A 56,926-nucleotide genomic window follows, 5' to 3' on the forward strand; every position below is an offset into this window, starting at 1 on the left:
TCTTCAACATCAACTACTCCAGTTTGGATCACACGTTTTACCCCAACTCTGTGTCCAGAAAAACCGGAGCCGCCGCAATGCCATTTTTTGAGGCCCCTGTCAAAACAGTCCCGCCGGCTCATCCGCCCTATTCCAACTGTAGAAGATCAGTTCCCTACGCGGTCCGCCGAGCGTGTACTGGATTTCGATACGCTCAAAATCCAGCCCGGCAAATACTTCCCTCATGTCTGGTCGTTCACGGTCACAATCGCGCGCCCTTCGATCGCCCTTATCACGCTCGCCATTCGCTCGTATTGCTCAAAACCGAACGGTACACCGCATCCCGGACTCTGCCAGTACGCCGGGTTGAGATAGAAGAATGTACAGGGCTGATCGTACCGGCTGATGCATACCGGCCAGTCGAGCTTTTCAATATAGGCTCGAGAAAGCCTGCGACGGGCTGTCGACAGGATCTCCTTTAGACGCCACACGCTCAACTCCGACGCCGATCCCGTTCTCGAGCCGAAGGTGCCCCCTTCTACGCGACCACCGAAACAGTTCCTCTGCAGCTAATAAAAACGCGCGGCGCGCTGAATGTCGGTGAGCGTCTCAGGCGGCATATCGTTCAGCCACTTGAACACCTGTCGGCTGCTGATGGTCCACTTGAGCTGACGGATGAACTCTTCGGGATGGTGCTGAACGACTCGATAGAGGTTGATGAGTTCATCGTTGACGTCGTTCAATACCTCGACCTCCGCCGGCGGCCGCATGAAAAACAGCGGCGCGGCTCCCGCAAAGACCTCGACATAGCAGGTATGTGGGGGAAACCGGGAAATCAGGATATAGGCCAGACGGCGTTTGGCGCCGATCCACGACAGCCACTACGCCCTCCCGGCATCAACGCTCCACGTCCGGCCCCGCAACACCCGGGCGATCTGGGGTGTCCGACACGTGACGCTCCGGTTGCTCGTGCCGGGCATCCTGCACACGCCCCAACACCGGCCGATCTCGCTGTACCGGCATGGCGCCGACGAAGTACGCCATTTCAACGGCCATCGCACGATCCTCACGCGCACGCGACCTTGCCATCACGTAGGCCATTTCTCGCCAGGCGGCGAATGTGCCACCATGGGCAATCCAGCCCGCGTCGCGTTGCGCGTCAGCCGGCAACGGCTTCCAGTATCTCGGCGTTTCGCCGCGCGCGATCATATGGGCAACCGCCGGTTTCGGATACCGCTGCGTCACGCCGCGCGCGCGCCGGGGCGTGGCATTCGCCTCGACACCGTGTTCACGCAACGTCTCCGCAAAATGCTCGCGCCAGTGCTGCAGATCCCTGTGGCGCGGATTCAGGCGGCGACCGTCCGGGCCTCGCACCTGCACGCTCATATGAACATGCGGATGCGCCTCGTCGTTGTGCGCCGCGAAAACGTACGCCCGGCCATCTCCAAACTCGAGCGCCGCGAAGTCCCGCGCCGCATCGCGCACCGCCTGCCGGTCCGTTCCGGGTGGCATCGACAAAAGTATGTTGAAAACCTCGCGCCGCGTGCTGGTCTCCGGGATACCCCACCCGCCAAGCTCCCAGGTCTTCGTGAGATCGCGCAGGGCATCCTTTCCGGCAATACGCTCGCCGTTCTGGTCTTCCAGCTCGATCCTGCCGTTACGGGAGATGTACCGTAGGTGCCGACGCACGGCACCTATGCCCTGTGCACTGGCCGCCTTGTTGGTGATCTTGACCATGACCTCCGGAGTGCGCCTGAGCGTGCGGGCAATCTGCGCGCGCATGCGAGCGCCCTCGTCCCGAATGCCCACACGCGAGAGCCGCGACGCACGTGCATGCCGCAACGGCTCCTGAAACAACCGATCGCCCCAGTTCACGAGCATCGCATCGATGTAGATTTTCGGATAAGGCATGTCAGCGACTCCATCGATCGAGGTTCGCGCGCATGACCGCCGCCGTTGCACGCAGGTGGTCGTCGATGCGCCTTCGCGTCTCCGCCCAGTCGACCGTCAGATCCTGACGCGAGAGTTCTATCCGGCCTGCGCGCGCGAGCTGGCTCAACAAGCAGCTGATCCCGGCGAGCTGCTGGCTGGACACCGACAGCGCGCGCATCTCGTGCTCGCCCAGTTGAGGCTGCCGCGTCAATTGCGCACGAACCAGCGACACGATCCATCGATTCCCACCGAGACCCAACGCAGCGGCACGCTGTTCGACCGCGCCCAGTTCCGACGCGGTCAGCCGGATTTCGATGCGACTGCGCGGCTCCCCGACTACCGGCCGGGGCAGGCCCGGCAGGAGCGCGCCGGATTCCCCATCAGCATCCTCGCGGACCGCAATTGCGATCAACTGGCGTACGCCCTCGGCCGCCGTTAAACCGCGGCGCGCGCACCAGTCGTCCCAGCGCACCCTGACGGCCCCGAGTTCGACACACAAACGCTCGCGCATGACCACGATTCACCTCAGCGGGACGGTGACGGGGATGACGGCTCAACGGGTGTCCGGTCGACCTCGCGGGCAGGCGTGCGTTCCGGAGTGGAACGCTTACGACGATCCCGTCCCGATGGCGCGGCCGGATCGAACACCCTCGGTGTCGGGACCGGAATGCCCTCGTGTTGGAACGCAGCCAGCATGCGTTCCGCACGCTGCTGCACGCGAGCAACGGAACGCTCGCTGAACCCCTGCTCGCGCATGGCAGCCGCCAGCACCGCGACATGCAAGGCTCGTTCGCGCTCCGAATATTCCGCGTCACGACGGCGATGCGATTCCTCCGCGGCAACAGGCTCGGCACGCAAATCGGCAGATCGGCTCTCGCCGCCAGCCGACTCGTCGGATCGTGACGGCAAGCGAGCGGCTGTCCGATCCCGCTGCGCGACCTCCACCTGCCACGTATTGCGATAGACGTCCTTCTCCTCTTCGCCGATCACCCTGCCTTCCTGATCCAGGATGGGCAGCCGCACAGTGACGAAGCGCTTGCCGAGGTTTTCGAGAGTCAACTGCTGCCCGATCCGACCATTCGCTTCGCGTATCGCACGCTCCAGATCGACGCCCCACACGACCTGATCGATGCCGGCCTCATCGCGAAACACTACGTAGTACGAGTCACTGCGTGCGGGGTTGTGCTGGTACGGGGCGCCCCCATGCTCACGCAGTTCGCCGACGTACCGTCGAGGGACGTCGGCCTCGTCGTTGGCAGCGTTCCGGTTTGCTTCATGGATAGCCGGTTTCGATACAGGCGCATGGACTGGCGCGGAAGACGAGGTTCCGTTGACGGTCGTGCCGATGTTGATTCGAGGTACGGCCGATGCGACGGCCGGAACGCGATCCTGCTCGGTTGCATCAGCCGTTGCGCCGACCTTCGGCGCAACCTCGACGCGATTGTCCAGCCGCGCCTCCCGGGCATTCGCCAGACGCGCCAGGTCTGCGGCTTTCGGCTCGTAGCCGCTCACCTCGATACCGAGTAGCGTGCCCTGCAACCACGCCTTGCTACGAAATGCCTCATGGCCCGACACACGAATGCGTCGCCACGATTTCGCCTGCACCATGTCGATCATCGACTCGACCACGTCCGGCCGGTTGTGTCCGGTGACGAGGTACGGCCCCAGATCCTCGAACGCAAGCTGATACGGCGCGTCCTTCAGGAAATACTGGTTGCCCGCGCGCAGATAACGCTTGCGCACGCGTTCGGGCGGCTGGTCGAGCGGCGCACGGACCCGATCCGCCTCGACCGTCGCCCCGGTTGGCGATCGGGTATCGGTCTGCTGTGGCGTAACGGCATCGTCACGGATCGCCTGATCGCGCAATCGCGCGCGGGCAGCATCGAACTCGCGCCGGCGTCGGGCAGATACCGCATCCCTCGCGGCCGACTCCAGCCTCTCCCGACGATCGTCCGCAGCAGCCGGGCCGCCGCCGCTGTTGTCCGGCACGTCCGGTTCGATCACGTTGATGACCGGATCGGCCTCGTGAGTGGAAGTTGTCTGAGCCATGTCACTACCTCGGATCCTCAAGATCGGCGTTGCACGTGAGCACAACTGCCGTCTTTTATCGGTCGGGCGTCGAGTCTGCTTCGCGCGACGCGTTCTGTTCCCGGGATTTCTCCAGCGCGGCCGCCCGCGCCTCCCGGATACGTGCCCAGGATCTCGCCTGCAACTGGTCGAGCATCCCCTCCAGATTCGGGCTGTAATTCAACTCGCGGGCGGACTTCTTCAGCGAGCCGACGGCGCGTTCCAGCAGTTCGCGCGCACGGTCCCACGGATAGACCCGGGCCTCGCCGCCGTCATAACCGACCTGCAACTCGGAACCGTTCAGCCGCGCGTTTTCGTCCATCCACTTCAGACGCTCGGACACGAAGGTCATCTGATCCTTGCGATGGAACACGACGCTGCGCGTCGCGACCTCCTGGATCAGATAGTGTTCCGTGTTGAACACCTCGCCGCGATAAGGGCCACCGTTCTCGCGCGGCGTCCCCATCCTGAGCGGCGAGCCGAACCGGTGCTCGGCCAATGCCCTGACCTCGTTTGACACGTCACCCACGCCAAACAGCGGCTCGCCGACCGGCGGGCGCGTCGACGCAAACCGCGGCGGATCCGCAACCGGCGCAGCAGCAGCCGGCGACGACGACGCAGGCGCATCCACCGAGGAGGGCGCCGAGCCGGATGCCCCGTCCGTTGCCGGCACCTCCGGCGCCGCCTGTTTCGGCACACTAAGCTTCGAGGACCGGCGACGGGGCTTCCCTTCCTCGTCGGCCAGCAGCCTTTCCTTGACGTTGCTCATCATCCTGCCCTCCTCGCGCTCATCCACCTCAACCACTGTCATGCCGGATGCAGTGGAGACACCCGGTTGACCCTCCGCCTTCACGACAGAGCGGACCACGGCGCGCAGATGTGCGCCGACGGCATCAAAGCCCGACAACACCGCCATGTCGCTGAAATCGGTCGGCACCTTGTCGTCGATGCGCGCATCAGCGGCAAACGCCGGCCAGGCCACACGGGCGTGAGCCGCTTCCGCAGCCTGTCGCGCCTGCGCCTCGCCACTGCCCAGTTCGCCGAGTACGATCAGGTCTGCATCGGGATATCGCTCGCGAAGGTTCGTTGCCACCATCGACAGATTCCCGCTCGAGAGCGCCGCCACCGCGGACCAGCCTGTCGCGCGCGAAGCGGACAAGGCCGTCGCCATGCCTTCAGCGATCAGGATCCGCGACGATTCATTCGTCGGAACCAGTGTCGGCTCCGTCATCCAGTAGCCGCCCCTCTTTACGCCGCCGGCCAATGACGATTTCCGCCCGTGTTCATCGATCAGCTCCAGTGTCGAGATCGGCCCGTTCCAGACCGGCACGATCAGCACGCGCCCCGTCAGAGGTTCTTCCTCGCTGGCCGGCGCATAGCCGAGCAGTGCGTGCAGCTCCAGTGCATCCAGCTCGTGCAGCGTGTCCATCGGCTCGAGTCGCTTGCGCACGAGATACGGATGCTCCGGCCCGACCGGCCTCGCCCACTGCCAGATCGACACGGCCTCGCGCGCCACAGCCGCATGGCGCGCCTGCCGTTGCGCCTCCTCGCGCGCGCGTTGCGCCAGCATCTCCGGAGACGGCGCGAGCGCGGCCGTCATGTTGTCCGGATAATTCGTTCGCTTCAGGTCGAAGCCATGCTGGCGCGCCTGCCAGAACAGCGTGGCGAGCGTCTTGCCGCCCGATGCGCTGACCGAGCGCCACGTGGTTCGGGCCGCGCGCTCGTTATAGTTGGCGGCCGTGCGACTCCACGCATCCCAGATTTCAAAACCCTCGTCGCCGAAGCCCTGCTTGAGCGCGAACGCCATGTCGACCCAGGTCTCATAGTCGTCAGCGGGTATCACGGCAAGCGCGGCACGCGCACGGTCCGTCTCATCCACGTAGGGGGTCGTCATTGCAGCGCTCCCATGGCTCGTGAGTCGTCAGCGGCTGCGCGCCGCGCTGGCTCAACAAAATCGAGTTCCGCCACATCAAGATCGTCGACGCTCAGATGACGTCTCGCCTGCACCACCTGGCGGGCCGGGACACCCAGCAGCATGAAATGCCGTTCCACGTAGGCCACGGCCTCCTCCTCGCTGATGTCGGCGAGGTTCGGCGGCAGGTCACGCGGATCCCATGCTTGCAGCACTTCCAGGTATTCGGGTGGCAGATGGATCAGCCCCGCGCCGTCCTGTTCGATCTCGTTGGGATGCAGATCGCGCAGCCGGCGCTCGACCACAGCGCTGAAATGGGCCAGATTCAGTGCGGGCACGGAGGGCGCGGCCGTGACGCGCGACGCAAACCCGCGATCGCGCCAGTAGCAGATCTTGTTGGCCAGGATCGGCCTGGTGTTTTCGAGGACGATGATTTCCTTGTCTCGACCGAGTTCCTTCAGCTCCTGCGGCAACAGCAACGGCCGGCGCTGCTCTGACACGCTTTCGCTCGACCCGCCCCGGCTCCCGAAAAATCCGTTCGGGCGGCTGACGCTGCGCGATTGGTCCGTGAACGTGCCGAGCATTTCCGAGTAGTCGTTCGCATCCTTCTGCTCACGCGGCGCATAGAGGATCTGCATCGCGTGGTTCGTGATGAAGGTGCGCGCATCGGCTCGTCCGTAGACCGACTCGAGTTGCGCGATCGACTGGACGACCGACAGCAGACGCAGGTTGTAGCCCGCCATATAGGCGACCGCGCGCGCGATGATGTGGATCTTTCCGATCGACGTCATTTCGTCGAGCAGCACGAGGCACTGGAATTTCAGCGCGGGATCGGCTTCGGGCAACTGCTTCGTGTTCAGGTTGACCAACTGCGAGAACACCAGATTGACGAGCAGCGCCGCCTCCGACAGATGGTCCGGCGTGATGCCGATATAGACCGACATCCGGCGGCGACGGACATCGCGCAGGTCGAAGTCGTTTGCACTGGTTGCCGCGTCGACGATCGGATTGGCCCAGATCGTGAGCGGCGCGTTGAACGTTGCCAGCACACTCGCGAGCACCTTGTCGTCGTTCGACAGGAAGCGATTTAACGCATCGACACATTGCCCCGAGAGCAAGTCGCGATGCTGCACCAACGCGCGCTGCAGCCAGGTTTTCACCGGCATGCCATTGCCTGATGACTGCCGTAACACTTCGCCCATCGTGACCGGATAGTCGGGAATCGACGTTCCCCAACCGGCCCGGCGCGCGTCACGCCATTCGCACAACAGGAGCACGATGCCGAGGAACAGGTTTCGCGCCTGGTCCTTCCAGAAGTCATCGTGGCCACCCGGCGGATAGAGGGCATAGCCGATCGTAAGAATGTCGCCCACCCGGAACAGGCCGTCCGAGATCGCCGACAGGGGATTGTAGCGATGCGTGCGGCCGTCTTCGGCGAACGGATTGAACAGGTATACATCCTGTCCATGCGCACGCCTGAAGCCGGCCGTGGCCGCATAGTTTTCCTGCTTGATGTCGAGCACCACCACCGAATCGGGGAAATTGAGCAGATTCGGGATCACGATGCCTACACCTTTACCCGAGCGGACGGGCGCCGCCAGCAGCACGAACTGTTGACCGGCGAAGCGCAGGTAACGCCCGCGCCATATGCCAACGACAATCGCGGGTACGGTATCGAGGTGCGTGCGCATCGTCATAGCAGCCCCGCCCGACGGATGTCCGACTCGCTCGCAAAGCGCGCGCTGCCATAGAGACGACGCCGGTTCGTGCTCGCCCACAGCGCAAGCAGTCCGAGAACCGGGCCACCGAAGGACAGGAGCACGCCAAACAGCGCCGCCCCCGCGAGCTTGCGGCCGATGTTCGGCATCATCCCGTGCCGCCAGGTCAGCGCCGCATCGAGCCAGCCCCACAGTCCCGCGTGCAGTGGATTGATCCGCAGGCTTGCGTACAGGAAAAACGACGCGAGCCAGAGCGATGCGGCTACTCCACCCATCAGGCAAGCCAGCACGGCCAATGTCATGGCGGCTGTCCTGGTGTGCTGAAGCAGAGAGGAAGACGGGTGGTTCATCGCCGCTCCCTAGACGAACGCGGTGCGTGTCTTGCGCAGCGGATCGAACCAGACTTCCGTCATGCCCCACTGTCTGCCGGTCTGCTCGCCCGCTGCATTGAAGACCGGGCGCGCATCCAAGTGCGCGACGACATCGATGGTCAGGAACAGCAGGCGCTTGAGCGCGGCATCGTCCCAGGCAGCGGCTTCCGGGTGTTCCTTCGCCATCAGTGCGAAGCGTTCGATCGCGACCGTCGCGTTGGGCGCGTGGTAGCTGGTGATCGAACCCGCGTGCCCGGTCGTCAGAAGCTTCAGGAAGTCATAGGCTTCGGCGCCGCGCAACTCGGCGAGCAGCACGCGATCCGGGCGCATGCGCATCGTGCTCGCTATCAGATCGGCGGGCGTCACGCGCGCCTGGCCGTGGCCGCCCTTGCTGTACAGCAGGTGGACGCAGTTCTCGATGTGCCGGATGAACAGCTCGCGGACATCTTCGATCGTCACGATCCGCTCGGTCGCCGGGATCGAGCGGCACAGGGTCTTCATGAAACTGGTCTTGCCGGATCCCGTATTGCCGACGACCGCGACGTTGAGCCGGCCCGTGACCGCCCCATCGAAGAAGGTGCCCCAGTCGTGCTCTTCCAGGCATCGAACCAGCTTGCGGTCTTCGGCTCGCAATGCTGGCAAGGCTGAATCAAGCCCATCCGGACGATGCCAGACCGTGTCATCGAACAGCCCATCGTCACGGTACGCATTGAGCGTCTTCTCGCGTGCGGACGGCCGACGGATCGTCACCGACACCGTTCGCGGCGGCACGACCGGCGGTACCACGATCTGGATGCGCGCACCACCCGGCAGCAGCGCCGACAGTATCGGATGCTGGGCCGAGATTTCCTGACTGGTCAGCGTGGCCACCGCCACGGCGAACGACATCAACCGGTCGAAATCGAGTTCGTGGCATTCGTGGCTATACCAGCCCAGCGCGTTCTCGGTCAGCACACGTTGCGGCCGGTTGATCACCAGTTCCGTCACGTCGGGATCGTCGAGCAGCGGCGCGAATGGACGCATCAGCTCGCACACCGATGCGTCGTCGGGCAGCCGGGCCAGTACCGGGTCGCGAGATGCATCCGGCAGATGGGTATGCGGCATCATCGCGTGCCCTCCGGCTGAAGGGCATACACCGAGCCGAAGTCCAGATCGCGCGCCACGACGATCGTGAACTCCGCACCCTGATTCTGCGTCAGCGTCGGCGGAATGTTGATCGTGCTGTCGAGCACACGCGTGGCCATGTCGTTGCCCTGCTGCTGCGTGTTCTCATACACCACCGACCCACTGGAGTTGCCGCCGCGTGTCGACAGATAGCCAATCGCGTCCTGGGTGAGGCCGAGCAGCATCGCTGCGCCGATGCGCTGGCGCCAGTGGTTGTCCACGTAGCCGTCGATGCCCATACGACCGAGCGCGTCGGCCGCGGGCGAGTCGATCTCGACCGTGACGCCGTGGGGCGTCTCGATACGGGCCGACAGCACGAACACCCGCTTCTGGCCTGGCGACAGGTTCGAGCGATATTGGCTGTTGATCTGCGAACCCCGCTCGATCAGCACGACACGGCCATCGTCCGAATATACGTTCTTCGTCACCGTGCACGTCGAGATTCCGGCCTCGGTCGAATCGAACGCCGTATCGCCCGCGCAGTCGATCTTGGCGCCCTGCGCGAGCATTAGACTGCGGTTGCCCAGCGTCCCGGCCCGAACGCGCTGCGTGACGGTTGGCGTCAACGCCTGGGCGAGCGCGCCGCCGGCCGGCCCTTGCGTTAGCGCTCCGGCGCCACCGCTCGCCGCGGCTGGAACCGGGGAAGCCGCGCCCGCCATCCCGTCTGGCAGCCCACCCGCGGACTCCTGTCCACCGCCCGTTGCGAGCAGCGGCGCATCGAAGTAGCTGCGGGTTGGCACCGCGTGTGTGGTGCGAGCAGGCGCGGCAGCCACGGCCGCACCCGAGGCCGGCGTGGAAGGAGCCGCAACCGCGCTCGGCGGTACCCGGGCCGAAGCCGCATGATCGACCGACGATGCAGGCGGATCCTTGAACACGCGTCCCTGGGAAGACGTATCGGTTAGCGTGTCGCGCCTGGCCTTCGCTTCGGCATCGTGGCGCGCGAGAAAGCCGTGCACCGTCCAGACGGCGCCGGCGCCGACCATCAGCACGATCACGACCGGCGTCAGCCACCAGGCGCGTGGGCGGGCACCACGGTATTGACCCAGCGCGGGCATTCCGCGATCCGAAGCAGCACCCGATACCCTCTCGTTCTGACCACTTCGAGGCATCGAGCCGGGAGCATCGTCGGGCTCGATCACATTTCGTGGGGCGTCATCGTTCATCATCGTGACTCCGCAGAACGCGCTTCACCCCGTTGACCGTCGTGCCGTCATGGGGCGGCACGCCGTCCATGTCGTAGGCGTCGTTCCACATGCCCACGACCTCATTGCCGAGCCGCAGCACGAATCGTTTCGCGACCTCGTGCACGACGATCGTGTCGCCTTCGACGTGCCTGTCGACCACGCTTTCCGTGTCGTCATCGGCCACCCGGAAAATCGCCGGCATGCGTCGGTTGTTCGGGATACGCAGATAGGTAAAGCGCCCGTCGTCCCATGCCGAGGTCGGTGCGATGTCGTCGGAGTCCGGCATGACCTGCATCGAGTACCGCGCGTTACGCACGGTGGGCAGCTGCGCCAGGCGCTTCGCGACCCGCGCCGCATCCGAATCCCCTTGCGCCTGCTTCGCCAGCTCATCCGGATAGACGAAGGTCACGCGGTACATCTCACGGTCGTTGCCAAACCTGGCCTTGAGCGGGAGCACCACCAGATCGAAGCTGTAGCTGTGCCGGTCGGTACGGATCTCGAGATTCGAGTCGTGCGCGGCGAGTTGCGGCTTCAGGTACACGTCGTGATCGCCCCTGTTCGCGACCACCTGCCAGCCGTCCCGGTCTCCGGGCGCGACGACCTGGATGTGCTCGTGCGGATCGAGAGCGATGTGCGTGGCAAAACCGCGCTGCGCCTCGATGCGCACAACGTCGTCCGCGCGATAGATCACCTGGCGAACGCGCGAGTCGTCGTTCCATCCAGGCAGGTCGAACGCGTAGGCCGTACTTGAGAGCAACCCAGCGGCGAGCACCACGACTAAAGCAGGCGTTCTCATGGCGTGCCCCCGACGTTCGAGGCGGAGGCCGCAGCCGGCGGCGTATATTCGGGGTCGCGACTGTAGGCCGTGACCTTGAAACCGAACGGATTGGCAATCGCCACGCTTTCGCGCGTGAATACGGGCGGCCGGTAGGTGTAGGCCAGCGTGATCACAAAACGCTGCGTCGGTTCGGCATGGGCCTCGCCGTTTTTGAACGATGTGCGCTCGACATGCACGACTGCATGACCGGGTTCGTCGGGCGGCAGCGTGATCGAGAGGAGCCGGATGCGCCGCTCGATGCCCGGCCCCAACTGCCGGTCCAGCGCATCGGGGCCGCTATAGATGCCGCGGTAATCGCGAGCGACCACGTCGTCGCTCATCGCAAGGACGCTGTCGTAGTCCATCTGCAGCAGCCCCCAGTCGTAGCGCTCGCGTGCGCGCACATAGGTTTCGACCCAGTGCTTGTCCTGGATCTCCTTCGTATGCACGTGGCGAGCATCGAGCACGTCGATCACCTGGGATTCGCCCGTCAGGCGATCGACCTCGATGGGCAGCGGCACCACGCGATAGAACGGCACCATCACCGCCAGCGCAGTGGCACTGAGCACGGCTACGCCGATCGCTGCATAGGCGACATGCCACGCGCGCCGTTCGGAACGCTCCTGCAGGTGGGTCAGCGACGCCTCGATGTCGAGCACGCGCCCGTAATCGTGCGACGCACTCATGACCGGTCTCCGGCATCCGGGGACGCGTGCTGATCCGGAGCCGCCGGTACCGTGGCTGGTGCTGCAGTTGGCACATCAGGCACCGGCGGCGGGCGGTTGACCGGCACACGATGCAGCCCGTCCGGCAACACGGGTTTCATCGGCCCGCTGGTGCAGGCAGCCAGGCTCCAGGCGACGCAGCAAGCCAGTGCCAAAGAGGTCAGCAGGGACATGGTGATCTCCTCAGTTTCCGAACGACGCCGGCACCATCTGGTCCTGCAGCCGGTTGGTCTTGGCTGCCCGGCTCAGCACCAGTTCGCTCTGCTGCTCGGCCGCGAGCTTGTCCTCGGTCTCGGCCAGCATCCGGAAAAGCTGCAGCTTCGTCATCTCGTTGCCGACCGCCGTGGACTCGATCTGGATGCGCGCCTGCAACTCCGCGATGCCCTTCGGGTCCTGCGTCAGGTCGATCTGCTGCGCGAGGCCCTGGGTCCGGTCCAGTTCCTGCAGCTCGGTCTGGTAGGCTTGCAGGCCGAACGCCTGGTCCTGATAGGGCTTGTTGAGCGCGCGCTGGCACACCTGCTGATCGATTCCCGTCTGGTCCTCGCAGTTATAGATCTGGCTGGCCGAGCGCAACGCCTGCGCGCTGCCCGTCAGGCCCGCATAGCCCCCGTTCTGGATCGCTGTATAGACGCTCTGCCAGTTCGACGGCAATGAGTTCGCCACGACCGGATTGCTCAGGAGTGCGCCGAAGCCGCGCGTGCCGACCGTCGACTGGTAGATCTGGATCTCCTGCTGCACTTCCTGCTTCAGTTGCTCCACCGAGGCAATGGCCTGGATGACGTTCTGCGCGTCATAGACCGGGATACCCTGCCCGTAAGCACCCACGCACCCTGACGCCCACACGCATGCGGCGCTCATCCATCTGCATCGTCCGTTCACGGTCATCACCTCCTCTTCAACTACCCGGCTGACCAAGGTTCGTGCGCGCGGCGCGCTGGTAGGCCGGCGTCGTGCCACTCACCGGCGTACCGCCGGAGCCACCACCTGAGCCCGTACGATCGCGAATCTTGCCGCCGGGGCGTGGCCCTCCCCCGTTAGCGCTTAACGCCCGCCCGATCGCGATCGCCAGACTCCGCGAGGCAAGGCCCGCCACGAATGCGCCGAAGCCGGACAATGTCGCGCCGCCCGACAGGCCCGCCGCCACGGTCGGCAACTGCCAGCCGACCATCGCGAGGAACACGCCGGTCGCGAAGAGGCCAATCGCGGCGGCGGCCGCCGCGCTGTCGTCCAGGGAGGCGGAAATGGCTTGCACGAGGACCGATGCATCGGCGCCGGGTGCGCTACCCGTCGCATGAAGCGACGTGAGATCAGCCGAGAACGCGGTGAGCGCCATACCGAGGAAGGCGGCCACGAGGACCTGCAGCAACGCGTAATTGGCGACCTTCGCGGTCCACGCCTCGAAAAACCGCGCGGTCGGCGCGAACGCCGCGCAGGCGATGAAAATGGGCCCAAGCCCGAGCACGAGATCGAGCAGCATCCTCGCCATCACGACCTCGAAAGCCAGAACGATCAGGAAGATCGAGCCCCCGAGCGCGGCCACCAGGCCACACAGAAAATCGCCTATCGCGGCGGCGAGGCCACTCGGGCTGATTCCTTCGTGCGTCGCCTTGTCGAAGTAGGCGTCCATCACGAGATCGATCTGCTGGTCGTAGCAGTCGAGCGTCTGGTAGATGCCGGTCGCTGCACCCTGCCCCGTCACGCTGCTGCCGTTGGCCGAGCCGCAGCCGGGATTGCCGCCGCCCGTCGTGTTCGCCGCGTTCTGGATCGTCTGGGCGAGTCCGGACGTCGCACCGCCGACAACGGTGACGACCTGCTGCTGGTAGATGCCGGCGCTCAGTGCGAACGCGAGCGTGATCGCCACCTTTAGCCCGCGCCACGCGAACGCCGGCACGGCTTCGTGCGCTTCGCCGCGCACCACCGCGAGACCGTAGGCCAACACCCAGATCGTGCCAGCCGTCGTGACAACTGGAACGAGCGCACCGGACAGCGCCGACGACACGTTCGTCACGTAGATCGACATGCCGTTCTCGAGCGTGCCGCACACAGCGGTAAAGAGGCCGCTCATCGCACACCTCCCGGCCCCGGCAACAAAGATAGGCGCGCACTGGCCTGTTCTGACTGTGCGGCGCGGCGCTTCGCAAGCTGTTCATGGAAGACGGGCAACCAGTCCTGTGGCGCGTCGCCGACCTGGGCGCGGATAGTGTCGAGCAGTTCAACGTTGTCGGTCGTGCCCGACAGCACATCGAGCACATCGCCAAGGCCCGCGAGATCGAGCCGGCCGATGGCCGAGCGATGGCCCTGCTTGACGAGGAACAGGCGGCTGTTCTCGCCGAGGTTGCGCACGATGTTGAATTCGGCTTCGGTCAGCTTGAAACCGCGCACGTAATCGTCGTAATCGGCGCGCGGGTTCGGCAGGAAGAAGAACGTCGCGCTCTGCTCGATCAACGCACTTGCAATTTCACTGCGCAGCACGTCGGCCGGCGACTGGGTATCGAAAATCCCAAGCCCGTTCTGCTTGCGGATCGTCTTTTGCTTGTTCTTTGCAAAATCCGTGAAGACCGGATCACTGAGCCGCTTCCAGAATTCGGTCATCACGTAGATGAAACGCCGCCCGTCGATCAGGTTCTCGGTCCGGTGCAGCAGGTACATTGTGATGGGCGTGGACACCTCGCCATCGTCTAGCAGTTCGGTGTCGTCGAAGCCGAACAGCGTCGCGTGGGCGAGATCGATGCGATCGGTCGGGTTGTCGAGCACCCAGCCCAGGCGCCCGCCCGCGCACCATTTCGCGAGCCGCGCATGCAGGCTGTTTTCGCCCACGTTCGGCAGGAGCTGCCGGACCATCGACAGACGACGCAGGGGCTTGTCCATGCGGGCGACTTCGCGCACGGCGCGCGAGATGTCGAGCTCATCTCTCGCAGACAGCGGCTCGCCAATATCGACGAGCTTGCGTACGAGGCGTTCCCAGAAGTCGATCACGGGCTCGCCCGCCACCATCTGGAACGGATTCAGCCCGGTAGGCTCGCCACGACGGAATACCGTATAGGTGCCCTCCATCGCACGAATCGCGATCTCCGTACCACGGTCCTTGTCGAACAGAACCGCGGTGATGCCGTACTTGGTCGCCATCGCCAGTAGGAACAGCTCAAGCACCGTCTTGCCTGCGCCGGCGCGACCGATGATCTGCGCGTTGGCAAGCGCCTTCTCGTCGAGCGAATCCTGTTTGTCGGATGTCGCGTGGAAGTTCAGATAGAGCGGCTGGCCGCCGGGCGTCTTGACGATCGTTATCGCCTCGCCCCACGGATTGCCGTCGCGCTTTCCCGTCGCGAAGTTGTGCAGGCTCGACAGGCCGCAGAAATTGCGCGATGTGAGCTTCGCCTCGCGCGGCCGATAGCGCCAGTTGCACGGTAGCTGCGCAAACCAGGCCGCGTCGGCTACGAGATCGATCAGTGCCGCCTGGAAACCCGCATCGGCCAGTTGCGTGCGGGCCTTCGCAACATGCCTGGACACCTCGTCCAGCGTGTCGCCAAGCACGGCCAGCGAATAGTGATATTCGCCGAGGACGAAATCGCCGTTGATCAGGTCATCAAGCGCCCGGTCGATTGCCTCGACCTGGGACACGGCGACGTCCTCGCCCGCGATAAGCTGGTTGCGCTGCCGCTCCAGAGCCTCTTTTGCCGTGGGCTTGTCGAGGATCGTGAAGCTCTGCGTCTCGATGTACTCGAAGTCGGCATAGAGCAGTCCGTTCAGCATGCCCGGCTCGGTGTCCTCTGGATAATCCTTGAGGTCAAGCATCGCGGCGAAACGCGTCGTCGCCGGCATGCGGATCTCGATTTTCTCGGCGCCGACGAAGAGCCGCGAAGTTGGCAGCGCTTCGCGAATCGGCCCAGCTGGCACTGGCTCGCGCTCCCAGGTCCCGTTGACCAGATAGCCAAGAAATTCCAACGCCGATGAATAGCTGCGCGGAGACGACGTGCAGGGACTGGGTCGGGTATAGACGCCGAGCGCGACCGGATCGTACGGTTTGAGGCTTGATTCGACCTGGGCCGCGAGTTCCGCCATCACCTTCAGCGCGTCGAGCTGGTCGCGCCGGATATCGTCGCGCGTGCGGCGCGCCGCACGGCTGAAAACACGACCGAGCTGGGTGCGGTTTGGTCGGTAGACCACCGTCAAGAAAAGCTCGTTGGCCATCATCCGATAGCCGGCAAAGCTAGCGTAGTAGCGCGTAGCCAGTTCGTTGCAGAAGCGGTTGTGGTACGGCGTCGAAAGGTAATCCGACACACGTCGACGCAGACGGTGTGCCCACAGGGCCACATGCCCGCCTGCGAGCCCACGCACGAACTGGTTGAACCCATCGTGACGCGCGAGGATATCGGCAGGATCAGACGCCTCGAACGCGATGCCGGCAATCTTCCAGCTCTGCAGGTAGTCGCCTTCCTTCGTTTTGATCACGTGGCCGGTCACGTGCGTCGAGTAAGGGATGTAGCCCGCAAGCGGCACTTCCCGATTCGCGACGGAAACGAGTTGCGGTTTGGCCGGCATATCACGCCCTCCTCTTCAGGAGGACCGGCACGTAGGCATGCGTGCCCCAGAAACGGCGGTTGCCTTGGCGCAGCACCATGCGAGTGCGTAGCGAATACTGCGCGAGGCGCTGATCGTCATAGCGCGTGATCATGCGCATCGCGACGAACACGGGAATCATCAGGAACAGGATCGCGACACCCAGCGGGGGGCTCGCGAGTAGTGCCCAGATGGCCGGGATCAGCATGCCGCCGCCGATCACCAGAAACGACACGAGCGGCACGCCCCAGAGCATCGCGGGACGCGTGCAGCCTTTGAAGATGGAATCCCTGAGCGAGTGCATGGTTCGGCGCTCCTGGATCAGCCTGCCGGAATCAACATGCTAGCGATAACGGTCGCGCAACCGACGAAGAGACCGCCGATAAAGACGTTCGCAATATCACCGAACCGGGCGTGCTGGAACATCATCCGGAAGCCCGCCCAGATGATGGAGATCGAGCAGATCACGCCCCCCACGCCCAGCAACGTCGTCTGGATCGTGCTCAGCAGCGTATTGACCTGGGAGAGCTGCGCCCATGCCGGCACCGCGAACGTCAGGGACGAAGTGGCGATCGCGATTCCGCGCGCCGCCGTTCGGCCGGACGGCCACCGCCTCGTCCACATACCGAACTTTTGTGATTTACAAAGTATTCCTAAGCACATGGCCGGCTCCAGTTCGATCGATCAATATCTGATTCTTCAAAATGACGGGCTAGAACACCACCGCACTGCCATCCGGTTCTCGCCGCTGATCCTTAACCGGTGATGTGGCAGTCTCTCCATTGCGGTCCTGCCGCGATAGCTGTCGAATGACAGCTGGGGAAAGAGGGGGGCGAACCGGCGTCGCAGAATCGACCGGCACGACCGGGATAGGGATGATCGCCGGGACGCCCGGCGGCAATGGCAACTGACCCGCCGCGTTGTCCACGACGCGCTGTACATACCCCGTCCGGTAGCCGGTCGAAAAATTGCCGCTCGCGTAGCAGGACAGGCTCGCGCGCAGCGCCCCCTGTACATCGGACTGAGAATCGGAATCTGCATGGACCCGCCGGCTCCGCGCCGTCGCGAAGCAGTCTTGAAGGATCGCGGCGGCCGCCGCCAGGTTGCGGCACGGCTCGAAAGCGTTCTCGGCAGTCAGCCCGTAGTCTGGCCAGTTCGCGCGATTCACCTGGGCGAGTCCGACGCTGAAGTTCCAACCCGTCGTCTCCAGCGCGCGTGCCGTTGCCACCGCTTCGGCGGTATTCGATGGTTGCCGCAGCAACCGGCCATGCACCACGCCGATCGCATAGGGATTGAATCCGGATTCAGTGCGCACGATCGCGGCCATCGTGACCGGCGCGATCTGCGGCGCGCACTGCTGAGCGAGTGCCATGAAGTCGAGGGACACGATCAGTTTCCCCCGCCGAAGCGATCCCACTGCTGGTCGATGCGCTGCTGGAAGAGCGCTGCGGACTGCGTCGGGTCATAAGGCGCTTGCGTACTGCCTGCCCCATAGAATTCAGTGATCGTGGGCCCCTGTCCACCAACGTCCCACCAGACACGTGTATAGAGCTGGTTGTCGAAAGTGACGTTGATGGCGCCCGTTGCCCGACACAGCAGTTCGCTCTGTTCCGGACCACCCCACAGCAGCAGGTCTTCGCGACAATAACCGCCGCTCGCGAACGTATTGGTGGCGGACGTACCGTGCGCCCCGCCTGCACCGAACTCGCACGTCGGAAATGGGTCGCCGTGCCGAAGCGCGCGCCATAGCTTCTCGATCGGCGGCACGCATTCGCCATACTGCTCGGGACCGCCGGGATTCGATAGGCAGAGCACTACCTGGCAACCCCAGTCGTCCGCATGCGCCACGCCCGGCGTGAAAACCGAGGTGCCGGCGAGCAGTGCCAGCGCGAGCGACCAGCGCCGCGCAATACCGCGCATCGCGCGCGGTTCACGACACCAGAGAACGAAACGATCCATCTTCATGATCCACCTTCCATCGATTAAATCCGTCGCGCACCGACGTACCGACACGGATGTGCGCGGGAAAAGAAACCCGCGGGGCCGGGGAGGCACGCCGTGGGTTCAAGGGGGATCAGCAGAAAACAGAAAAGCCTGCGACCGCAGGGTTCACAGGCTTGACTCGCATCGCGACCACTACGCCCACACACACATACATCGGGACATCGGAGCCGCTGGCGCGTACTCGGTCGTGCGTTTGCGCGTCGACCGGAACAGGTTGTTGACTGCACTCTAGGTGCGATTTTGCAGAGAGGCAAGCCTCGAAATCGCCGGCATTTCCGCACTGTCGTCCGTCAGGTTCCGGGGGTATCCGGCGAATTCCGGAAAAAATTTTACGGCCGTTTCTTCTCCAGCAGACGGGCAAGCGCGTGCTCGGCTGCGGCGAGTTCCAGTTCGTAAAGACTGCGCGGATAACGAGGAATTTTGAGGCGGCGACAAACCACTTCGCGACCCGCGTGCCACAAGAACACCATACGAAGCAATTCCTTGTGACGAGGCCCAAGACATCGCCAAGCCGCCTCGATCCTAGCTGCGTCGATCGGATTGTAGGCGCCACGTGACGCATTGGCCCAGTTGTCGACACGGGATTGCAGCGACGCACGGGATGGATCAATCATCGTCATGCGCCCTGTCGAACGGACTGGCCGCCACGCGGTATCCGGCTGGATTGACCAAAAACGTCTCGATGTCCGACGCTCGCCAGCCGACCATTCGCCCGCCCAGCGATACTGGCCTCGGGAACGTTCCATCCTTGATGCGCTGATAGATGGTGGAACGCGACAGGCCGACGACCTGCTCAACCTGTTTGCGACGCAAGACCGCGCCTGCCACACGTATCGAATCCGACATGACTTCCGTCCTCCTGGCTTTGTGCGGATCTGTCCGGCACAGATCCGATTCAAGCAACAGGGAGCACAGACGGGGAAGTCCGTCTTACCGTCAGGACACCCCGTCAGGACCGCGACCGCGAGTATCGGCTGCCAGCAGTCTCCTTCAGCCAATCAGGTCGGATTGCGGACGCATACGTCTGCGCGCTTCGAGACGCCTCGCCGTCGGGTTGAGCTTTCAGATTCAACCGTTCGTCGATCGCCCGCGCTACGACGGACGACTTGGGCGGGTTGTTCTCGTCATAGTCGGACCAGAAAATTTGCATGACATCAAACATCCCGGAAAGAATCTCGGTGATAAACGGCAGCCGAACGGTGATCCCGTAAGAACGCTCCGACTGCTCCTCGCAGCCGCATTGCAACGTCCTCCATGATGGCGCCATCGCACGCAACGACTCGAGCTCCTGCTCTTGCCGCTCTTCTATCGCATGATGCACGGCCACCGTACGAAGTAACGCCTTTCCCATATCGCTCAGTTGTCGCTCTTTCCCTCTCAATTGCTCCGTTAGGCGGCGAACGTCAGCCTCGGCCTGGTCTAGACGCCTCTGCAGTGAATTTGGAGCAAGCGCTACGGTGCTATCGTCACGTGCTCCTGCTGGCTGACATGGGTTCTCTGAGTGATCCATGATCGTCCTCATCGCCTGCAGCGTTCTGCCGCATCACTTCCCCGTTACTTGCCACAAATCAAAACCGGACGGCGACATCGATCGTCCAGCCGACCCAAATTGCAGCACGGTCCCTTAGCGTTGACCTGCAACTCCCGCAATTCCCTCATTCGACTAATTACGGCGCCGCCTTGGGGCAGCGTATCCTGAAGTCAGACATGACACTCTGACGGCCGGTCAGTAGTAGAACGATCGTACGAGCCGGCCTGGCAGCACCTGTTGTCGGACGCAGCGCTGCAAGAAAAAGTCTAGTTCGCTGGCTGCGGGATCGGCACCACACCAAACTACATTGACTTTTAACCTTCACTGTGCTAGTTGAGGTAAAACATGTACGACGTGGATGCTTTGAAGAAGTTTGACCTGGTGATTGATGCGAGGAGCCCGCGTGAGTTCGCCGAAGATCATTTGCCGGGCGCGATAAACCTGCCCGTTGTATTCGATGACGAGTACGCCGAGGTCGGTACTACGCATCGAACTGATCCTATGCGCGCGTATCAGATCGGCGTCGCCTATTCTTTAAAAAACATTGCGCGGCACCTCGAGCTTCCGTATTTTCGGCCAAGTCGAAAAATGTCAATTCTGGTTTATTGCTTCCGGGGTGGAAAACGAAGCAAGCTCTGGGCAGACACGTTAGAAACAATTGGCTACAAGGTCGAACGCCTCCCGAAGGGTTGGAAAGGATATCGCAGCTGGGTTCGTGAAACTCTCGAAGAGATCCCTGCCCGCTTGCAGTTCAATGTACTTTCCGGTCCCACAGGATGCGGGAAGACGCGTTTGCTGATTGCTTTGAGAGAGTCTGGTGCACAGATCATCGATCTTGAAGATCTCGCTTCGCACCGAGGATCGATCATCGGGGCAATTCCCGGACGACAACAACCCACTCAGAAGCTATTCGACAGCATGTTGCTTGCCGAGCTTTATCGGCTGGACTCTTCCAGGCGCGTCTGGATTGAAGGTGAGAGCAAACGTATTGGGCAAGTTCAATTGCCTACTGCCCTGTTCGATCGAATGCATGAGGGACGTTTGTTTTCGGTCAAAACGCCGATGGCCGAGCGAATCGAAATGTGGCGTCGCGAGTATCCCCATTTCGAAAAAGACCCCGAGGGTCTAGTCACGCGTCTAAGCTATCTAAAAGCCCTCATAAGCGGCGTAACCCTACAAAAATGGATGTCGCTGGCTGAGCGTCATGAAATCGTCGCCTTGTTCGAGAGCATCATGCTGGATTACTATGATCCTGCATACTCGCGTTCCACGAAAAAAAACTACTCGCGTACCGGCTGCCCTATAGAGGTCGAACTTGAGACATTAGACCCATCATATCTTGCCACCGTCGCAAAGCGTTTGATTTCTGAGAGCGAGACGCCGACGTCGTTGACGCGTGAGTAAAATCTTTGCGCGTCGATCCATTAAGTGGTACCAAGCCGGCGGAAACAGCGCTAACCAAAGCATCTGAAAGTAGCCTGCGGGCATAGCGACGCCTTGCGAACCGAGATTCAAATATCTCACCTCACTTTCGCGGTGGTGAGCGTTGTGAAATCCGTTATTGACAAGCAGACAGTTCGACAGCCAGAAGTCGACGTCCCAAGCTGTTATCGTGGGACGGGAGGAGTCCACGACGATACCGTAATGCTGCATATATCCCACTGTTTCGACAACAAAGATGCTAACAATGGAATAGCCAATATAGAACATCGCAACTCGTACTTGCAGAACCGCTGCTATGGCCAGTAGAGACAAGGAGAAAATCAGGTTTCTAAACAAAATCAACGGTACATTCCCATCACGATATGACTGCGGAGAGAGTGAAGAGGTAAAGCCAGCCGTGTAGGATCTTCCGGCATGGCGCCACGCCGACGTTCCCAACGGCGCCGCCGAACCGAATTTCGGATTTCCCACGTGTTGATGATGTAGTTGATGTGCGAATCGATAATGCGGATAGCCGGCGACGGCGAATGCGATGTCACTTGTCTCCCTCCAGAATCTATTCGGTCGATGCGCAAGTTCATGAAGGTGCGCCATCGCGGTCGCGCTGAGCAATCCGCAAGCTGCCGCAAGTCCGATCAACTCTATCCACGACGACATGCTTGCGCGCCATGCGCCGACTCCTATCGCGACCATCCACGCGACCGCGAACCAACACGGCACTTGATCCTCAGTTGTTTTCTCGAAGACTTTCCCCGCTCCCGGAGCTCCACGGCCTATCGCCGCGTCCAGCATAGGAACAAGAAAAAGAACGATCATCGCGAACGCCCACGGTTGCCCGACAAGAAACAGACCAGCCGCGGCTATCGGCAAAGTCAGTGATAGCCAAAATGCGCTAATCGAGTTACGCCAGAAGGTCATTTACCTGAGCGAATTTAACCGCTTCCGAAATATGAGAAACCCCAATCTTGTCCTTTATCTTTTTATAGTTTCCATAGACCGTCTGAATAGAAACATCTAATTCGCGGGCAATATCTTCGGCAGTAAATCCCATCTTCACGTAGCCCATTACACGAAGATCCATTTCGGTAATTCCATGCGCCTCAACTAGCTCGCGCTTTGAGACTCGATTGAACCAATCCAGTAGCTCCGAGGCGAGCGCCCTGAAGTACAATCGATGTGCAGCGAGCTTTTTTTCCCCGACCTCCTGGCTATCGTCGGAACCGATGTACAGAACACCCAGACGGTCTGAAACGCTCGTGTGGACGGGAACGACGATTCCACTTCTGAAGCCATGTTCACTCGCGGCTGCAAGCATTTCACACTGGCCTTGCGTCTCAAGCGCAATCTCCGAACCGGTGATTGGTGCGGTGTTGCTTCGCGCATACTCCAAAAATGGATCGGTCATATACCACTTATTGGTGTTGTACATCTGGCACCATTCGGGGCTGCAGCCGATCAAAAAACGATGCGTAGGACGGGCCGCCGTCGACACTCCGGGGTAAATGGCAACGAAGACGTACGACTCTCCGCCCAGTGCGCTGACTATGGCCTTCACGCAATCGGCCAATTCGCAATCGCCACTGGCGGTGATGAGCGTTTCAAAAAGGACGCTTAGGTCTGCGGACGTCAATTGGGTGGCCATCTCTTCCGCCTCTATCCCCTTCCCGATCTCTCCAGCTATCCGAGCGTGCGACTTTCTAGAACTTGACGCCGAACCTCGTAATACAACGGGGCGAGTTCTTTCGAATAGTTATCTGCAACGGCGAATCGTTGAACATCGTACGGAACCGTTATGGGAAGCACCTGGACGGATGTCGTTTGATCTCTTTCAATCAGTCGTCGCTCCAGAACGAACCCTGGGGGGGCCCTAAAAAGACTGAGCACAACCCGCTCTCCGCCGATGAGGAGCCCGCGCTCAAAAATAAGGCTCTTCATCATCGGCTCCGTCACGGTGATTGCGATGACCACACGAGGAGCAGGCAATCCCTTCAGCGTCGATTTCTGACGTACTGGAGATAAAGTCTTCGGCGCCACACGCATCACACTCGACGATCAAACCGTTGAACACGGCACCGCAGCACTGACAAGTGAGGCGGTGAACCTCACCTGCCGCAAGGATTTCCCAGCAGTCTTCCATCGGAACACCGCATTTGGGACAGAGAAAACCCAGTTCGCATGTAGCGCTTGCCATGGCCGAAAGCTATACGAAAGAAAAGCCGCATGAGGTAATAGTTCAGCTTAGTTTGCTCGGTTTCATCTGCCAAATAGCGGGAGCCAATAGTTTGTCGACTCCTCATAATGCGAATTTCTTGAACGATGGCGTGATCTGGCTTAAGTGTTGCTTGAGCGGGGGGCGGACGACTTAGCAAAACCTCATCAATTGGGGGCAGGCTCGCAGTTGTAGAAGCCGCAATGCCCAGGACCGAGCTGGCAAAACGCCCCACTCACTGGTTCGTTCTTCGGAGAATCTAGGGTAGCGTCGTCCCGAACGAATGCTCCTCCCACGGGAGCCATAACGCGCCGCTAACATCCAAGTTTTTTGCGTATACCGATGCGTATACCATCATTATCTAATTAAATTTTTTTGTTATTTTTCAGTAGCATACTTCTCTTGTTCGAGTCCTCTCTTGGCACCAGATTCAAAAGTAGAGCCGCCTTCGGGCGGCTCTCTTTTTTGTGTAAGGCCTGGCAGTCGAGATCGCTGTTCGTGTTTCGATTGCCGGATCAGCAGGACGGTGGTTCGGTAGCGATTGCATCACTTCGCTGCGCGTTCAACCGGGCGGATGAGAAAAGCAAGTTTGTTTGAAGCAGGGATTGACAAACTTGATCATCTCGCTAAAATAGCGGTCTAGCTTGAAGACGTGCCCAGGTGGCGGAATTGGTAGACGCACTAGGTTCAGGTCCTAGCGGTGGCAACACCGTGGAGGTTCGAGTCCTCTCCTGGGCACCACAAGTTGTTCCGGCGTAAGCCGATGTAGTTCGAGAAACCCCGTAAGATCTTGGTCTTACGGGGTTTTTTGTTTTTCACAGCTCCGTTACGTTCCGCTGACGTCGGCTCTTTTTGCGTATACTCGTGCGTATACCAGAGTTGGGGGCACTTCCATGCCCAAACGTGTCGATCCGAAGTCGGAACTGGTCTTCCGTAGCGCCAAGCCACGCGCTCAGCCCTACCTGCTCGCTGACGGAAACGGCCTTGCATTGAGAATAAGGCCGAACGGCGCCCGAACGTGGTTATTGCGATATCGACGACCGAGCACCGGAAAGGAAAACTTTCTTGGTCTGGGCCCCTACCCGGACGTCTCACTCGTCGACGCACGCAAGGCAGCCGCTATCGCTCGCGGACTGGTTCGCGACGGGACGGATCCAGTCGAACATAAGAGGATCGAGTCGGCGACTCGCAGGCGTGCCGCCGAGGGCGCATTTCGGCTCGCGGCAAGGAAGTGGCTCGCTTTCAAGCGTCGGGCGGATGCGCGGTGCTAACCGGCCGTTCGCCCGAGCCGGCTCCAGAGCCGCGACTCTCACATCGGCGCACGCGTACTTAGGACCCTATATAGCGGTCCATCGAATTTGCCCGGAGCGGTCTCAGCGACATACCGCATCCGCCATTTGTTCACTGGCGCTTAACGCCGGACTCCGACCCTACGGCGCCGGCCCGGAGACGCCCTCGACGGAGTTCTGCATCTCGCTGGATCGCTGAACCGGATCGGCCTGCTCCTGCCCGACGGTTCGTGAAGTTGAATCACGCCGGATCGTTTTCAGGTAACCAACCATCCTCGATCCGCTTTATCAGCATCGTGTGATTCCAGCAGCCTCTAATGGGGAGCTTTCGCTGCTCATCGATGATCGAGCCGACGCGCCATTCCTTCTCACCATCCCACAACCACCAGTCGACCACCTTCCCGACGGCAGGATCGACAACGCCAGCCCGGAACACCGGGACGTTCTACGAATGGTCGGGAATGGCATATCTGCCGATCTTGCGAACGATACCGCGAGAGAGAGCGGCTCCCGCGCCGCCCGACACATCGCCATTGACTGTCGCGTTGCGTGTCCCCGTCCGCCCAACAGTGCCACCGCCCTGAACCGCGCCATTCACAGTGAGGTCGCGACCCGCCGTGGCGGTGATCGTGCCTGGTGCGCTCACCGTCGGGTTGAGCGTCAGATCGCCTGTGCTTTATCTGTAGCGGGAGATTATGGCCCGACACTGAGACCACGATCATCACGTTGCCGGCGCTCAGGGTCGTGTTGCCGTTCGCGGCAACCGACGCCGCATTGAGATTGCCACCCGCCGTCAGCGAGGCGTTCTACCCTGCGGACACAGAACCCGTCGCGTTGCTGTCACCCTTGGCCGCAATCGTGTAATTATGGCTGGCGAGACCGCCGCCCGACACAGTCGTGTTGCCCGCACTGGTGAGACTGACGTTCTGGCTGGTGAACGTCCAGCCGACGTTAATATCGCCATTCGAACTGACGACCACATTGCCCGCGGTCGCCGAGAGTGTGCCCTGCGTGTTCTCACCCATGCCCGCGGCAGTCGACACGATAAAGACCTGTCCGCTCGTGACCGAACCGAACTGGTTCACATCAGTGGCGACACCGCCATTGCCAATCACAGCCGCCGTATTGACAGAACCGTTCGTTGCCATGCCGGTGAAATCCGTGGCGGTCGGTGAGACGATCTGATTGCCCGCAATCAGGTTCACGAGGCTATCGGCCTGCGGCGGTGCGTTGACGTTAAGAGTCTGGCCGATGATGTCGATATTGCCCACTGTGCCCGCGATACCTGCACCCGGTCCGTTCACGCCGGGCGGCCCGTTGATCGAAAGATTGCCCGAACTCACCCTATAGGCGAGCGCACCAGCGTTTGCGCCATTCGTCGATGTTCCGCCTACGCCTGTGAGAAACTGCACCGATCCAGTGATCAGCGCCAGTCCCGGCATGTTTGTCAGTGCCATCCCGTTGACGGAAATCCCGTTCGGATTGCTGATGATGACCGTCGCTTGATTGCCAAACACCTCCAGCGACCCGAGTAAAGAGGAAAGCGCCCCGTCGACGTGACCTGATTGATGATCGTCGTAGACGTGCGTCGCGCGAGATTCGGATTTTCGCGCCAAGCGTGCCGCCCAGCAGCGGCGTTCCGCCGGTTAGGCTGCTGTTCGGCACAAGACCCTGGCTGTCAATATTGAACGACCGGTAGCTGTTCAGACTGAGGCCGTTCGAATTCGGAGCGGTGATGTTGACAGCAGGGACGCCCGTGCTTGTCTGCGTGATGGTTGGCTGGAAGGGAATCGGCGCGGCATGCGCGGTTGCATCGGCAAGCAGCACGGCCGGCGCGAAATACATCACCACTGCCATGATGCATGCCGTCACGCGCATCCATCGTGCACGCGGCGAACCGTCGTCGCAGACTGGTACAGCGAAGCGGCGCGCAGTCCTGGCACTGAAGCGTGCAAGCTCGCGCCCTAACATCTGCAAGAACGAAGGCGAAGCGACAATACCGTGTATATCGCTGAAGCGAAGGTGATCGAAGGGACGACATAGAATCGACATAGGAGACGGCCATGAGGCCGTACCCCTGCCACACCACCCGGCGTGCGAGTCCGCACGGGGCGGTTCGGAAAGTTGAGGTTATGGGAGTCGCGGCACGCCCAGCCGATCGAAGTATGCGACGGTCAGCACGCTATTCAGGAGCTTGCCGCTGTTCCGCCACCAGGGAGGTGTCAGGAATTTTGTGTGCTGAGGCCGGTTAGAAGATCTCAGTTCATGGCGCTCGTGAACCGCTCGCCGAAAAGAATGGCGAACTGATCGACCGCTTGCGCCAGTGAAACAGCTGGTTCGGATTGATGCCGTGCTGGCGAGCAATCATCGACACGGACTTGCCCGGCTCAAAACTCCGTGGTGGGCTTCCGATAGGCCTTAAGAATTCGTTAACCCGGCCTCCCTAAGATGGCAGGCGTTGACTTTCATTACCCTATCTACGCCCATGGCCAAGCTACCGATCCGCCTCGATTTCCCTAAGCTGCTGTGTGTTTCCCTGCTTGCGGCTGCGCCACTTGCCCATGCCGGGGAGATCAAGATACTGATGAAGGACATGAAGCAAGCCATGCAAGGCGCGATGGTCAGTACCACCATGCCTGAGCTGAGCGGCTACGTGACCAGGCTCGAAGACGACGCGCAACGGGCGAGCCACCTGCCTTACCGCGGCGACCAACCCACGTACGACGAAGGAATCCAGGCGCTGCGGGAAGAACTGACGGAGGTCGACCGCGCAATCCAGGCAAATGATCTGAACGCCGCCAAACAGGCGTTACGCCGGATTAACGGCACGAGGAAGCACTACCACGACCTATTGAGCTAACGGGCTTGCTCGCGCATGCACACTGAAAACCCAACCTCATGAAACACATTTACCGCTATCCTTTTTCGATCAGTATGCTGCATTGGCTGCTGGCTGTCGCGCTGATTGGCAATCTGATCATAGGCTGGATGCTCGACGATAACGAGGACTTGCTTGCACTGCACAAGTCGATCGGAATCGTCGTGCTCGGGCTGGCATTGGTCCGTGTCCTTAACCGGTTGCGCATGCGAAACCTGCTGCCGCCGTCGACCAACGCCGCAGGGACGCCAGCCTATCTCGCCGAAAAGGTCGTCCATTACTCGCTCTATGTTCTGATGCTCGCCATTCCACTGCTCGGGTGGCTGAAGACCAATGCTGCCGGGCATGTGGCCAGCTGCTTCGGGCTCTTCTCGCTGCCGACGCTAGTATCGAAAAGCCACGAGTTATCTCACTGGTTGGGCCAGTTGCATTCGCTGACGGCTTACGGGTTGGCAGTACTGGTCGGTTTGCATCTGCTGGGGGCGTTGGCGCACCGGCTGCTCAAGTCGGAAAACATTCTTCCTCGCATCCTGCCTTTGCCTACACGCGTCTTGCAACACAGGCGCGTCGCGAGGGATCGAGATTGAGCGGTAAGCACGGCATTCGGCGCTATCTTCGTCCCGGACAGGCCATTTTGGATCTTCGGCTATTCCGATGCTACGGGCATTTAGGCGTGAAGCGCGACGTCAGGTCTGGGTCGGGCGAACAAGCAACACGGGTACATGGGTGATGGCTAGCACGCGGCTAGCCACGCTGCCCAGCAGCCAGTGTGAAATCCCACGCCTTCCATGTGTACCCATGACGATCAGATCGGCGTCCCAAAGATCCGCCTCCCTTACGATGGCGTGGGGTACATCGTCGCTGGTCATGTCAGTACTGGTCATCGTGCACTCCGCCTCGATTCGTAAGCCAGCAAGCGTCGCGGCTGCCATCTGAAGAACCGCCTTGCCCTCTTTGACAAGCGCGTCCTCGAACAGGGGAAGCGGCACGAAATCGCTCATCGATACGGCCTGATCAAGAACGTGTACCACACGTAAAGAGGTCTGCTTCGTCGCGAGCTTCAGACCGAATCGAAGGGCATGCTTCGATGGTTCGCTGCCGTCGACGGCGAAAAGCACTCGTTGCGGACTGCCGCCGTTACCCCTTCCATAGGAGGCCGGAACAATAAGAATCGAGCACGGACACATCCGCGCAAGAGGCTCAGATATCGTTCCCTCCAGCCAGCGGAGTAAGCGTCGGTTCTGCCGCGTGCCAATGATGAGTAGATCGGCCTGCCATGTCCGAGCGGCTTCGAGCAGTGCGTGTGCGACATCCCACCCCTGCATGGAAAGATCGATCACCTCCGTATCGACGACTGTCTTGCCGCCCGAAAAGACGGTCTTTGCCTGGGCCACCGCGTCTTCAGCACCGTGTAGAAGCTCGTCGTGCACCGAGCTGAGGTCCACACCAACGAGTGGATCCGACGGGATCAGCCGGCGTGGATCTTCGGCAACGCTTACGATTCGTATGTGTGCCCCAGGTGCAGCAATACCGTGAGCATAGGCCGCAGCACGCAAAGAGGCTGGCGAAGCGTCTACAGCAATGAGAATGCGACCGACATCGTCGTGGTCATCGTGGTTTGAACTGGCAGTGCTCATGATGCAGTCTCCGAGGTGGTGCATTGCGGACCCGCTTGTTTCCTCAGGTTCCTGGCCGTACTTTTACGGACGGGTGATGCACTCGAACGAGAGCAACGCTTGACCGTGGATGCGCCGTCACTCCGGATAGGTTCCTCCATGCAGGCGCGCCGTCCGGATTGACGGCCGTTGACAACGCCACAGATCAATCTATTCCCCGACTCATCCTCCACATTGATCCAGGTCAAACCGCTCGCCCCCAGGATTCCCATTGCGCGGACAGAACCGCCGACGTGCTGCAGCTATCTATCGGATTCAAAGCATGGGCTGTCCCGTAGCCTTGACGCACGTCAATTTCTCATCGCAAACGAACCCTATGCTCGATCCATAGCGACACGAATCAAGTGCTGGGGGAAATCGGTTGCGAAACACCATACTCCCTGATCTCGTGATGCTGCCGCCAGAGTTCCTGATTCCCGGCCACGCCTGTCTTCGTCCACGCCTTCGCAAGAGGAGAATGCCTGCCGGACTGGTTAGACACACGTAGTCTTTAAGTGCGCAGATCTTGTTGTCCGCGCGTCTACCCCAATCCGGCAAAGGCTCGATCGACCATGAACTGCCCCAACACGGTGGACATCCCCTCCTGCGAGCCGCATGTCACAGCGATCGATGCCAAAAGTGTTCGAACATTGCCTGAAATGTTCGAGGCGGCCTGCACGCATTACGCCAGACGCCCCGCATTCAGCTCGTTCAATCACACGCTCGAATACCGGGACGTCGCGCAATATGTGCACCGCTTTTCCGCCTTTCTGGTCAACGAACTCAAGCTTGATTTCTGCGATCGCGTGGGACTGATCCTGCCGAACGGCCTACCCTATGTCGTGGCCTTCTATGGTGTGCTCGACGCGGGGCTCGTGGTCGTCAACGTCAACCCACTGGCCACACCCCGTGAGATTCAGATCCAGCTCGCCACGGCGGCGGTTTCAGCGATCGTCGTCCTGGAGAATTTTGCCTACAAACTGGACGAAATCCTTGATGAGAAGCTCGCGAACGCGGTCATATCCGTCTCGGCGGGAGATCTGCTGCCGCTGCCCATGCGCACCGCGATTGATTTTCTGCAGCGCGTTGTACGTCGCTCGATTCCACCGACTAAAAGGCAATACCGGACATTCAGAGCCGCTCTTTCGCGCCGTGACTCGAACGAGCGACATCTCCCCCCGGCCGGCCTCGACGATGTTGCACTGCTGCAATACACCGGAGGAACGACGGGCACGCCGAAATGCGCGATGCTCACGCACCGTAACCTCAGCTCGAACGTTGCTCAAATTTGCGCATGGCTTGGTGCGTCGTTCTGTTCCGCGCATCAGATCATTCTCACGCCGCTGCCGCTCTTTCATATATTCGCGTTGACCGCCAGCCTGCTGACGTTTGTCGAAATCGGCGCGCACAATGTTCTCGTAACCGATCCCCACGATCTCGCCGGGCTCATACGAACCTTGCGCCGCACGCGGCCCACCGCGCTGTTAGGTGTGAATACGCTCTTCAATGCCCTTCTCGCCGCACCACGTTTCAAGACGCTGAACTGGTCACGCCTCACCCTCGTGATCGGCGGCGGCTCACCGATTCAGGCTGGCGTCGCAGCACGATGGCAGACAGCAACGGGAGTACCGCTCATCGAAGGGTATGGACTAACCGAAGCATCGCCAGTCGTCTGTGCCAATCCGATCAATGCGAAGCACTTCTCGGGATCAGTGGGTTATCCGTTGCCTTCGACCGAACTCAGCATCCGCGATGACGCCAATGCGCCGGTCGACGCGGGTGTGATCGGAGAAGTCTGGGTCCGAGGTCCTCAGGTCATGCGCGGCTACTGGATGAACCCCGCGGAGACCGCCGAGGTCATCTCGACTGATGGTTGGCTTCGCACGGGGGACGTTGGGTACCTCACACCCGCCCACACGCTCGTGCTGGTGGATCGCAAGAAAGACGTGGTGATCGTGTCTGGCTTCAAGGTCTATCCCTCGGAAGTCGAGGCCGTGGTGTCCGCGCTGCCGGGCGTAAGTGCCGCAGCGGTAGTCGGAGTGCCGGATGAACGGACCGGACAGGCCGTGAAGCTGTTCGTCGTCCCACCCTCGAAGGATCTGACTGCCGAAATCGTGCTGCAGCACTGCCGGGCCAATTTGAGCGCCTACAAGATTCCCCGGTTCATCGAGTTCCGCGACACCTTGCCTCTGAACCAGCTCGGCAAGGTACTGCGACGCGCGCTGACTTGAAGGACCTGAAGTGTTCTTCTCGCTCTCACGCCCCTGCTGGCATCCCGACACTGAAGCGGTCAAGTGATATGAGTGATGACCTCACCAGCCGTTCACCGGCCCACGCGCAGCGGTTGCTCGAGATAGTCGGCGCTTTCGCCGCGGAGATGAGTCCAGCGGGACACAAGCCGCGGGACGTCACGTTGAGTAGCCAGTTCGAACGAGATCTTGGCCTGGACAGTCTTGCACGTGCCGAACTGCTGACCCGCATCGAGGACACGCTCGGCGTGCATTTTCCGCTTGCATCGTTCGGGCAGGCGACGACGCCCGCCGATTTACTGCGCGCACTCGCAGGAGAAGCATCCGGGCGATCCGAGGGCGTTACCGCCACGGTCGAGCTTCCAGCGCCGAGCGGTGCGCTGGACCCGCCGATTGACGCTCAAACGTTGGTCGACGCACTGCAGTGGCACGTGTCCCGACGACCCGAGCACACTCACATCGTGTTTCTCGACGAGGACGCATCGTCACATACGATGACGTATGCGGGGCTGTACGAGGCCGCCCTGCGGGTATCGCGCGGGCTGCGCCGGCTCGGCGTCAATCCCGGAGATACCGTCGCACTGATGCTGCCCACAGGCAGCGACTATTTCGCGTGCTTTGCGGGCATCATGCTCGTCGGCGCAATCGTCGTGCCGGCGTATCCGCCAGTACAGTCGGCACGGATCGACGATCACTTGAGGCGCCACGCGGCCATCCTCTCGGATGCGCGCGCGCGCGTGATGATCGTGCCCTCGCATGCGCTCGGAGCAAGCCTTCTCGCCAAGGCCCGGATCCCGGTGTTACGCGAGATCGTCGCAATGCATCAACTCATGGGCGAAACGGACAATGAACGGTATGTCCCGCTCGCGGAAGACGTCGCGTTGCTTCAGTACACTTCCGGCAGCACCGGCGCGCCAAAAGGCGTGGTGCTCACCCACGCTAATCTGCTCGCCAATATCCGGGCGATGGGACAGACTGCCCGGATCGAGGCACACGACGTCTTCGCAAGCTGGCTCCCCCTGTACCACGACATGGGTTTGATCGGCGCATGGTTCGGTACGCTCTACTTTGGCATCCCGCTGATTCTGATGTCCCCGCTGACGTTCCTCGCACGCCCAGCGCGCTGGTTGCAGGCGATCGGCCGCTACCATGCCACCATTACGGCAGCGCCCAACTTCGCCTACGAGCGATGCACGCGCCGGATCGACGACGCCGACCTTGAAAGCGTCGACCTGTCTTCGCTGCGCCTCGCATTCTGCGGCGCGGAACCCGTCAGCGCGTCAACCATGCGGGCATTCGCGTCACGCTTCGCCGGCCATGGGTTCAGGGAGAACGCACTGAACCCCGTCTACGGTCTGGCGGAAAACACGCTTGGACTGACGTTTTCGGAGCCCGGCCGAGGGGTGCGGACAGACAGTATCAGTCGTGGCCGGCTGGCGGACTCGCAGCGTGCAGCACAAGCGGAGTCGCCCGATGACGTACTCGAACTGGTTTCGTGCGGACACGCGTTACCCGGCAACCAGATCCGTATCGTTGACGCCGGCGGCAATGAGGTATCCGAAAGAACGATCGGCAGGATTGAATTTCGAAGTCCGTCCGCGACCGGTGGGTATTTTCAGAACCCGGCGCTGACCGCGCGGTTGATTCATGATGGCTGGCTCGATACCGGCGATCTGGGATACATGGCCGATGAAGATCTGTTCATCACGGGCCGCGTGAAGGATCTGGTGATTCGGGCGGGCCGTCACTTTTTCCCGTATGAACTGGAAGCCGCGGTCGGGCATCTGCCTCACGTGCGCAACGGTTGTGTGGCAGTGTGTGGAACGCCTGACGTCGAGACGGGCACCGACCGCCTGATCGTGATTGCGGAGACTCGCGAAACCGCGCCCGAGGAACTCGCGGCAATACGCACTGGCATTAACGAAGCCTCCGTGGCTCTGCTGGGCGCTCCGCCAGAAGAAGTCGCTCTGGTCCCGCCGCATAGCATTCTTAAGACATCGAGTGGCAAGATTCGCCACGCGGCCACACTGGATTTGTACCTGCGCAATCACGGCGATCTCCTGCCGCGCCCCGCGTGGCTTCAGTGGCTCGACATCGGCGTGAACACCGTTTGGCCGATCGCCCGACGAATTCGGGCCGCCGCCACGCACGCCGCCTACGGCGCATGGTGCTGGCTGATCGCAATTCTGATTGCCCTACCGACAACGTTGATGACCCTGTGGCATCCGGACACCGGGCGAAACTGGACGATTGCATCGCGCGCGGCACGCCTCGCCTTGGAGCTCGCGGGTATTCGCATGACGGTACGCGGAGCCGATCTCATCGACAGTGCGCGGCCGGCCATCTTCGTTGCGAATCACGCGAGCTATCTTGACGGCCTGGTGCTGCTGGCGGCTATCCCCATGCCGATCTGCATGGTCGCGAAACGTGAGCTTGCCGACGGATGGCTGATCGGTTCCTTCCTTCGGGCGATCGGCACGCGCTTCGTCGAGCGCATCGACTATCAGCGCATGACCGAGGACGAGCGCGAACTGGTGAAGCACGCGACGTCCGGAACCTCTCTGCTGCTCTTTCCGGAAGGAACATTCGTCAGATCCGCGGGGCTGCGGCAGTTCCGTCTCGGCGCCTTCGTGGTGGCCTGCGCATCACACCGGCCCGTCGTGCCGGTCGCAATTGCAGGCGCCCGTGTTGTGCTTCCGGATGGACAGTGGTTGCCAACGAGAGCCGACGTGACGGTCACCGTGCTCCCCGCTCTGCAACCATCAGGAGAAGACATGAAAGCGGCTGCGGTCTTACGCGACGCCGCACGCGACGCAATTGCCGGTCACTGCGGGGAACGGGCGCTCAGTGAGATTTCCCCGCTGGATGTCCCCACTCCTCACGCCACCATTTAAGCCGGCGTTATTGCAGAACTAACGATCCGCAACGCCATGTCTTGCAACGGAGACTTCGACACGGGCATTGTCCACCAGCGTACTGGGTGGATAAAGAACCACCATCGCCCGATCCGATAGCCCATTAAGAAGCTCCGCCTCTTCCGCGTTTCGCGGGCCTATTTCAACTTGCCGCAGCCTGGCTCGACCGTGCTCGACCGCGAACACCGTCCACTTCCCTTCTGTCCGGAATAGCGCGCTGACAGGCAACTTCAATGTGTCGGCTCGCTCCCATATGACGATTCTTCCCTCGACCCGATAGCCGTCGGTCAACGACTCCGGTCTTCGGCTCAGATCGGCAATGATATTCACGCGCTGCTCTTCGACGCCCAGGGCCGAAATCTTCGTGAATGCGCCCGGTTCAACAGTGCGGACCGTCGCCTCAATCGTGTCTGTGCCGCCCCAGTTCTGAACCAGAATCCGCATGCCGCGACGGACGTTGACAGCATCGGTCGACAGCACGTCCATGACAAGCTCGTAATACGATGGATCGGCGAGAACCATCACGGTTGCCCCAGCGGACACGATACGCTCGCTCTGTTCGCTGATGCGAAGAACCAGCGCATCGACGGGCGCGCGGACTTCGACCGGTTGACCCGATTCGAGGGCACTCAGATTCGCACGTGCTACGCGAACGTCGGCTTCAGCAGAGGCGGCTCGCGAGCGGGCGGCCGCATAATCACTGGCACTTGAAACCTCAGTCGAGCTCAATTGCTCCGATGCCTGGCGCGACATGGCGCCCGCGCTGGCCAGAGTACGGCCTCGTTCAGCCTCTCGATGCGCCTGATCCGCGTCCGCGCGAGCATGCGCGACTCGCGCCTCGGCTTCGCGACTGATCGCCTCGGCCACCTGCACCCGGGCCCGTTGCTGCGACAACTCGCCAGGTGCCATAGGCAGGGGGGCCAGAATGGCGACGATCTGGCTGGCCTTGACATGATCGCCTTCGCGCAACGTCACCCGCAGCAGACGGCCCGTTATCGGAGCCGCCATGACATACCGGTCATGGGCGCGAATTTCACCGTCTTCGTCGATCGTCACCTGCAGCAGCCCGCGCGTCACCGGCGCGGCATCCACGTTGATCGCTTTTGGCCACAGCGCGTACGACACCGCGCCACCGATGACGAGCGTTAACGCAACGTACAGGAACGCCTTGCGCAGATTCCGGTTGCTCATGATTCTCGCGCCTTCAATACGGCAATCAGGTCGAGGCGACGTATCCGCCACGCCACCAGGGCCCCGGAGCACGCCACCGCCCCAAGTGTCACAAGCGCCGCCGCTGCAAGGGTTGGTGCGCCTATGACAAGCGGTATGCGGTACAGATCGGTCTGCAGCCGCTCGACCAGCCACGCACAGGTGCCATAGCCAAGCAACAGGCCGAGCGGCACGGCCAACGCGGCAAGCGCAAACTGTTCGCCAAGCAGTATCCAGGCAACTTCGGACCGGCCGAAACCCAGCACCCGTAATGATGCCAATTGCTGGATGCGTTCCGAATACGCTATCCGCGCACCGTTGAAAGCGACGCCGAAGGTGATGATGCACGCGAATGCGACATTGATGCTGGTCGAAAGCCTGACGCTCTCATCGACGATTTTCCGGAAACTATCGATCACCGACTGCCGCAGCGCCACGGCACTGATTGCCGGTGTCTGCTTGAGCGTCGCATACAGTTGGCCGAGAAAGGGCCGATCGACCGCAAGATAAGCGCCCGACCAGGTCATCGCCTCTCCGGCGAGCCGTCCGAGCGCGTTCTGATCCATATATGCCCGAATGCCGACCAGATCGCCGACCAGTCCCGCCACCCTGATCTGACGCACGCGCCGCTCGCCTTCAAGCATTTCGACCGTCAGCATGTCGCCTGCGCGAACTCCGAGAGTCGCTGCAAGACGGGACGACAGAAGAATGCCGTCGGGAGGCGCGCGCAGGGGCCGGAACTGGTCGTCGATGAGCTGATGCATCCCAGGGACTGGCACGATCCCGCTCAGCGTCGTCCGTCGCGAGCGATAGCCAGAAGTCAGCTTGACCGGAAGCTCACGGAAGGGTTCGACGCGCAGCACGCCCGGCATACTCTTGAGCGAATACATCGCGCGATGGGACACCGGTTGTGCAAACATGACCGTCACATCCTGACGCTCGATGAGCCGGAACTGAATGTCGAACAATCGGTCGATTGCGTCGAAAAAGAATCCTCCGACCACGAGGATCGCAGCTGCCGACGCGATGGCCAACAACGAAAGCCAGGCTTTGACCGGCCTTCGCACGATGTTGCGGGCGATCATCCGCGACGTGACGCTCAGATGCCGATACAGGCCCGCACGCTCTCCCCAGCCGGCGGCGAAACGCTGCGGCAACTGTGCGTGCAATGCCTCCACCGGCATGAGCCTGATTGCTTTCCTGACACTTGTCCACGCTCCGAAGACCGCAGTCGCCAGACTGAGAAAGACGACACCGACAATGACAGACACATCCACGCGATACTCAAGCCGCGGGAAGCGATAGTACGTAGCGTACATGGCGGTAAGACGGGAGCCCAGCAACATGCCCGCTGCCGCGCCAATTATCGCGCCGACCACGACTACCACGCACGCGAACGTCAGGTAGTGAGCACCGATTCGTTGATTGCCGTAGCCGAACGCCTTCAGCAGACCGATCTGGGTACGCTGCATATCGATCAAACGGCTGAGCACGTTGTGCAGCAGAAACATCGCGACGAAAAAAAAGATCGCCGGAACGTAGGTTGCGGTGATCCGGTTCTGGGCGATTTCGTCGGAGATGAAGCGGTGCGATACCTGCTCTTCCCGCCCGATGGCACCCAACCCACCGTAAGGGGCCAGCAGTCGATCGACCGCTGTCGTCACTTCCCGGGGAGAGACGCTGCCGTCGAGCGCCAGCACCAGGTCGTTAAAGGCCCCTTCCATCCGGAACGCGGCTGCAACGGCGTCTTTTCCCATCCAGAGCACACCGTAGTGCCGGTTGTCGGGGAATATCGAACCTGCTCCGGCTTCGTAGATATATTCGGGCGATAGCGCGATACCGACGATTCGGAAGTGCTTCCAGCGCCCGTTGATGACTGCGCCGATGCCGTCGCCCGTATGCAATCCGTTTGCCTCGGCGAATGCGGCGCTCACGAGTATTTCGTCATCGCGTCCGGGTTCGGCGTAGCGGCCGCTTTGCAAGTGCAGCAGATTCAGCGCTGGCCAACCCTGTTCCGGAACAGAAACGACGCGCCCGGTCGCTGGTTCGGCAAGACGAGGTACATCGAGCATTACATCGAAAACGACTCTTGCCTCGGATCGCGTCACGCCCGGCAATACAGCGATACGCGATGAGACGCTGAGCGGCGCCCTCTTGAGATGGACAAACAGATCGGCGAACCGGTACGACATGTAATAGTCTTGTTGGGCGTGCAGAAGCGCCGCATAGGTACTGCGCATCGCGACAAAGGTCGCCACGCCACAGGCCACGACCATCGCCGCGGCGAACACCTGAGCGCGCATCTGCCACAGGTCTTTTCGCAACAGGCGCGAAAGCGTCGTTACCATGTCAGATCCTTCACGCTAAGCCGCTGCGTGTTCTGACGTTGCTCAACGATCGTCCCGCTGCTCATGCGCACGATGCGATGCGCCATCTCGCCGATCACTGCGTTGTGCGTGACCACGACGACCAATGTGCCGAATTCCCGATTGACCTGATCGAGCACTTCGAGGACCATGCGTCCGGTGAGAAAATCGAGTGCGCCAGTCGGTTCGTCGCACAACAGGACATCTGGGCGCTTCGCGATCGCTCGGGCGATCGCCACCCGCTGCTGCTCGCCACCCGACATTTGCGCGGGAAAATGATCCTTCAACTCTGCGATGCCAACCATCCTTAACGCTTCATCGGCGGCAATGGGACGTTCTGCAATATCGGTCACCAACGCCACGTTTTCGAGTGCGGTCAGGCTGGGCATCAAGTTGTAGAACTGAAACACGAAACCCACATGCTCACGCCGGAATTTCGTCAGATCCTGCTCTGTTGCCTCTGACAACTGGTGATCCCGATAACGGATGAAGCCGCTAGTCGGTGTATCGAGCCCACCCATCAGATTCAGCAAGGTCGATTTTCCGCTTCCCGAAGCGCCAAGAAGCACCACGAACTCGCCGGCTCCGAGGTCGAGATCGATATCGCGTAACGCGTGAACGTCAACGTCGCCCATGCGGTAAGTCTTTCGCAGCATCCGGATCGAAAAGACAATCTCCATGAATCATCGCTCCAACGCTGATTCCCGTTTGGCAGATGGGTCTGAAATCACCTGTTATGGCGCAGCGCGGGTGGGTTGCCGGGCGGAATCTGGCATCCGTTTCCAGATACGTTGCGGTCTGCCCTACGAAACGCTAGATCAAATAACGTCGGTGCGATTGATATGCGTCAAGTGATCCGAAGATATGGGGTCAATCCAAAATCTTTGATCCCCATCAAGAAAATATGGCGCATGGGGCGCCTAATGGTATTTGGCCGCCGCTGCATTCATGGAGACTCCGATGGAATTTCATTTGCACGAGGACCAGCGCAAGCTCCAAACTCCCGATTGGCGGGCAGCAATCGTTTCCGGCGCGATTGCGGCAGCTGTTCTGATGTGTGCTGCTGCAGCCGTCATCGTCGCAAAAAGCGGCAGTTCGTGGGGAGCGATCCGCATGGTCGCCGCCATTGTGATGGGAGACCGTGTGTTCGTGGAGCCAGACTCGCACGATGCCGCAGTGCTGGCGGTAGCGCTTGCCGTTCATCTGACTCTGGCGATCGGGTTTTCGGTGGTTCTGGCGGCGATCATCGAAGCGTGTCACCTTTACTCCAACGTGTTGATGACGTCGATCGTTGGAACCGTGTTCGGTGCGTCGCTCTATCTCCTGAATTTCTACGCGATGACAGCGATATTTTCGTGGTTCGTCGACGCCCGGACATGGATCAATCTCAGTCTGCACATACTCTACGGTCTCGTTACCGGGATCTCGTACATATGGATCGCCAGGCGGAGCAAATCGGCCATTGACGCTGACGCGACTCGTTCGGGTCGCACGGAGAGCAGATCGTGAGTACCACACCGAGCGCCGATGGCGCTGCTTCCTACGGCATCAAACGGATACTTGTCGCAGTTGACTCGTCATCGGTGGCCGCACGTGCAGCGGCGTATATACGCTATATGGTGGCGCCTGGTGTGCGGCTGCATATCGTAAGCGTGGCAGAGAATCCTGCTGTCCTCGTGCCGCTCGGATCGATAGCGGATGCCGAACTCCAGACCATCCGTGCAGAATTGTTTCGTGACGCCAGCGAAGCGGTTGCACATGTGAAAGAAATTTTCGCGCCGCTCGACAGCAAAGTTGATGTTGAGGTGCTCGAGCGTTCAAGGCAAGGCGGCTATACCGCCAATGCGCTGATCGATGCCGCGACCAAATGGCAAGCCGATCTGGTCGTCGTGGGTGCGCGTCAACATCACGGCTTGCTGCGCTGGGTTGAAGGAACGGTGTCCGAATTCGTTACAACCCAAGCCTCGTGCTCGGTTCTCATTGTGCCCGCCAGCTATGAAGACGAGATTCATGCTTTTCCGCGGCGGATCCTGTTTGCGCTTGACGGGAGCCGGACTTCTCTGGATGCATTGCGGTTCGGCCTGCAATTTGCAACGCCTGAGTCGAGCCTTCGAGCAGTCTATGTCGTCGATCGCGCGGTTCGCCTGACTGACCTCATACCGATCCATGTCCTTGAGGACGCGTTCAAGGACGAAGGAAACACCATACTTGCCGCCGCCGCGCGCGTCTTCGCCAATCTGCCCAATCATGTCGAAACCGGGCTTATCAAAACGAAACAGACAGGCGATGACGTGCCCCATACGATTGTCCGCGAGGCCCGACGATGGCATGCAGACCTCGTGGTCGTCGGCACGCATGGCCGGCGAGGTCTCGCCCGCTGGTTTCTCGGAAGCGTCGCCGACCGAACCGCGCGCATCACTAGTACCCCACTGCTGCTGGCGCGCCCAGGACCGAACTCTTCATCCTGAATGAACGGAATCGGAATTTTCCCGTCAGACACCCCCACCCTGGTTGAGCAGCGCGACGAGACCAAACAGCCGCGCCAGGGCGGGAACGGTCATCAAAAGCAACAGCGCTACTCCGGTTACGCCGAGAACTATCCACAGATAGCGATTCTGCCGACGCACCTCGGCGCGGGCGCCCGACTGGGGCAACACCCGGATCACAAAGATCAACGCGACGTTGCCCGCGACGAGTGATACGAAGGCGAGCGTGCTGGCGAGAGGCTGTTCATAGCCGTGGGTCAGCAGGCCGGCATACAGACCCAGCACGAGCATGGCAGCCAGCGCGCCCGCCGTCGCCCCTTGGGCCAATGCGCGACCGGATAGCAGCCGCGCGCCGACCCGGCGCGGCGGCAAACGCATGAGGTTCTCGCGTTCGGGTTCGTTCTCGAACACGATCGAGCAGACCGGATCGATAACCAGTTGCAGAAACACGATATGAATCGGCGCAAGCATCGGCGGCCAGCCGACAAGAACCGGAATCATGGTGGCGGCAATCATCGGAATGTGGACCGCAATCGTATAGCTGATCGCTTGCACGAGATTGGCGTAGATGCGCCTTCCCAGCCGGATCGCGGACACGATCGGCGCAAAGTCGTCACGCAATAAAACCAGCGAGGCCACCTCGCGCGCAACTTCGGCACCACGCAGGCCCATTGCAATACCGATATGCGCCGCCTTGAGAGCGGGTGCGTCGTTCACGCCATCACCGGTCATTGCGACCACGTGGCCACCTTCCCTGAATGCGTTGACGAGCCGCAATTTTTGGTCTGGCTTGACACGGGCAAACACGTCGACGTTCTTGATCGCCTCACGAAGCTGTAAGTCATTCATCGCTGCCACTTCCTGGCCGCTCACCCACCGCGCGCCGTCGATGCCGACTTCAGCCGCGATGGCCCGCGCCGTCGACGGATAGTCGCCGGTAATCATCACTACGCGGATGCCGGCGGCCTGGCATTCTGCGATAGCGCCCGCGACCTCCGGTCGGACCGGGTCCAGAAGACCGACCAGTCCCACGAACGTGAACGCAAAGTCATGCTGCTTTTCCGGCCAGGCGGCATGTGAGTGTCGCGCTTTTGCAACTCCAAGGACCCGCAAGCCGCCCGACGCCATCTGCGCGGCCTGATCAAGGACAGCCTGCGTTTCCCGCTCACCCAGGTGACACAAAGCACAGACCGCCTCCGGCGCGCCCTTGCAGGCCACCGCGTGATGGGCGAGTTCTGGCGTGTGCCATGCGTGAGACATTGCCGGCAACTCCGGTGTCAGCGCGTATTCGTGAACAAGCGACCAGTCCTTGTGGAGACGTCCGGTGCCGGCGAGCCCCACGCGACCGGCTTCGTGAAACGCGCGCTCCATTGGATCGACCGGCTCGATTTCGCTGGCAAGCACCAGGTACTCGATGAGCTCGTGATATGCCTCTTCAATGTGCTGAGTGGCCTGATCGATGACTTGCCACTTTCCTTGCGCAAAGAGCACGCGCACCGACATGCGGTTCTGCGTCAGCGTGCCCGTCTTGTCGACGCACAGTACCGAAGTCTGGCCGAGGGTTTCGATCGCACTCATGCGACGCGTCAGCACGCCGTCGTCGGCGATGCGGCGGGCCCCCAGCGCCATGAACACGGTCAGTATCACTGGTATTTCTTCGGGCAGAATCCCCATCGCCAGTGTGATGCCGGCGAGCACGCCCGGAAGCCACTCCCCCGATCGCAAACGATAGGCCGCCACGAGCAGAAGGCACAGTACGATCGCAACCGACGCAAAGCGATTGACGAACGTTCTGGTCTCCAGCTGCAACGGCGAGCGTGCCTCCGAGATGCCGGTCAACGACTTGCCGATACGACCGAGCGCCGTATTTGGCCCCGTCGCAGTGACGACCATTTGCCCCTGGCCCTGCACCACCATTGACCCAAAGAAAAGCTGCCCGCACGGATCTTCCAGCCCAAGTGCATGGGTTCGTGCAACGGATTTGCTAACCGACACGGACTCGCCCGTCAATAGCGATTCGTCTACGCTCAGTTCGTGAGCCTCCGTCACGGTGCCGTCAGCGGGCACACGTGCGCCTTCATCGACGAAAACCACATCGCCAGGCACCAGTTCGGCAGCGGAAACAAGCTGCCGTTGCCCGTCTCGAAGTACCTGCGCGCGGGGCGCCGACAGTTCGCGCAGAGAGTCGAGAACCCGCGCGGTGCGATGACTTTGAAAGACCGTGAGAAAGACGATAGCCATCACGAACGCGAGGAGCGTCAGTGCTTCCGAAACGTCCCCGAGCACAAAATAGATTCCACTCGCACCCAGCAGCAGCAGAAACATGGGCTCACGAAGCACCTCCCACAGAGTGCGCCACCAGGTGCGCCGCGCCGTTGAATCCACGACATTGCGGCCGAACCGGGCGCGCTCTTCCTCCACCTGTGCGCTCGATAGACCACGCCTCATATCGGTACGCCCGGCCGGCGATGGCAATTCGCCGTCGCCGGAGACGATGTCGATCACGGGTTCAACGGGATTGGTCTGCATTCTCGTGTCTATCAGTACGCGGATTGTGATACGAAACAAAGATGCACACGAAGGCGCTCCCGAACATGGCAATCCTCGAAATTCGAACCTTCTGGCGACACGGCCGACAGAAACCGTGGGTTGTTGCTGCCTGGAGAAGGATTGCTCAACCCCTTGCATCCCACTGCCCTGCGTGGAAACATCTAAATGTTTAGAATGACGCCAGGAGAACATACCGACATTGACCTGGGTCAAGTTGCTGGCCGCCGGGTGAAATAGCCTGAGTCAGCTATCCGCCTCCGCGGCACGGCAACTCGAGATCCAACTAACGAAAACCCGGAGCTGGATGCATCTCGCGTGGATCAGACCTAACCGCGGGCCGTTGTCCACCGCGCGCCCCCGGTTCATCGCAGCGGCATCCTCGCCGGCTGGACATGCAGCAGGCGCGACGGGATCGCCAAAATGCGGTATGAAGAACTGGAGGCCCAACGGCCGGGAGGTCAATCGTGGCGACACTGGCAATCCTGTTCGCCGTGGTGCTGCTGATCAATCTCACGCCGGCATTCGCGCCACCCACGTGGATGGCCATGTTGTGGGTCGGCTTCAATGTTCCGGAAGGCAACCCATTCGTCTTTGCCCTGATAGCCGCTAGCGCGGCGACCCTCGGCCGGCTGATTCTGGCGACTTTTGCGCGGACCCTGGTGCGGGGACGACTGATGCGCGAGGCCGACCGAGAGAACATCGACGTGGTCAGGATATGGCTGGAGAAGCACAAGACGATGACCGCCAGCGCTTTCTTCCTCTATTCGCTGAGCCCGTTTCCTTCGAACTATCTCTTCATAGCGTATGGGCTTTCAGGGCTGCCGCTCCGGGTGATTGGGGTGGCATTCTTCATCGGTCGTACGGTGAGCTACGCGGTCTGGGCGCATCTTGGCCGCTTCGTGTCGGCGCATATCGATCCAGAAGTGCAGTTCGAAGGGAGCTACCTCAGCGGCTACTTCGTCGTCTCTCAGTTAGCCTTGCTCGGGCTCGTGTACATACTCATGAAACTCGACTGGAGGATACTCGTCGAACAACGAAAGCTAACGTTGCGACGGTCGCTGAAGCCACCCCGGCAAGTAGAGGACGGCCCCACCACGCGATGTTGAACGAATCGATGCGCAATGCTCCACGGCCCCCGGCACCATGCCACCCTCGCGTGTCCTTTCCATGGAATGGAAGCACTACATGAAGACCGAGCAACTTTTCGACGACTCCGAGAACACAGAGCACTCTCTTGCCGAGCGCGCTGCCGTGGCATCCCGCACCACGTGGGTGAGCGTTGCGGTCAATCTGGTCCTGACCTTCGGTCAGGTCCTGACCGGGGTACTGTCAGGCTCTCAGGGCCTCGTTGCGGACGGCATACACTCGCTCTCAGATCTCGTCGCCGACTTTGTCGTACTTTTTGCCAGTCACCACAGCAGGAAAGGCGAAGACGAAGCGCATCCATACGGTCATCAGCGCTTCGAAACCGGCGCCTCGCTGGCGCTCGGCGCACTCCTTGCCGCGGTGGGCGTGGGCATGCTCTGGTCGGCGATTCGCAAACTCGAAGATCCGGCCTCCGTGCAACGCGTTCACATCGCTGCACTATGGGTGGCAATGGGCGCACTGATCGCCAAGGAGCTGCTCTTCCGTTTCATGCTGGCGGCGGCGAAGCGCGTGAAATCGAGCATGCTGGTCGCCAATGCCTGGCATGCGAGGTCCGACGCCGCATCTTCGCTGGTGGTAGGCGTGGGTATCGTCGGCAATCTGGCGGGCTATCCGATACTCGACCCGGTCGCGGCGCTGATCGTCGGCATGCTGGTGCTCAAGATGGGATGGCAGTTCGGTTCCGAGGCTTTTCACGACCTGATGGACCGCTCAGCGGACGAAAACGAGGTGGACGCCATTCGACTGACGCTGCTTGACACCCCGGGCGTGATTGGCGTCCACGACCTGCGCACGCGCAAAATGGGCGACATGATAGTGGCCGATGTTCACATCGAGGTCGACGCTACGATTTCCGTCGAAGCGGGCCACGAAATCGCGGTCGCTGCGCGCAAGCACGTACTGACGCGCCATCGTGTGCTCAATCTCATGACCCATGTAGACCCACGCAAGCAGGCCGGTGCGGTCATGCCTGCAGGGCCAGCCAGCAACTGATCGCCACGTTCCGCGGCTTACAGGTGGTGGTCGTAGGTCAGGCGGACCTTGGTCGGCTTGACGCTGTCTTTTCGCGTGATCGAAAGATCGATGCGATAGCGGCCCGGCCACGGCATTTCAAAATAGTTGCCGTAAGTCACCGTGTCATTTACGTTGAGCTCCTGCAGAGGCTTGACCTGCGTATGTGAGCGCGATTTCGGCTTTGGCCCCGTCATCGTGGCATTCACGGTCGCTTCACTGATGCGCTCCCCGGTTGCCTTATCGAACAGCGCGACGACGAGGTGATAGTTTGAGAGACCTGGCGCCGATGCGTGTTCGACCGGCTCGCTTGCGCCCCGGGCGACCGATTGCGCCTTTTCGGCAGGCACAATGCCAAAGTGGACGGTCAGACCACCGTTCGTCACGCTCCGGTTCAGTTGATCGGCAAAGGCGCCGCTTGATGCGAGCGCAAGCAGACCCACGGCCATAACCATCAGGATTTTGGTCAACTTCAGCATGGCTACCCCCGATTCCGTAGTGAGGTCGCATGGCGACATCCGATGCACGACATGCATGTCCAGCGTTTTAGTTCTGGACACTTCATCTGCATGCTGCAGTCGGAGACTGGCGGCGACATTGACTCACATCAATCCAGGCCATAAAACGCTACCCCTGTTACAAGCGAGATCGGCCGGTTCCCTCTAGCGCCGTTGCGACGGTGGGTTTGCGAACAGCGCCGCAGAAATGCACTGCGCCGCTTGATTGATCTGTGTCAACAGCCCGTGCGCGTCGATTGTCATGCTGTAGCCAGAATGTTTGGGAGACCGGGGCCATGAAAACCAACGTTGCTTTGCTTCTTGTCGGATTCCTCTGCTTTGTCTCGATTGATCCGCCTGTGCTCGCACAAACGCATATCGCGCCAGCGACGCGCAACGGCATCGAGTACGTCAGCGGCGGTATCGGCGAGGATGAGGTACAAGCGATGAAGGCGCTCGCACCTCGTTACAACCTTCGCATCACGTTCGCGCTGACCGGGGGAGAGTACCTCTCGGATGTGACGGTCACGCTGAACTCGGAACGGGGCGTCGAACTCCTGAAAGCGAGAACGCACGGTCCCTTCATCTTCTTCAGGATACCGCCTGGCCGCTACAGGATCGCAGCGCAGGCCGATCATGTCACCGAGCACAGGTGGGTGCGCGTCCCCGCGAAGGGCGGAGTCGAGACCCGGTTCTACTGGCCGGAGCCGAATCGGCATGGCGTCATCAGCAGCCTGAGGCCCTAGCCCGGGACCGGGTCTGCCGTCAGGAGACATGTCATGAAGCGTTGCTCGCTGATTGCTGGAATGGTGGCGACTGCGGTCGCCGTATCTGTGATGCCCGCCGCGCATGGCGAGGAACTGGCTAGAATCGCAACGCATTCGCAGCGCTACGGCACACACATCGGTATCTCAGCGTACGAGGATCCGCTGGTAAAGGGCGTGACCTGCTACGTTTCCAGTACACATCGCGACGATGATCTCGGGAACGTTCAATCGGGGCATGCGACAGACGCCGTCGTTTCCTGCCAGCAGGTGCGCACGCTCAGTACACCGAGCCTGGTCCCTAAACAGGCGCAGGTATTCGATGAATCGGTAGACCCGATCTTCAAGACCATTCACGTCATCCGGATTCTGGACCGCAAGCGCCTGACGGTCCTGTATGTCAGCTACATGGAGAGCGACCTGGCAGGGAATCTACCCGGTCATGTCGACGTGATCCGGCTGGAGGTGCGCGGAAAACAGGCGGCGCAATAGCACTGCATCAACGGTTCGCGAATCATTACCCTCGCGTTGCACGCCGCTGGAATTCTATGCCTGAAGTTGGGTCGCTCGGGCCCGGCTCACCACACGAGCGCCTCAAGAAGTATTCCTCATCACAGTGTGGGAACCGGCTTTCGGTTCCTCGTGACTCGTACCAATCCAGCAAACCTCCACCCGCAATCCGCCTAGCGCACGGGATCTACCGATGTCGATCGCGGCGCCATGCGCGTTCGCGATGCGCCGCACGATCGACCAGCCGAGCCCGCTCCCGCTTTGCTCGCTATCTCGCGCACGGAAGAATCGCTCTCCCAGCCGCTGCAAGTCATCTTCCGGGAGACCTGGTCCACTGTCTTCCACAGCCAGCATGACGTGGCCATTGCGACTGCGCACCGACACCTCGATTCGAGCCCGAATAGGGCTATAGCGGACAGCGTTGTCGACCAGATTGCGAATGAGCGACGCGAGCAGCACCTCGTTGCCTACGACGACGCAGTGTTCAGGCGCTTCGAGTTCGAGCCGCTGCAACCTGGCGAGCGACTGCGGCGCGATGTCGGCGATAACCTGCTTCGCCACGGCGCCAAGATCGACCGCGCGACTATCATCGCTCAGCGCCCCGGCTTCGAGCCGCGACAGCAGCAAGAGCTGATCGACGAGATGCACCGCGCGTTCGCAGCCCTCAAGCACGCCCGAAAGCGCGTGCCTGCGAAGCCCGGCATCAGCCTCCGCCATAGCCACCTGCGCCTGCGCCTTGATTGCGGCGATCGGCGTGCGCAGTTCATGCGCGGCGTCGGCGGTGAACCGCCGCTCCGCATCGAGCACGGCGCGAATGCGATCGAACAGACGGTTGAGCGCATCAAGCATCGGCTGCATTTCCTGCGGCGCGCGATTCATCTGGACGGGGTCCAGGGCGAGCGGATCACGCCTCCCCAGCATGCGCCCCAGATCCCGAAGCGGCGCTGCGCCTAGTCGGACGGCCCACCAGGTCACGAGCGCGAGCACCGGTAGCGCGACCGCCATCGGCCAGAGGGCGCTGCGCATCACCGCCAGCAGTATCGATGTGCGTGAGTCGATCCGCTCACCTACGAAGATTTCGACATCCTGCTGCACGCCGGGAGTGGCAAACACCCGCCATGCCTTGCCATCTATCTGGACGGTCCAAAATCCCGATACCCACCTATCCCGGGGAGGCACCATGGGCCGCGACGGCGCATTGGCCGAATGCATTCCGAGCTGCCCGTTGTGGAAGACCTGGAACACCACCTTCGGCGCATAGGGATGCAAGACCGGCGCGTCCAGCGCCTCGTCGTCGTCCGCTGCCTGGGCCTGTTGCATGACCAGCAGCGCTGCAGCCTGCGCGAGATGGCTGTCGAGCAGATGATCGATTTCCTGTCGCGCATCGTGCCATGTGAGCGCGCTCGCGACCAGCCACACTGCCGCCACCACCCCGGTCACAAGCACGAGCAGGCGTCCCTGCAGCGAGCGCGGCAGGATCATGGCTCACTCATGTTGTCGCCCAGCAACACGTAACCTACACCGCGCACGGTCCGGATCAGGTCGCCGCCGAGCTTGCTTCTGAGGCGATGCACGTGCACCTCGACTGCATTGCTTTCGACTTCCTGGCCCCAGCTATACAGATGCTGCTCGATTTGTTCACGTGAAAGAACGCGGCCCGCATTCAGCATCAGCACGTGCAGCAGATCAAACTCGCGCGGGGACATCGTCACGGGAACGCCGGCGCGGTAGACCGCACGCGATGCGGGTTCCAGCACGACGTCCTGCGCCTTGAGCCGCTCGCAAGGCCGGCCATGCGAGCGGCGAACCAGTGCTCGCAGCCGGGCACCGAGTTCATGCAGGTCGATCGGTTTGACGACATAGTCGTCAGCCCCGATGTTGAGCCCGCGGATACGGTCCGGCACGGCGTCGCGCGCGGTGAGCACCAGGATGGGCAGTTCGACCCCGGCGCTGCGCACGCGTCGCAGCACATCGATGCCGTCCATGCGAGGCAAGCCGAGATCGAGGATCGCAGCCGCATAGGGCTGCGCACGCAGTTCGCGCTGCGCGGCCTCGCCGTCGCGAACCCAGTCGACCTGAAAAGCCTGCTGTCGCAGCCCGGCACGAATACCGTCGCCGAGCAGGGGGTCGTCTTCGACAAGCAGAATGCGCACGTGTGAAATGTCCTATATATGGAACTCAGTCGCCGTCCTCGTCGGCATTGGGTCGCAGATGCGCAGTGGCCCCTGCGGACTGACTCGCCCCCGGCGTTTGGGAGCCCGCATGCGATTGCGTCCACCACCAGGCGATCACGGCTACCATGACCAGCACGGCAAACCCCCAACGCGCGCTTCGAATGCTTTCGTCCGCACGGCCCGATTTGTATCCCGTTACCATCGCGCCAATCAGGTTCTCGCGGTGCAACAGGCTGCTCGCGAGCACCGCTACGACGTGAATGGCGACCAACGCGAACATGGCGCTGGCGACACCCCCATGCAGTTCGCCGAGCCATTCACCACCGGTGCTGTTATAGGCGCCCCAGCCGGTTACTCCGACCGCCCATGTCATCAGCAGCATTGCAACGATCGCGATTGCGCCTGCCGGATTGTGGCCGACGTATCGCTCTGGATGCCCCTTGACGAGGCTTGCCATGTAGCGAATGACGGCAGCCGGCGAGCGCACGAAGCTGGAGAATCGCGCGTATCGCGTTCCCATCAGTCCCCAGACGATGCGAAACGCGACGAGCCCGACCATCGTGTAGCCCAGTGTCGCGTGCAGCAGCCGCCATCGCTCGCTCTCCGCCGTCAGCCATGCTCCCGCGAACAAGGCAACCATCAGCCAGTGGAACACGCGCACAGGCGCGTCCCATACCAGAATCCGGACCGTGCCGGACGCGCGCGCGTCGTTCTCAGCGCGGGATGCGAATGTATCGTTCATCGAAGTTTCCTTGATCTGCCCGCGTATGACAGGCGGCGCAGTTCGACGCGCTCTTGACTGCCGGACGCCGCCACGTCGATGCGGGAATTTCGTCGTGCGCGGCCGTGAACCAGGTTGAGCGGGTAATACGATCCTCGGGCGGTACGCTCGACCTCTGTTCCGCGTTTGCGGCATGCGCGGTGAGCCAGCCTTCGAGCTGCTTCACGGACGCAGCGTCGAGAGACGCATTGGTGCCGAAGTGATGATCGAGATTGCTGAGGATGCGTCGCCACGAATCCGCGGGCAACATCCCCGGCGGATACGCGATATGGCAGGCAGCGCACTCCTGCCGGTATTTCGGCAGTGGCGTCGGCGAACTCGTGTGCTGTTCTTCCTCTCCGACGGCAAAGCCTGGAAGCGTAGTCGCGGCAAGGGCCATGAACGCGCAGGCAATTGCAGCAGCAAATCGGATCTTCATGTGTCTGTCCTTCGCGGAGTCGTCGATGCGAACCCCGCTCGTGCGCGCTATGGCTTGAGCGTCATCAGCCAACTCAGGATGTCCGCCTTCTCCGATGCCGTGCACTCGCGCCCGACCACATCCCCGCAATTGCGGCGGAACCACTTTTCAGTCTTTGCCGCGTCCGTGAAGCGCTCGGGATCAAACGCCGGGGCAAGCGGTGCAATCGTCTTGCCTGTGACCGCATGTTGGCCGTTGCCGGTCGGCGTCGCGCCATGGCACGTCGCACAGGCCCAATCACGCCCGTGCCGCGTGATGAAGAACTGTTGCCCTCGCGAGGGAACAGGCGCGGCTGTCGACTGCGCCGCGTAGCCCTGCAGGATCTGCGCAGGCGATTCCGCGTAGGCGGCTGAAACAACGGCAACGACGCCGTACAGAGAACAAAGTGCCCGCACACGCCCGGATGTCAGCATCGCGAATCCTCCAGTGAATGCTTTAGATGTTCGGGCTGCTTCCTTACCGGATGCTTAACATGGGCCTCATGCTCATTGTCGGCAGCAACGCTCCTTCTTCGTTGACCTGAATCAACCTATTGGGCCAGTCAGCTTGGCCCGGACGTGACTCGCTCGCCACGCGGTTTTGAACCGGCAGTGAATCGAAGTCGGTCAATAGCTAACCCGCCGACGTTCCTAGATTGAAAAGAGCCGGTTCGCTGGGTAAAGCGAACTGCCAGGGCATAGAACGAAGGAATTCTGTCCCACTTGCGCCACGAATATTGTCAACATCAAGGCGTCCAGTTCCTCGCCGGAGACGGAGCCGACAATTCATTCACTTACGCGAGAGCGTGCAACAACTGGGGAGATCGCCTTCTTTGGGTTTTCTCGGGCTATCCCATGGATAAGCGCTCAGCTCTGTCTGAACCGCACCGGATTTTGTGGAGGCTCCAATTCTTGAGATGGAGCCATGAACAAGAAGGCAACCAGGTTTTCCCCGGAAGTCCGAGAGCGCGCAGTGCGTCTGGTGCGCGAGCAACGAAGCGAACATCCGTCGATGTGGGCGGCGGTCGAATCGATTGCACCGATGATCGGCTGCACGCCGCAGACGCTGCACGAATGGATCAAGCGCGACCAGGTTGACAACGGTGAGCGCGATGGCGTCACCACAGACGAGCGCGAGCGCATCAAGGCCCTGGAGCGAGAGGTCAAGGAATTGCGCCGAGCCAACGAGATTCTCAAAGTAGCGAGCGCGTTTTTCGCCCAGGCGGAGCTCGACCGCCGTTTCAAGTCCTGAAGGCCTTCGTTGATCAGCATCGCGACACCTTCGGGGTCGAGCCGATCTGCAAGGTCTTGCGGATTGCCCCGTCGGGCTACCGACGCCATGTGGCACAGCTTCGCGATCCGTCCAGACGCTGCGCCCGCGCGAAACGAGATGAGATTCTGCAACCGGAGATCAAGCGTGTCTGGCAGGCCAACATGCAGGTCTATGGCGTGCCGAAGGTCTGGAAGCAGTTGAACCGGGAGGGCATTGTGGTGGCGCGCTGCACGGTCGGTCGGCTGATGAAACTGCAAGCACTGCGGGGTGCGGTTCGCGGCAGGCGGGTTCGCACGACGACTGCCGATACGAGCGCGCCGCGTCCGTTGGACCGGGTCAACCGGCAATTCAAGGCTGAGCGGCCGAATCAGCTCTGGGTGTCGGACTTCACGTATGTCTCGGCGTGGCAGGGTTGGCTTTACGTGGCGTTCGTGATCGATGTGTTCGCTCGCCGTATCGTTGGCTGGCGTGTCAGTTCGTCGATGACCACGGACTTCGTGCTGGACGCACTTGAGCAAGCACTGTACGCGCGGCAACCGGGCGACCACGGGACGTTGATACACCACTCCGATAGGGGGTCCCAATACGTCAGCATTCGCTACAGCGAACGTCTGGCCGAAGCGGGTATCGAGCCCTCCGTCGGCAGTCGTGGCGACAGCTACGATAATGCGCTGGCCGAAACGATCAGCGGCCTGTACAAGACAGAACTCATTCATCGGCGCGCCCCGTGGAAAACGCGGGAATCCGTCGAACTGGCAACGCTGGAATGGGTGGCCTGGTACAACCATCATCGGTTGATGGAGCCACTGGGTTATATCCCGCCCGCTGAAGCTGAGGCAAACTACTACGGGAAACTTAGAAATATCACTGACGTGCCCGCATTAACTTAAACCAACCGGCCTCCACGATTCCCGGTGCGGTTCAACAAGCCGATCTCGACGCTGGCTACTCCTGAGGTAAAGCCAGTGCTCCGAATCTCGCCACCAAAGCGCGGCAGTATGTCGGCGGCATTGTGACTTATTCGATTCAACACGGCCTGAGGGAAGGCCAGGAGGACGTTCACGCGATCACGATGAATGGCCGAATACGAAAAGCAAAGCGCTCACCAGGTCGGATCGCTGCCAGCCATCGGCAGATGCGACCAATGCGCCGGCAATACCGGATGGCAATACGGTTGTGGTATACAGTTGCCGGACTTCACTAGCGTCAACCGCATGCCCCTCTTCGATCTGCGCACGGTTATTCTCATGTCTTCGGTTATGCCGGGACTCATGGCAATTGCCCTCCTCTCGCTGGCCCGCAACTTTCCTCAGAATATCCGCGGGATTCGCCACTGGGCTTTGGGGGCGCTCCTGGTTAGCGTTTCCGCGATCCTCCTGGCATTTCGTGGCAGCGTGCCGGACTGGCTCTCGATCGTTGCCGCCAACAGTGGCATCGTTTTCGGTACGGGTCTGGGTCTTATCGGCTCGCAACTGTTCTTCGGGCGTCGGCCTGCCTGGCGCTTCGTTTTGCTGCTGTTGGTACTCGGTGCCGCCGGCACGACCTATATGTGGCAGGTGCATGAATCGGTGGTGGGACGTATCGCCTGTATGACAGGAATACTCGCGTTGATTTACGGCGCTCACGGTGCGCTCGTGCTTCGCTTCGGTCGCCTTAGTCATTCGGGCTTGTCCGTGGGGGCGGTGCTCCTGGCCGAATCGGCAGTGGCCGGTGCGCGCTGCATTATGGTCTTCCGAACTACAGTGGGTCCAGCCGATCTTTTCTACCCCGAACCGATTCAGACGTTCTATCTGACGGCCGGTGCGATCTTTTCGCTGATGGTCCCTGTCGGCTTCCTGCTGATGGCGATAGATCGGCTGCGCAGCCAACTTGAGCAGCAGTCATATCGCGATCCGCTGACTGGTCTGCTGAACAGACGCGCTTTTGTGATCGCATATGAGCGGGAGCGAGAGCGAGTAAGACGATCCGGCGGCGTACTCTCAATGCTGCTGATTGATCTCGACCACTTCAAGCAGGTCAACGACCGACACGGGCACGAGATGGGTGATTACATTCTGGCGGATTTTGCACGACGTGCCGCCGAGGTCCTGCCGCCATCCGGCTATCTGTCCCGCTGGGGCGGTGAGGAATTCGCGGTACTACTGCCGGGCTTGTTTCCGCAAGAGGCTCATCGGCTGGCTGACACTGTCCGGTTGCGGATTGCCGAGAAAGCGGAAATCGAATCGCCAGATGTTCACTACACATGCAGCATTGGCGTGGCCTGCCTGGCTGCCGCTGAAGCTACCATTGAACAACTGGCGCGGGATGCCGACAATGCGCTCTATCAGGCAAAGCACCGCGGCCGCAACTGTGTGGAGCTAAGCGATCACGCGCTCCTTGTTTGACGATTGCATGCGAAACCACCGACCTGCTCCTTGCAGGATGGGGAGTTCGAAGTAGCCGTACGCGTTGGCACTTCTCCAACTACTCTCGATAGAGACAGGTAGCTGGCATTGCGGATTGCTGTTCCCGATCGTCGCATTTCGTCGCTCAAGCGGCAGCCCCACTGCCCGCAGCATTCGACTGTACATAGTCGTCGATGACGCCGAGCAGCATATCGACATCGGCCGGCTTCACCAGGTAATGATCGACGCCGGCATCGAGCGCACGGCGCCGATGATCCTCCTGACCGTAGCCGCTTATCGCAATGATCAGGCTCCGTGGCAGTGACTCATCGGCACGAATGCGTTGTGCCACCTCGAAGCCGCTCATGCCGGGCAAACCGATGTCGAGCAGAATCACGTCCGGAAAGAACGTTCGTGCCAGCGCAAGGGCCGCAAGGCCGTCCGACGCGCGCTGAACCTGATGCCCATGCATCTGCAGAAGTGCTTCGAGGCTCTCGGCGGCCGCGGCCATGTCGTCGACGATCAGCACGCGAACCGAACGAGCACGTCGTATCGGGACGATTTTCGCCGAATTCTCCACCGCATCCGGCGCGACGCGAGCGGGCAAGCGCACGGTGAACCTGCTACCCGCTCCGCGGCCTGCGCTTTCGCAATGAACCGTCCCCTGGTGCATTTCGGTCAGATGCCGCACCAGCGTGAGCCCGATGCCGAGGCCGCCCTGATTGCGGTCCAGCGAGGTCTGTCCCTGCGCAAAGAGTTCGAACACATGCGGCAGGAAGACCGGGTCGATTCCGTCGCCCTCATCCCGAACGACGATCGATGCCATTATCCCGTCGAACTCGGTCGAGATCTGCGCTCGTCCGCCGTGCGGCGTGAATTTCGATGCGTTGTTGAGCAGGTTGGCGACGATCTGCGACAGACGAACAATGTCGCCATCGATCACAACGTCGACCTTCGACGCTTCGCAAATCAGCGTCTGCGACCGCCGCGCGAAGTTGGGTCCGCTGGTCTGCATCGCCCGTTCGATGACAGTCGAGAGAAGCACGGGTTCGCTGCGCAGGGTGACCACACCGCGAGCAATTCGCGAGACGTCGAGCAAGTCATCCACGATTCGCACGAGATGCTCCGCCTGAGTGCCGATGATATCGCTGGCCCAGCGCACCGTCTGCGCGTCCATCTGCTTTGCGCCGCGTAGAACCGCCACCGCGTTGACGATGGGCGCGAGCGGATTGCGCAACTCGTGAGCGAGCATCGCAAGGAATTCGTTCTTGCGTCTGTCGCCGTCGCGAATCGTCGAGAAAAGCAAAGCATTCTCGAGCGCGATCGCGGCGCGGCTGACGAACTCGCGCGTCATCAGTGCATCCTCGATCCGTTCGCTGGAGCGGCGCATACCGAGCACGATGGCAGACGGCTGCGCCGCGTCGATCAGCAATGGATACGCGGTGATGTCGTCGAGCGCCAGTGGCAGATCGCGGCATGTGCCGTCGTCGTCGATCACTGCCAGAACGGGTCTCCCCATGATCGCGAGATGGGCTGGCCGGCCTGTCGACAAAGCTTGCCGAACCAGTTCATCCAGCTCCGGCAAGGGCACGAACTGGTGATGCAGTCCGCCCGCATCGCCGCTACGCGGGTCGGCGTAAGCAGAAGGAGCAATGTATGCGATGGTCCTGGGCAGCAGTCCTTCGCCTGCCGTGAAAACCAGCACGGCCGCATCCGCTAGCGCGGGAACGGGTAGTTCGACGATCCTGCCGACGGTCGCGTCGGCTTCGAGGGAACGCGTCAGCGCCTGGCTCGCTCGCGCGAGAAAATCGGCCCGGTGCCTTGCCTGTTCCGCCGCGGCGCGCTGCGCCTCGGCTTTCGCGAGTTCTTCGCGCTCGGCCGCGCGCGCGATGAGTTGGTTGCGCATCCGGTACATATCGACGAACACGCGCACCTTGGCCCGCAGAATCTCGGGAATGACCGGCGACGATATGTAGTCGACCGCTCCGAGCGAATAGCCGCGCGCCATTTCGGTTTCGTCCACATACGCCGTGATGAAGATGATCGGTGTGCGGGCCGTTCGTCGATAGGAGCGCATCATCGACGCAGTTTCGAGTCCGTCCATACCCGGCATGTTCACATCGAGCAGGATCACGGCGAATTCCGTTTCCAGCACGGCCGCGAGCGCGTCCCGTCCCGACGAGACGGTCACGATGTTTTCGCCGAGTTCATCGAGCACGCTACGCAGTACGAGATGCTGCTGTGCAACGTCGTCGACGACAAGGATGTTTGCCTGCCCGTCCTCAAGGCGCGAATGCGTTTGCATGGTGATCCTAGCCGTTAAGCCACGCGTGCAGGACAGCGAGAAGATCACCGCGATCGACCGGCTTCGAAAGATAGTCCCACGCTCCGGCCGCAATGCATCGTTCACGGTCGCCTTTCATGGCCTTGGCGGTGACGGCGACGATCGGCAAGGTGCGACCCGCCGGCAGCTTGCGCAGCTCGCGTATCGTCATCAGGCCATCCATCTCCGGCATCATGATGTCCATCAGTACTGCGTCGATCGTGGGGTCCGTCGCCACCAGACGGATCGCATCGCGCCCGTTGTCGGCCCATACGTGCCCCATCCCGTAGTCTTCGACAACGGTCGCGAGCGCGAAGATATTGCGCATGTCGTCGTCGACGATCAACACCTTCTTTCCGTGCAGCGCGAGTTCCGATTCGCGCAGCAGGCTCAGCTCCGCTTGCGCTTCCTTGCCGAG

General features: G+C 61.4%; 52 protein-coding genes, 1 tRNA gene, 2 pseudogenes and 1 other annotated feature (1 of these 56 cut by a window edge). Of the genes and pseudogenes, 15 read left to right on the forward strand and 40 right to left on the reverse strand.

Translation table 11 applies throughout. The annotated features are described in order from the left end of the window. Nucleotides 1-99 precede the first annotated feature (99 nt). From EVC45_RS01775 to EVC45_RS01880, 22 genes and pseudogenes are all read right to left on the reverse strand, one after another. Nucleotides 100-857: pseudogene (locus EVC45_RS01775) on the reverse strand (DNA adenine methylase). 19 nt (nt 858-876) lie between these two features. Further along, complete coding sequence (locus tag EVC45_RS01780) at nt 877-1,890, reverse strand: relaxase/mobilization nuclease domain-containing protein (RefSeq protein ID WP_129956334.1); 1,014 nt, start codon at nt 1,888-1,890, stop codon at nt 877-879. 1 nt (nt 1,891) lies between these two features. Continuing rightward, nucleotides 1,892-2,422: a plasmid stabilization protein gene (locus EVC45_RS01785; protein WP_306770734.1), complete on the reverse strand. Its 531-nt coding sequence runs from the start codon at nt 2,420-2,422 to the stop codon at nt 1,892-1,894. Between the two features lie 14 nt (nt 2,423-2,436). Next, a complete protein-coding gene (locus EVC45_RS01790; protein WP_129956336.1) occupies nt 2,437-3,960 on the reverse strand; it encodes an LPD7 domain-containing protein in 1,524 nt (507 codons plus the stop codon). Nucleotides 3,961-4,015: 55 nt separating this feature from the next. Then, complete coding sequence (locus tag EVC45_RS01795) at nt 4,016-5,872, reverse strand: PriCT-2 domain-containing protein (protein WP_129956337.1); 1,857 nt, start codon at nt 5,870-5,872, stop codon at nt 4,016-4,018. Then, entirely contained in the window at nt 5,869-7,587 is a 1,719-nt protein-coding gene (locus tag EVC45_RS01800) for a type IV secretory system conjugative DNA transfer family protein (RefSeq protein ID WP_129956338.1), read from the reverse strand. Before EVC45_RS01800 ends, EVC45_RS01795 begins: the two co-directional genes overlap by 4 nt. After that, nucleotides 7,584-7,958 carry a hypothetical protein gene (locus EVC45_RS01805; protein WP_129956339.1) on the reverse strand — a complete coding sequence of 125 codons (375 nt, stop codon included), beginning with the start codon at nt 7,956-7,958 and terminating at the stop codon, nt 7,584-7,586. The genes EVC45_RS01800 and EVC45_RS01805 overlap by 4 nt, the downstream gene beginning before the upstream one ends. A gap of 9 nt (nt 7,959-7,967) precedes the next feature. Then, nucleotides 7,968-9,086 carry a P-type DNA transfer ATPase VirB11 gene (gene virB11 / locus EVC45_RS01810; protein ID WP_129956340.1) on the reverse strand — a complete coding sequence of 373 codons (1,119 nt, stop codon included), beginning with the start codon at nt 9,084-9,086 and terminating at the stop codon, nt 7,968-7,970. Next, the gene (virB10, locus tag EVC45_RS01815) at nt 9,083-10,306 is read right to left on the reverse strand and encodes a type IV secretion system protein VirB10 (RefSeq protein WP_129956572.1); all 1,224 of its coding nucleotides are present in this window, start codon (nt 10,304-10,306) and stop codon (nt 9,083-9,085) included. The genes virB11 and virB10 overlap by 4 nt, the downstream gene beginning before the upstream one ends. Next, entirely contained in the window at nt 10,296-11,123 is an 828-nt protein-coding gene (locus tag EVC45_RS01820) for a TrbG/VirB9 family P-type conjugative transfer protein (protein ID WP_129956341.1), read from the reverse strand. The genes virB10 and EVC45_RS01820 overlap by 11 nt, the downstream gene beginning before the upstream one ends. Beyond that, on the reverse strand, nt 11,120-11,830 hold the full coding sequence (locus tag EVC45_RS01825; protein WP_129956342.1) for a virB8 family protein: 711 nt from the start codon (nt 11,828-11,830) through the stop codon (nt 11,120-11,122). The genes EVC45_RS01820 and EVC45_RS01825 overlap by 4 nt, the downstream gene beginning before the upstream one ends. Continuing rightward, nucleotides 11,827-12,042, reverse strand: a complete 216-nt coding sequence (locus EVC45_RS01830; protein ID WP_129956343.1) for a hypothetical protein — start codon at nt 12,040-12,042, stop codon at nt 11,827-11,829. The genes EVC45_RS01825 and EVC45_RS01830 overlap by 4 nt, the downstream gene beginning before the upstream one ends. Nucleotides 12,043-12,052: 10 nt before the next feature. After that, nucleotides 12,053-12,727, reverse strand: coding sequence for a type IV secretion system protein (locus EVC45_RS01835; RefSeq protein ID WP_248295002.1), 675 nt, complete (start codon nt 12,725-12,727; stop codon nt 12,053-12,055). 37 nt (nt 12,728-12,764) lie between these two features. Further along, the gene (locus tag EVC45_RS01840) at nt 12,765-13,934 is read right to left on the reverse strand and encodes a type IV secretion system protein (RefSeq protein ID WP_129956345.1); all 1,170 of its coding nucleotides are present in this window, start codon (nt 13,932-13,934) and stop codon (nt 12,765-12,767) included. Then, nucleotides 13,931-16,408 carry a VirB4 family type IV secretion/conjugal transfer ATPase gene (locus EVC45_RS01845; protein ID WP_129956346.1) on the reverse strand — a complete coding sequence of 826 codons (2,478 nt, stop codon included), beginning with the start codon at nt 16,406-16,408 and terminating at the stop codon, nt 13,931-13,933. The genes EVC45_RS01840 and EVC45_RS01845 overlap by 4 nt, the downstream gene beginning before the upstream one ends. A 1-nt stretch (nt 16,409) precedes the next feature. Then, entirely contained in the window at nt 16,410-16,730 is a 321-nt protein-coding gene (locus EVC45_RS01850; protein ID WP_129956347.1) for a type IV secretion system protein VirB3, read from the reverse strand. A gap of 17 nt (nt 16,731-16,747) precedes the next feature. Beyond that, complete coding sequence (locus EVC45_RS01855) at nt 16,748-17,050, reverse strand: TrbC/VirB2 family protein (RefSeq protein ID WP_248295017.1); 303 nt, start codon at nt 17,048-17,050, stop codon at nt 16,748-16,750. Nucleotides 17,051-17,138: 88 nt separating this feature from the next. Next, complete coding sequence (locus EVC45_RS01860; RefSeq protein ID WP_168991387.1) at nt 17,139-17,816, reverse strand: lytic transglycosylase domain-containing protein; 678 nt, start codon at nt 17,814-17,816, stop codon at nt 17,139-17,141. Beyond that, nucleotides 17,816-18,391, reverse strand: coding sequence for a hypothetical protein (locus EVC45_RS01865; RefSeq protein WP_129956348.1), 576 nt, complete (start codon nt 18,389-18,391; stop codon nt 17,816-17,818). The genes EVC45_RS01860 and EVC45_RS01865 overlap by 1 nt, the downstream gene beginning before the upstream one ends. Before the next feature lie 368 nt (nt 18,392-18,759). After that, nucleotides 18,760-19,050: a hypothetical protein gene (locus tag EVC45_RS01870; protein ID WP_306770735.1), complete on the reverse strand. Its 291-nt coding sequence runs from the start codon at nt 19,048-19,050 to the stop codon at nt 18,760-18,762. Beyond that, the gene (locus EVC45_RS01875; protein ID WP_129956349.1) at nt 19,037-19,276 is read right to left on the reverse strand and encodes an AlpA family transcriptional regulator; all 240 of its coding nucleotides are present in this window, start codon (nt 19,274-19,276) and stop codon (nt 19,037-19,039) included. The genes EVC45_RS01870 and EVC45_RS01875 overlap by 14 nt, the downstream gene beginning before the upstream one ends. A gap of 103 nt (nt 19,277-19,379) precedes the next feature. After that, nucleotides 19,380-19,940, reverse strand: coding sequence for a hypothetical protein (locus EVC45_RS01880; RefSeq protein WP_129956350.1), 561 nt, complete (start codon nt 19,938-19,940; stop codon nt 19,380-19,382). Between the two features lie 366 nt (nt 19,941-20,306). Here EVC45_RS01880 and mnmH point away from each other — a divergent pair, with 366 nt between their 5' ends. Further along, nucleotides 20,307-21,365 (forward strand): tRNA 2-selenouridine(34) synthase MnmH, encoded by a 1,059-nt coding sequence (gene mnmH / locus EVC45_RS01885; RefSeq protein ID WP_129956351.1) that lies wholly within the window; start codon nt 20,307-20,309, stop codon nt 21,363-21,365. Here the strand turns inward: mnmH and EVC45_RS01890 are convergent. From EVC45_RS01890 to EVC45_RS01900, 3 genes are all read right to left on the reverse strand, one after another. Next, complete coding sequence (locus tag EVC45_RS01890; RefSeq protein WP_129956352.1) at nt 21,294-22,322, reverse strand: fatty acid desaturase; 1,029 nt, start codon at nt 22,320-22,322, stop codon at nt 21,294-21,296. The genes mnmH and EVC45_RS01890 overlap by 72 nt on opposite strands. After that, nucleotides 22,306-23,046 carry an autoinducer binding domain-containing protein gene (locus EVC45_RS01895; protein WP_129956353.1) on the reverse strand — a complete coding sequence of 247 codons (741 nt, stop codon included), beginning with the start codon at nt 23,044-23,046 and terminating at the stop codon, nt 22,306-22,308. The genes EVC45_RS01890 and EVC45_RS01895 overlap by 17 nt, the downstream gene beginning before the upstream one ends. 273 nt (nt 23,047-23,319) lie before the next feature. Beyond that, nucleotides 23,320-23,541, reverse strand: coding sequence for a hypothetical protein (locus tag EVC45_RS01900; RefSeq protein ID WP_129956354.1), 222 nt, complete (start codon nt 23,539-23,541; stop codon nt 23,320-23,322). Between the two features lie 726 nt (nt 23,542-24,267). Between EVC45_RS01900 and EVC45_RS01905 the strand changes: the two genes are divergently transcribed. Both EVC45_RS01905 and EVC45_RS01910 read left to right on the forward strand, forming a co-directional pair. Beyond that, nucleotides 24,268-24,354, forward strand: a tRNA-Leu gene (locus EVC45_RS01905). A 152-nt stretch (nt 24,355-24,506) separates the two neighbouring features. Continuing rightward, entirely contained in the window at nt 24,507-24,884 is a 378-nt protein-coding gene (locus EVC45_RS01910; protein ID WP_129956355.1) for an integrase arm-type DNA-binding domain-containing protein, read from the forward strand. Between the two features lie 824 nt (nt 24,885-25,708). Here the strand turns inward: EVC45_RS01910 and EVC45_RS46545 are convergent. Beyond that, nucleotides 25,709-26,518 (reverse strand): filamentous hemagglutinin N-terminal domain-containing protein, encoded by an 810-nt coding sequence (locus EVC45_RS46545; protein ID WP_248295003.1) that lies wholly within the window; start codon nt 26,516-26,518, stop codon nt 25,709-25,711. Between the two features lie 698 nt (nt 26,519-27,216). Next, nucleotides 27,217-27,297, reverse strand: a pseudogene (locus EVC45_RS01925) (transposase); the annotation flags it as partial. 90 nt (nt 27,298-27,387) lie between these two features. On the opposite strand from EVC45_RS01925, the gene EVC45_RS01930 reads away from it, so the two are divergent. Next, nucleotides 27,388-27,762: a cytochrome b562 gene (locus EVC45_RS01930; RefSeq protein WP_129956356.1), complete on the forward strand. Its 375-nt coding sequence runs from the start codon at nt 27,388-27,390 to the stop codon at nt 27,760-27,762. Between the two features lie 38 nt (nt 27,763-27,800). After that, a complete protein-coding gene (locus EVC45_RS01935) occupies nt 27,801-28,367 on the forward strand; it encodes a cytochrome b (RefSeq protein WP_129956357.1) in 567 nt (188 codons plus the stop codon). Between the two features lie 99 nt (nt 28,368-28,466). Here the strand turns inward: EVC45_RS01935 and EVC45_RS01940 are convergent, their stop codons facing one another. Then, nucleotides 28,467-29,417 carry a universal stress protein gene (locus EVC45_RS01940; protein WP_129956358.1) on the reverse strand — a complete coding sequence of 317 codons (951 nt, stop codon included), beginning with the start codon at nt 29,415-29,417 and terminating at the stop codon, nt 28,467-28,469. 590 nt (nt 29,418-30,007) lie between these two features. On the opposite strand from EVC45_RS01940, the gene EVC45_RS01945 reads away from it, so the two are divergent. Together EVC45_RS01945 and EVC45_RS01950 are read left to right on the forward strand one after the other, a co-directional pair. Beyond that, the gene (locus EVC45_RS01945; protein WP_248295004.1) at nt 30,008-31,666 is read left to right on the forward strand and encodes an AMP-binding protein; all 1,659 of its coding nucleotides are present in this window, start codon (nt 30,008-30,010) and stop codon (nt 31,664-31,666) included. Nucleotides 31,667-31,734: 68 nt separating this feature from the next. Beyond that, complete coding sequence (locus EVC45_RS01950; RefSeq protein WP_129956359.1) at nt 31,735-34,578, forward strand: AMP-binding protein; 2,844 nt, start codon at nt 31,735-31,737, stop codon at nt 34,576-34,578. An 18-nt stretch (nt 34,579-34,596) separates the two neighbouring features. Here the strand turns inward: EVC45_RS01950 and EVC45_RS01955 are convergent, their stop codons facing one another. From EVC45_RS01955 to EVC45_RS01965, 3 genes are read right to left on the reverse strand one after another with little or no spacing between them, the layout of a single operon-like run. After that, nucleotides 34,597-35,790 carry an efflux RND transporter periplasmic adaptor subunit gene (locus tag EVC45_RS01955; RefSeq protein ID WP_129956360.1) on the reverse strand — a complete coding sequence of 398 codons (1,194 nt, stop codon included), beginning with the start codon at nt 35,788-35,790 and terminating at the stop codon, nt 34,597-34,599. Further along, complete coding sequence (locus EVC45_RS01960) at nt 35,787-38,156, reverse strand: ABC transporter permease (protein WP_129956361.1); 2,370 nt, start codon at nt 38,154-38,156, stop codon at nt 35,787-35,789. Before EVC45_RS01960 ends, EVC45_RS01955 begins: the two co-directional genes overlap by 4 nt. After that, a complete protein-coding gene (locus EVC45_RS01965; protein ID WP_129956362.1) occupies nt 38,150-38,854 on the reverse strand; it encodes an ABC transporter ATP-binding protein in 705 nt (234 codons plus the stop codon). The genes EVC45_RS01960 and EVC45_RS01965 overlap by 7 nt, the downstream gene beginning before the upstream one ends. A 280-nt stretch (nt 38,855-39,134) precedes the next feature. Here EVC45_RS01965 and EVC45_RS01970 point away from each other — a divergent pair, with 280 nt between their 5' ends. Further along, nucleotides 39,135-39,683 (forward strand): hypothetical protein, encoded by a 549-nt coding sequence (locus EVC45_RS01970; RefSeq protein ID WP_129956363.1) that lies wholly within the window; start codon nt 39,135-39,137, stop codon nt 39,681-39,683. Then, nucleotides 39,680-40,642 (forward strand): universal stress protein, encoded by a 963-nt coding sequence (locus EVC45_RS01975; protein ID WP_129956364.1) that lies wholly within the window; start codon nt 39,680-39,682, stop codon nt 40,640-40,642. Before EVC45_RS01970 ends, EVC45_RS01975 begins: the two co-directional genes overlap by 4 nt. Before the next feature lie 24 nt (nt 40,643-40,666). On the opposite strand, the gene EVC45_RS01980 is transcribed toward EVC45_RS01975, so the two are convergent. Next, nucleotides 40,667-43,108: a cation-translocating P-type ATPase gene (locus tag EVC45_RS01980; protein ID WP_248295018.1), complete on the reverse strand. Its 2,442-nt coding sequence runs from the start codon at nt 43,106-43,108 to the stop codon at nt 40,667-40,669. A gap of 566 nt (nt 43,109-43,674) precedes the next feature. Here EVC45_RS01980 and EVC45_RS01985 point away from each other — a divergent pair. After that, nucleotides 43,675-44,316, forward strand: coding sequence for a hypothetical protein (locus tag EVC45_RS01985; RefSeq protein WP_129956366.1), 642 nt, complete (start codon nt 43,675-43,677; stop codon nt 44,314-44,316). A gap of 79 nt (nt 44,317-44,395) precedes the next feature. Further along, the gene (locus EVC45_RS01990) at nt 44,396-45,349 is read left to right on the forward strand and encodes a cation diffusion facilitator family transporter (RefSeq protein ID WP_129956367.1); all 954 of its coding nucleotides are present in this window, start codon (nt 44,396-44,398) and stop codon (nt 45,347-45,349) included. Nucleotides 45,350-45,366: 17 nt separating this feature from the next. Here the strand turns inward: EVC45_RS01990 and EVC45_RS01995 are convergent, their stop codons facing one another. Beyond that, a complete protein-coding gene (locus tag EVC45_RS01995; RefSeq protein WP_129956368.1) occupies nt 45,367-45,846 on the reverse strand; it encodes a hypothetical protein in 480 nt (159 codons plus the stop codon). 314 nt (nt 45,847-46,160) lie between these two features. Here EVC45_RS01995 and EVC45_RS02000 point away from each other — a divergent pair, with 314 nt between their 5' ends. Further along, nucleotides 46,161-46,610 (forward strand): carboxypeptidase regulatory-like domain-containing protein, encoded by a 450-nt coding sequence (locus EVC45_RS02000; protein ID WP_129956369.1) that lies wholly within the window; start codon nt 46,161-46,163, stop codon nt 46,608-46,610. Between the two features lie 33 nt (nt 46,611-46,643). Continuing rightward, nucleotides 46,644-47,120 (forward strand): CreA family protein, encoded by a 477-nt coding sequence (locus EVC45_RS02005; protein ID WP_211193357.1) that lies wholly within the window; start codon nt 46,644-46,646, stop codon nt 47,118-47,120. Between the two features lie 102 nt (nt 47,121-47,222). On the opposite strand, the gene EVC45_RS02010 is transcribed toward EVC45_RS02005, so the two are convergent. The 5 genes from EVC45_RS02010 to EVC45_RS02030 are packed head-to-tail and all read right to left on the reverse strand — an operon-like array spanning nt 47,223 to nt 50,963. Further along, nucleotides 47,223-48,620, reverse strand: coding sequence for an ATP-binding protein (locus tag EVC45_RS02010; RefSeq protein WP_129956370.1), 1,398 nt, complete (start codon nt 48,618-48,620; stop codon nt 47,223-47,225). Further along, nucleotides 48,617-49,291, reverse strand: coding sequence for a response regulator (locus EVC45_RS02015; RefSeq protein ID WP_129956371.1), 675 nt, complete (start codon nt 49,289-49,291; stop codon nt 48,617-48,619). The genes EVC45_RS02010 and EVC45_RS02015 overlap by 4 nt, the downstream gene beginning before the upstream one ends. 25 nt (nt 49,292-49,316) lie before the next feature. Continuing rightward, entirely contained in the window at nt 49,317-50,054 is a 738-nt protein-coding gene (locus tag EVC45_RS02020; protein WP_129956372.1) for a cytochrome b/b6 domain-containing protein, read from the reverse strand. After that, nucleotides 50,026-50,511 (reverse strand): diheme cytochrome c, encoded by a 486-nt coding sequence (locus EVC45_RS02025; RefSeq protein WP_129956373.1) that lies wholly within the window; start codon nt 50,509-50,511, stop codon nt 50,026-50,028. Before EVC45_RS02025 ends, EVC45_RS02020 begins: the two co-directional genes overlap by 29 nt. Nucleotides 50,512-50,558: 47 nt before the next feature. Then, nucleotides 50,559-50,963: a DUF1924 domain-containing protein gene (locus EVC45_RS02030; protein WP_129956374.1), complete on the reverse strand. Its 405-nt coding sequence runs from the start codon at nt 50,961-50,963 to the stop codon at nt 50,559-50,561. Nucleotides 50,964-51,453: 490 nt separating this feature from the next. Here EVC45_RS02030 and EVC45_RS02035 point away from each other — a divergent pair. Beyond that, a protein-coding gene (locus tag EVC45_RS02035) for an IS3 family transposase (RefSeq protein ID WP_129956375.1) occupies nt 51,454-52,691 on the forward strand; the annotation gives its coding sequence in 2 pieces (ribosomal slippage) (nt 51,454-51,745 and nt 51,745-52,691; 1,239 coding nt in all). Further along, nucleotides 51,735-51,851, forward strand: a sequence feature (AL1L pseudoknot). (Overlaps the previous gene by 117 nt.) 186 nt (nt 52,692-52,877) lie before the next feature. Then, entirely contained in the window at nt 52,878-54,185 is a 1,308-nt protein-coding gene (locus EVC45_RS02045) for a GGDEF domain-containing protein (RefSeq protein WP_248295005.1), read from the forward strand. A 145-nt stretch (nt 54,186-54,330) separates the two neighbouring features. On the opposite strand, the gene EVC45_RS02050 is transcribed toward EVC45_RS02045, so the two are convergent. Continuing rightward, nucleotides 54,331-56,490 (reverse strand): response regulator, encoded by a 2,160-nt coding sequence (locus tag EVC45_RS02050; RefSeq protein ID WP_129956377.1) that lies wholly within the window; start codon nt 56,488-56,490, stop codon nt 54,331-54,333. A gap of 7 nt (nt 56,491-56,497) precedes the next feature. After that, nucleotides 56,498-56,926, reverse strand: the end of a protein-coding gene (locus EVC45_RS02055) for a HAMP domain-containing protein (RefSeq protein ID WP_129956378.1). The gene runs 5,616 nt beyond the window's last position; the window shows 429 of its 6,045 coding nt (coding positions 5,617-6,045); the start codon falls outside the window, past its right edge; the stop codon is at nt 56,498-56,500.

Source organism: Paraburkholderia sp. UYCP14C, from assembly GCF_004197395.1.
Lineage (GTDB): Bacteria > Pseudomonadota > Gammaproteobacteria > Burkholderiales > Burkholderiaceae > Paraburkholderia.

What these genes read in the sequence shown, in the direction of transcription:
- EVC45_RS01780 (WP_129956334.1), bottom strand. Translation starts at nt 1,890, where the DNA reads ATGCCTTATCCGAAAATCTACATCGATGCGATGCTCGTGAACTGGGGC.
- EVC45_RS01785 (WP_306770734.1), bottom strand. Translation starts at nt 2,422, where the DNA reads ATGCGCGAGCGTTTGTGTGTCGAACTCGGGGCCGTCAGGGTGCGCTGG.
- EVC45_RS01790 (WP_129956336.1), bottom strand. Translation starts at nt 3,960, where the DNA reads ATGGCTCAGACAACTTCCACTCACGAGGCCGATCCGGTCATCAACGTG.
- EVC45_RS01795 (WP_129956337.1), bottom strand. Translation starts at nt 5,872, where the DNA reads ATGACGACCCCCTACGTGGATGAGACGGACCGTGCGCGTGCCGCGCTT.
- EVC45_RS01800 (WP_129956338.1), bottom strand. Translation starts at nt 7,587, where the DNA reads ATGACGATGCGCACGCACCTCGATACCGTACCCGCGATTGTCGTTGGC.
- EVC45_RS01805 (WP_129956339.1), bottom strand. Translation starts at nt 7,958, where the DNA reads ATGAACCACCCGTCTTCCTCTCTGCTTCAGCACACCAGGACAGCCGCC.
- virB11 (WP_129956340.1), bottom strand. Translation starts at nt 9,086, where the DNA reads ATGATGCCGCATACCCATCTGCCGGATGCATCTCGCGACCCGGTACTG.
- virB10 (WP_129956572.1), bottom strand. Translation starts at nt 10,306, where the DNA reads ATGAACGATGACGCCCCACGAAATGTGATCGAGCCCGACGATGCTCCC.
- EVC45_RS01820 (WP_129956341.1), bottom strand. Translation starts at nt 11,123, where the DNA reads ATGAGAACGCCTGCTTTAGTCGTGGTGCTCGCCGCTGGGTTGCTCTCA.
- EVC45_RS01825 (WP_129956342.1), bottom strand. Translation starts at nt 11,830, where the DNA reads ATGAGTGCGTCGCACGATTACGGGCGCGTGCTCGACATCGAGGCGTCG.
- EVC45_RS01830 (WP_129956343.1), bottom strand. Translation starts at nt 12,042, where the DNA reads ATGTCCCTGCTGACCTCTTTGGCACTGGCTTGCTGCGTCGCCTGGAGC.
- EVC45_RS01835 (WP_248295002.1), bottom strand. Translation starts at nt 12,727, where the DNA reads ATGAGCGCCGCATGCGTGTGGGCGTCAGGGTGCGTGGGTGCTTACGGG.
- EVC45_RS01840 (WP_129956345.1), bottom strand. Translation starts at nt 13,934, where the DNA reads ATGAGCGGCCTCTTTACCGCTGTGTGCGGCACGCTCGAGAACGGCATG.
- EVC45_RS01845 (WP_129956346.1), bottom strand. Translation starts at nt 16,408, where the DNA reads ATGCCGGCCAAACCGCAACTCGTTTCCGTCGCGAATCGGGAAGTGCCG.
- EVC45_RS01850 (WP_129956347.1), bottom strand. Translation starts at nt 16,730, where the DNA reads ATGCACTCGCTCAGGGATTCCATCTTCAAAGGCTGCACGCGTCCCGCG.
- EVC45_RS01855 (WP_248295017.1), bottom strand. Translation starts at nt 17,050, where the DNA reads ATGTGGACGAGGCGGTGGCCGTCCGGCCGAACGGCGGCGCGCGGAATC.
- EVC45_RS01865 (WP_129956348.1), bottom strand. Translation starts at nt 18,391, where the DNA reads ATGAAGATGGATCGTTTCGTTCTCTGGTGTCGTGAACCGCGCGCGATG.
- EVC45_RS01870 (WP_306770735.1), bottom strand. Translation starts at nt 19,050, where the DNA reads ATGACGATGATTGATCCATCCCGTGCGTCGCTGCAATCCCGTGTCGAC.
- EVC45_RS01875 (WP_129956349.1), bottom strand. Translation starts at nt 19,276, where the DNA reads ATGTCGGATTCGATACGTGTGGCAGGCGCGGTCTTGCGTCGCAAACAG.
- EVC45_RS01880 (WP_129956350.1), bottom strand. Translation starts at nt 19,940, where the DNA reads ATGGATCACTCAGAGAACCCATGTCAGCCAGCAGGAGCACGTGACGAT.
- mnmH (WP_129956351.1), top strand. Translation starts at nt 20,307, where the DNA reads ATGTACGACGTGGATGCTTTGAAGAAGTTTGACCTGGTGATTGATGCG.
- EVC45_RS01890 (WP_129956352.1), bottom strand. Translation starts at nt 22,322, where the DNA reads ATGACCTTCTGGCGTAACTCGATTAGCGCATTTTGGCTATCACTGACT.
- EVC45_RS01895 (WP_129956353.1), bottom strand. Translation starts at nt 23,046, where the DNA reads ATGGCCACCCAATTGACGTCCGCAGACCTAAGCGTCCTTTTTGAAACG.
- EVC45_RS01900 (WP_129956354.1), bottom strand. Translation starts at nt 23,541, where the DNA reads ATGGAAGACTGCTGGGAAATCCTTGCGGCAGGTGAGGTTCACCGCCTC.
- EVC45_RS01910 (WP_129956355.1), top strand. Translation starts at nt 24,507, where the DNA reads ATGCCCAAACGTGTCGATCCGAAGTCGGAACTGGTCTTCCGTAGCGCC.
- EVC45_RS01930 (WP_129956356.1), top strand. Translation starts at nt 27,388, where the DNA reads ATGGCCAAGCTACCGATCCGCCTCGATTTCCCTAAGCTGCTGTGTGTT.
- EVC45_RS01935 (WP_129956357.1), top strand. Translation starts at nt 27,801, where the DNA reads ATGAAACACATTTACCGCTATCCTTTTTCGATCAGTATGCTGCATTGG.
- EVC45_RS01940 (WP_129956358.1), bottom strand. Translation starts at nt 29,417, where the DNA reads ATGAGCACTGCCAGTTCAAACCACGATGACCACGACGATGTCGGTCGC.
- EVC45_RS01945 (WP_248295004.1), top strand. Translation starts at nt 30,008, where the DNA reads ATGAACTGCCCCAACACGGTGGACATCCCCTCCTGCGAGCCGCATGTC.
- EVC45_RS01950 (WP_129956359.1), top strand. Translation starts at nt 31,735, where the DNA reads ATGAGTGATGACCTCACCAGCCGTTCACCGGCCCACGCGCAGCGGTTG.
- EVC45_RS01955 (WP_129956360.1), bottom strand. Translation starts at nt 35,790, where the DNA reads ATGAGCAACCGGAATCTGCGCAAGGCGTTCCTGTACGTTGCGTTAACG.
- EVC45_RS01960 (WP_129956361.1), bottom strand. Translation starts at nt 38,156, where the DNA reads ATGGTAACGACGCTTTCGCGCCTGTTGCGAAAAGACCTGTGGCAGATG.
- EVC45_RS01965 (WP_129956362.1), bottom strand. Translation starts at nt 38,854, where the DNA reads ATGGAGATTGTCTTTTCGATCCGGATGCTGCGAAAGACTTACCGCATG.
- EVC45_RS01970 (WP_129956363.1), top strand. Translation starts at nt 39,135, where the DNA reads ATGGAATTTCATTTGCACGAGGACCAGCGCAAGCTCCAAACTCCCGAT.
- EVC45_RS01980 (WP_248295018.1), bottom strand. Translation starts at nt 43,108, where the DNA reads ATGAGGCGTGGTCTATCGAGCGCACAGGTGGAGGAAGAGCGCGCCCGG.
- EVC45_RS01990 (WP_129956367.1), top strand. Translation starts at nt 44,396, where the DNA reads ATGAAGACCGAGCAACTTTTCGACGACTCCGAGAACACAGAGCACTCT.
- EVC45_RS01995 (WP_129956368.1), bottom strand. Translation starts at nt 45,846, where the DNA reads ATGCTGAAGTTGACCAAAATCCTGATGGTTATGGCCGTGGGTCTGCTT.
- EVC45_RS02000 (WP_129956369.1), top strand. Translation starts at nt 46,161, where the DNA reads ATGAAAACCAACGTTGCTTTGCTTCTTGTCGGATTCCTCTGCTTTGTC.
- EVC45_RS02005 (WP_211193357.1), top strand. Translation starts at nt 46,644, where the DNA reads ATGAAGCGTTGCTCGCTGATTGCTGGAATGGTGGCGACTGCGGTCGCC.
- EVC45_RS02010 (WP_129956370.1), bottom strand. Translation starts at nt 48,620, where the DNA reads ATGATCCTGCCGCGCTCGCTGCAGGGACGCCTGCTCGTGCTTGTGACC.
- EVC45_RS02020 (WP_129956372.1), bottom strand. Translation starts at nt 50,054, where the DNA reads ATGAACGATACATTCGCATCCCGCGCTGAGAACGACGCGCGCGCGTCC.
- EVC45_RS02025 (WP_129956373.1), bottom strand. Translation starts at nt 50,511, where the DNA reads ATGAAGATCCGATTTGCTGCTGCAATTGCCTGCGCGTTCATGGCCCTT.
- EVC45_RS02030 (WP_129956374.1), bottom strand. Translation starts at nt 50,963, where the DNA reads ATGCTGACATCCGGGCGTGTGCGGGCACTTTGTTCTCTGTACGGCGTC.
- EVC45_RS02045 (WP_248295005.1), top strand. Translation starts at nt 52,878, where the DNA reads ATGGCCGAATACGAAAAGCAAAGCGCTCACCAGGTCGGATCGCTGCCA.
- EVC45_RS02050 (WP_129956377.1), bottom strand. Translation starts at nt 56,490, where the DNA reads ATGCAAACGCATTCGCGCCTTGAGGACGGGCAGGCAAACATCCTTGTC.